The sequence below is a fragment of the Xanthomonas sp. JL1 genome (genome assembly GCF_038405005.1).
Genome location: NZ_JBBYGR010000009.1, coordinates 1 through 44761 on the forward strand (window position 1 = coordinate 1; position 44761 = coordinate 44761).

The 44761-nt window shown below is 64.7% G+C and carries 37 protein-coding genes, 7 other RNA genes and 5 pseudogenes; 21 read left to right on the plus strand and 28 right to left on the minus strand.

Annotated features, from left to right (window positions below; genetic code table 11):
* Positions 1–121: 121 nt before the first annotated feature.
* The 9 genes from WJW29_RS01925 to xanC form a co-directional block, all read right to left on the minus strand.
* Positions 122–198: non-coding RNA, sX9 sRNA (locus WJW29_RS01925), on the minus strand.
* A gap of 114 nt (positions 199–312) precedes the next feature.
* On the minus strand, positions 313–750 hold the full coding sequence (locus WJW29_RS01930) for a phosphotransferase (protein WP_011409659.1): 438 nt from the start codon (positions 748–750) through the stop codon (positions 313–315).
* Entirely contained in the window at positions 737–3106 is a 2370-nt protein-coding gene (locus tag WJW29_RS01935; RefSeq protein WP_042465789.1) for an MMPL family transporter, read from the minus strand. Before WJW29_RS01935 ends, WJW29_RS01930 begins: the two co-directional genes overlap by 14 nt.
* 138 nt (positions 3107–3244) lie before the next feature.
* A complete protein-coding gene (locus WJW29_RS01940; RefSeq protein ID WP_011409661.1) occupies positions 3245–3892 on the minus strand; it encodes a LolA-related protein in 648 nt (215 codons plus the stop codon).
* Positions 3816–4790 carry an acyltransferase gene (locus WJW29_RS01945; RefSeq protein ID WP_011260623.1) on the minus strand — a complete coding sequence of 325 codons (975 nt, stop codon included), beginning with the start codon at positions 4788–4790 and terminating at the stop codon, positions 3816–3818. Before WJW29_RS01945 ends, WJW29_RS01940 begins: the two co-directional genes overlap by 77 nt.
* The gene (locus WJW29_RS01950; protein ID WP_228329590.1) at positions 4787–5014 is read right to left on the minus strand and encodes a hypothetical protein; all 228 of its coding nucleotides are present in this window, start codon (positions 5012–5014) and stop codon (positions 4787–4789) included. The genes WJW29_RS01945 and WJW29_RS01950 overlap by 4 nt, the downstream gene beginning before the upstream one ends.
* 71 nt (positions 5015–5085) lie before the next feature.
* A complete protein-coding gene (locus WJW29_RS01955; RefSeq protein WP_011409662.1) occupies positions 5086–5835 on the minus strand; it encodes a lysophospholipid acyltransferase family protein in 750 nt (249 codons plus the stop codon).
* Between the two features lie 53 nt (positions 5836–5888).
* Positions 5889–6572 (minus strand): ketosynthase, encoded by a 684-nt coding sequence (locus WJW29_RS01960; protein ID WP_080493953.1) that lies wholly within the window; start codon positions 6570–6572, stop codon positions 5889–5891.
* 37 nt (positions 6573–6609) lie between these two features.
* The gene (gene xanC / locus WJW29_RS01965; RefSeq protein ID WP_011260626.1) at positions 6610–6879 is read right to left on the minus strand and encodes a xanthomonadin biosynthesis acyl carrier protein XanC; all 270 of its coding nucleotides are present in this window, start codon (positions 6877–6879) and stop codon (positions 6610–6612) included.
* Positions 6880–7181: 302 nt separating this feature from the next.
* Between xanC and WJW29_RS01970 the strand changes: the two genes are divergently transcribed.
* Positions 7182–8531 carry an NAD(P)/FAD-dependent oxidoreductase gene (locus tag WJW29_RS01970; protein ID WP_011409664.1) on the plus strand — a complete coding sequence of 450 codons (1350 nt, stop codon included), beginning with the start codon at positions 7182–7184 and terminating at the stop codon, positions 8529–8531.
* On the plus strand, positions 8528–9535 hold the full coding sequence (locus tag WJW29_RS01975; protein WP_011409665.1) for a pteridine-dependent deoxygenase like protein: 1008 nt from the start codon (positions 8528–8530) through the stop codon (positions 9533–9535). Before WJW29_RS01970 ends, WJW29_RS01975 begins: the two co-directional genes overlap by 4 nt.
* A 245-nt stretch (positions 9536–9780) precedes the next feature.
* Here the strand turns inward: WJW29_RS01975 and WJW29_RS01980 are convergent, their stop codons facing one another.
* Together WJW29_RS01980 and WJW29_RS01985 are read right to left on the minus strand one after the other, a co-directional pair.
* On the minus strand, positions 9781–10740 hold the full coding sequence (locus WJW29_RS01980; protein WP_011409666.1) for a 5'-nucleotidase: 960 nt from the start codon (positions 10738–10740) through the stop codon (positions 9781–9783).
* 452 nt (positions 10741–11192) lie between these two features.
* Positions 11193–12539: an AMP-binding protein gene (locus tag WJW29_RS01985; RefSeq protein WP_041182320.1), complete on the minus strand. Its 1347-nt coding sequence runs from the start codon at positions 12537–12539 to the stop codon at positions 11193–11195.
* 745 nt (positions 12540–13284) lie between these two features.
* On the opposite strand from WJW29_RS01985, the gene WJW29_RS01990 reads away from it, so the two are divergent.
* A complete protein-coding gene (locus WJW29_RS01990; protein ID WP_012443849.1) occupies positions 13285–15645 on the plus strand; it encodes a S9 family peptidase in 2361 nt (786 codons plus the stop codon).
* 83 nt (positions 15646–15728) lie between these two features.
* Here the strand turns inward: WJW29_RS01990 and WJW29_RS01995 are convergent.
* Positions 15729–15805: non-coding RNA, sX9 sRNA (locus WJW29_RS01995), on the minus strand.
* 239 nt (positions 15806–16044) lie between these two features.
* On the opposite strand from WJW29_RS01995, the gene WJW29_RS02000 reads away from it, so the two are divergent.
* From WJW29_RS02000 to WJW29_RS02010, 3 genes are all read left to right on the plus strand, one after another.
* Entirely contained in the window at positions 16045–16809 is a 765-nt protein-coding gene (locus WJW29_RS02000; protein ID WP_228329591.1) for a hypothetical protein, read from the plus strand.
* Positions 16806–17399, plus strand: a complete 594-nt coding sequence (locus WJW29_RS02005; RefSeq protein ID WP_011260633.1) for a hypothetical protein — start codon at positions 16806–16808, stop codon at positions 17397–17399. Before WJW29_RS02000 ends, WJW29_RS02005 begins: the two co-directional genes overlap by 4 nt.
* A gap of 414 nt (positions 17400–17813) precedes the next feature.
* On the plus strand, positions 17814–18275 hold the full coding sequence (locus WJW29_RS02010; RefSeq protein WP_011409668.1) for an isoprenylcysteine carboxylmethyltransferase family protein: 462 nt from the start codon (positions 17814–17816) through the stop codon (positions 18273–18275).
* A gap of 217 nt (positions 18276–18492) precedes the next feature.
* Here WJW29_RS02010 and WJW29_RS02015 read toward each other — a convergent pair whose 3' ends face one another.
* Positions 18493–18924, minus strand: a complete 432-nt coding sequence (locus WJW29_RS02015) for a helix-turn-helix domain-containing protein (protein ID WP_011260634.1) — start codon at positions 18922–18924, stop codon at positions 18493–18495.
* A gap of 135 nt (positions 18925–19059) precedes the next feature.
* On the opposite strand from WJW29_RS02015, the gene WJW29_RS02020 reads away from it, so the two are divergent.
* The 3 genes and pseudogenes from WJW29_RS02020 to kdgT all read left to right on the plus strand — a co-directional run bounded on the left by WJW29_RS02020 (position 19060) and on the right by kdgT (position 23318).
* Positions 19060–19938: an SDR family oxidoreductase gene (locus WJW29_RS02020; protein WP_011409669.1), complete on the plus strand. Its 879-nt coding sequence runs from the start codon at positions 19060–19062 to the stop codon at positions 19936–19938.
* Between the two features lie 822 nt (positions 19939–20760).
* Positions 20761–22213, plus strand: a pseudogene (locus WJW29_RS02025) (OprO/OprP family phosphate-selective porin).
* A 148-nt stretch (positions 22214–22361) separates the two neighbouring features.
* Positions 22362–23318: a 2-keto-3-deoxygluconate transporter gene (gene kdgT / locus WJW29_RS02030; RefSeq protein ID WP_011260636.1), complete on the plus strand. Its 957-nt coding sequence runs from the start codon at positions 22362–22364 to the stop codon at positions 23316–23318.
* Between the two features lie 206 nt (positions 23319–23524).
* On the opposite strand, the gene WJW29_RS02035 is transcribed toward kdgT, so the two are convergent.
* From WJW29_RS02035 to msuE, 3 genes are all read right to left on the minus strand, one after another.
* Positions 23525–24553: a methionine synthase gene (locus WJW29_RS02035; RefSeq protein ID WP_011260637.1), complete on the minus strand. Its 1029-nt coding sequence runs from the start codon at positions 24551–24553 to the stop codon at positions 23525–23527.
* Between the two features lie 27 nt (positions 24554–24580).
* The gene (locus WJW29_RS02040; protein WP_011409672.1) at positions 24581–25564 is read right to left on the minus strand and encodes a DUF1852 domain-containing protein; all 984 of its coding nucleotides are present in this window, start codon (positions 25562–25564) and stop codon (positions 24581–24583) included.
* Positions 25565–25706: 142 nt separating this feature from the next.
* Positions 25707–26300: an FMN reductase gene (msuE, locus tag WJW29_RS02045; protein WP_011409673.1), complete on the minus strand. Its 594-nt coding sequence runs from the start codon at positions 26298–26300 to the stop codon at positions 25707–25709.
* Between the two features lie 190 nt (positions 26301–26490).
* On the opposite strand from msuE, the gene WJW29_RS02050 reads away from it, so the two are divergent.
* Together WJW29_RS02050 and WJW29_RS02055 are read left to right on the plus strand one after the other, a co-directional pair.
* Positions 26491–27405 (plus strand): LysR family transcriptional regulator, encoded by a 915-nt coding sequence (locus tag WJW29_RS02050; protein WP_011409674.1) that lies wholly within the window; start codon positions 26491–26493, stop codon positions 27403–27405.
* A complete protein-coding gene (locus WJW29_RS02055; RefSeq protein ID WP_011260641.1) occupies positions 27405–28070 on the plus strand; it encodes an epoxyqueuosine reductase QueH in 666 nt (221 codons plus the stop codon). The genes WJW29_RS02050 and WJW29_RS02055 overlap by 1 nt, the downstream gene beginning before the upstream one ends.
* Positions 28071–28074: 4 nt before the next feature.
* Here the strand turns inward: WJW29_RS02055 and WJW29_RS02060 are convergent.
* Positions 28075–28151, minus strand: a non-coding RNA gene (locus WJW29_RS02060) — sX9 sRNA.
* A 188-nt stretch (positions 28152–28339) separates the two neighbouring features.
* On the opposite strand from WJW29_RS02060, the gene WJW29_RS02065 reads away from it, so the two are divergent.
* From WJW29_RS02065 to WJW29_RS02075, 3 genes and pseudogenes are all read left to right on the plus strand, one after another.
* Positions 28340–29224, plus strand: a complete 885-nt coding sequence (locus WJW29_RS02065) for a methylenetetrahydrofolate reductase (RefSeq protein WP_011409675.1) — start codon at positions 28340–28342, stop codon at positions 29222–29224.
* Positions 29225–29249: 25 nt separating this feature from the next.
* Positions 29250–29881, plus strand: a pseudogene (locus tag WJW29_RS02070) (ATP-binding protein); the annotation flags it as partial.
* A 32-nt stretch (positions 29882–29913) separates the two neighbouring features.
* Complete coding sequence (locus WJW29_RS02075) at positions 29914–30621, plus strand: response regulator (RefSeq protein WP_011409677.1); 708 nt, start codon at positions 29914–29916, stop codon at positions 30619–30621.
* A 78-nt stretch (positions 30622–30699) separates the two neighbouring features.
* On the opposite strand, the gene purU is transcribed toward WJW29_RS02075, so the two are convergent.
* The 3 genes from purU to WJW29_RS02090 form a co-directional block, all read right to left on the minus strand.
* Positions 30700–31551, minus strand: coding sequence for a formyltetrahydrofolate deformylase (gene purU / locus WJW29_RS02080; RefSeq protein ID WP_011409678.1), 852 nt, complete (start codon positions 31549–31551; stop codon positions 30700–30702).
* 179 nt (positions 31552–31730) lie between these two features.
* A complete protein-coding gene (locus WJW29_RS02085) occupies positions 31731–32162 on the minus strand; it encodes an XVIPCD domain-containing protein (protein WP_042465793.1) in 432 nt (143 codons plus the stop codon).
* A gap of 195 nt (positions 32163–32357) precedes the next feature.
* A non-coding RNA gene (locus tag WJW29_RS02090) (sX9 sRNA) lies at positions 32358–32431 on the minus strand.
* Between WJW29_RS02090 and WJW29_RS02095 the strand changes: the two genes are divergently transcribed.
* Positions 32415–32490: non-coding RNA, sX9 sRNA (locus WJW29_RS02095), on the plus strand. The two genes, WJW29_RS02090 and WJW29_RS02095, sit on opposite strands and share 17 nt — an antisense overlap.
* A 23-nt stretch (positions 32491–32513) precedes the next feature.
* On the opposite strand, the gene WJW29_RS02100 is transcribed toward WJW29_RS02095, so the two are convergent.
* Genes WJW29_RS02100 through WJW29_RS02110 form a run of 3 tightly spaced genes read right to left on the minus strand, consistent with a single transcriptional unit; the run spans position 32514 to position 35488 of the window.
* Entirely contained in the window at positions 32514–33392 is an 879-nt protein-coding gene (locus tag WJW29_RS02100) for an NAD(P)-dependent oxidoreductase (RefSeq protein WP_011260646.1), read from the minus strand.
* 37 nt (positions 33393–33429) lie between these two features.
* The gene (locus WJW29_RS02105; protein ID WP_011260647.1) at positions 33430–34548 is read right to left on the minus strand and encodes an NADH:flavin oxidoreductase/NADH oxidase; all 1119 of its coding nucleotides are present in this window, start codon (positions 34546–34548) and stop codon (positions 33430–33432) included.
* A gap of 58 nt (positions 34549–34606) precedes the next feature.
* Entirely contained in the window at positions 34607–35488 is an 882-nt protein-coding gene (locus WJW29_RS02110; protein WP_011260648.1) for an NAD-dependent protein deacetylase, read from the minus strand.
* A 455-nt stretch (positions 35489–35943) separates the two neighbouring features.
* On the opposite strand from WJW29_RS02110, the pseudogene WJW29_RS02115 reads away from it, so the two are divergent.
* A pseudogene (locus WJW29_RS02115) lies at positions 35944–36317 on the plus strand (MerR family transcriptional regulator); the annotation flags it as partial.
* A 64-nt stretch (positions 36318–36381) separates the two neighbouring features.
* Here the strand turns inward: WJW29_RS02115 and WJW29_RS02120 are convergent.
* Complete coding sequence (locus tag WJW29_RS02120) at positions 36382–37668, minus strand: MFS transporter (protein WP_041182322.1); 1287 nt, start codon at positions 37666–37668, stop codon at positions 36382–36384.
* 96 nt (positions 37669–37764) lie between these two features.
* On the opposite strand from WJW29_RS02120, the gene WJW29_RS02125 reads away from it, so the two are divergent.
* The 3 genes and pseudogenes from WJW29_RS02125 (at position 37765) to WJW29_RS02135 (ending at position 39527) form a co-directional block, all read left to right on the plus strand.
* On the plus strand, positions 37765–38652 hold the full coding sequence (locus tag WJW29_RS02125; RefSeq protein ID WP_011260651.1) for a LysR family transcriptional regulator: 888 nt from the start codon (positions 37765–37767) through the stop codon (positions 38650–38652).
* A 479-nt stretch (positions 38653–39131) separates the two neighbouring features.
* Positions 39132–39385: pseudogene (locus WJW29_RS02130) on the plus strand (hypothetical protein); the annotation flags it as partial.
* Between the two features lie 66 nt (positions 39386–39451).
* A non-coding RNA gene (locus tag WJW29_RS02135) (sX9 sRNA) lies at positions 39452–39527 on the plus strand.
* On the opposite strand, the gene WJW29_RS02140 is transcribed toward WJW29_RS02135, so the two are convergent.
* A complete protein-coding gene (locus WJW29_RS02140; protein WP_011409682.1) occupies positions 39522–40334 on the minus strand; it encodes a TatD family hydrolase in 813 nt (270 codons plus the stop codon). The two genes, WJW29_RS02135 and WJW29_RS02140, sit on opposite strands and share 6 nt — an antisense overlap.
* 421 nt (positions 40335–40755) lie before the next feature.
* Between WJW29_RS02140 and gvpU the strand changes: the two genes are divergently transcribed.
* Both gvpU and WJW29_RS02150 read left to right on the plus strand, forming a co-directional pair.
* Entirely contained in the window at positions 40756–41214 is a 459-nt protein-coding gene (gvpU, locus tag WJW29_RS02145; RefSeq protein WP_012443823.1) for a gas vesicle accessory protein GvpU, read from the plus strand.
* A 59-nt stretch (positions 41215–41273) separates the two neighbouring features.
* Positions 41274–41352: non-coding RNA, sX9 sRNA (locus WJW29_RS02150), on the plus strand.
* Positions 41353–41392: 40 nt separating this feature from the next.
* Here WJW29_RS02150 and WJW29_RS02155 read toward each other — a convergent pair.
* The 3 genes and pseudogenes from WJW29_RS02155 to WJW29_RS02165 all read right to left on the minus strand — a co-directional run.
* Positions 41393–43900, minus strand: coding sequence for a prolyl oligopeptidase family serine peptidase (locus tag WJW29_RS02155; protein WP_011260655.1), 2508 nt, complete (start codon positions 43898–43900; stop codon positions 41393–41395).
* A 111-nt stretch (positions 43901–44011) separates the two neighbouring features.
* Positions 44012–44332: pseudogene (locus WJW29_RS02160) on the minus strand (alpha/beta fold hydrolase); the annotation flags it as partial.
* A 70-nt stretch (positions 44333–44402) separates the two neighbouring features.
* Positions 44403–44761, minus strand: a 359-nt coding sequence (locus tag WJW29_RS02165; RefSeq protein WP_146770154.1) for a transposase, incomplete at its 5' end; no start/stop codon positions are given.

Here is a 44761-nt window from a genome sequence, read left to right on the forward strand (position 1 = left end):
ATCAGGCGCATTTCTTCCAGCGCCGCCCGCGATACCAAACGTCCGTCTCTCTTCTTCATGGATGGTTGGACAGCATGACGTCAACATCCGCTCCCTAATTTACTGACTTATTAGTAAGAGCGGCTAACAAAACGTAGCGAGCAGTCGTCAGGTGGGTGCGGACGGCGCACTCAGAACCGGAGTGTACGCGTGGTACATGCCGATTACGAGCACCGGCCGCGCCCGCCTGGCGGTGAGCGCAGTCGTTTTGTTCGCTGCTCTGAATCGACCGCAAATAGCGCCGGCACCGAGCCGGCCTATTGATCAAACGCGCTACGCCTGCGCAGCGCCCAGCATCACCGTGGCACGCCCTTCGGCAAGCAATTGCTCGCCATGCGTCAGGCGAAAACTGTATTGCTGGCTGTCCTCGCCCTGCATCAGCACCTGCGCTTCGCAGTCGATCGCCTCCGGCAGCGTTTCCAGATGGGTCACGTGCAACTCCACGCCACGCAGCGCCACCAGCATGCCCGGGCGTACCGGCTTGCCGGATGCGCGGCCCAGCAAACCGCCATGCACGGCCATGGCCTGCGCACCGTATTCGCACAGATGTAGTGCACGCAGGCGCCCGTTGGAACGTAACGGATGCGCATCGCTGCGATGCGCGTGACTACGCAGCACGATGCGCTGCGCATCCCACTCGATCACGTCTTCCCACAGGCACATGCTGCCCTGGTGTGGAATCAGCGTGGCAATCGCGTCACGTCCCTGCATGCGGCTCTCCATTCGCGGTGCGTTCCAGCGCCGGTTCGCGCGATACCAGCAAGGCCAGAATGAAATTGAACAACACGCCCAGCGCCACCGTGCTGCCGATCGCACGCAAGACCGGAATGCTGGACGCGGCCAACAACGCGAACACCAGCAGGGTCATCAGGCTGCACACGATCAATGCGTGCAGCGTGCGGAGCTGGTCGGCGTGATCGTCGCCGGCGTGATCGAAGAACAGCGCGTAATCCAGGCCCAGGCCGGCGGCCAGGATCAGCGCGATCAGATGGAACAAATTGAGCTCCACCCCGGTGCCGCGCAGGATCGCCAGGATCAGCACCGTGGTCAGCGCCATCGGCAGCAACACCCGCACGATGCGGCGCGGACTACGCAGTGCGATCGCCACGGTCACCGCCAGCAACAAGGCGGCCAATACCAGCGCACCGAGCACGCGTCCACGGTAGGCAGCCACCAACGATTCGGAGGCTTCCTTCAGATCCAGCAATTGCGCGCCACTGCCTTGCACGGCAGCCGCCAGGACCGCCGGATCGCGCAGGCCGGTCAACGACACCAGTGCGGTGCTGCGATCGCCACGGCCCAGCAACAAACCACCGACCGAGGTCGCCAGCGGCGAGCCGGTCAGATCCTTCGGCAGCAGCGGTGCGGCGCGCTTGGCGGCGTCCAGATCCTGCAGGAACGGCGCAAACGCATCGCTGCGGAACGGCGTGGTGGCGACAGCAGTCTCGGTGAACGCACGCGCCTGCGCGGCGTCGGGCAACGCCGCCTGCCGCGCATGCTGGGTCTTGGCGCTGGGCAGATAGCGCGCCGCCATGTCGTAACCGAGCAAGTCACCATTGCGCACCAATGCATCCAGGCGCGGGCGCAACTGCTCGCTGGCCTGCAGTGCCGCCTCATCGTTCGCGGCCGGTAGCGCCAGCACGTAACGCACATCCGGCGCACCCAGTTCCTGACGCAGGTGCATGTCCTGCGCCAATGCCTTGGGCGGCACCGGCGTCAGCTTCGACAGATCGTTCTGCCAGAACTGCCCCGGCGCAAGCACGATCACGGCAATGCTGAGCACGGCCATCACCGCCAGGCTGACGATGCGTGGCCGCGGCAAGCGTGCCACGCCACGCCACAGCACGGCCAGCAGGCGCGAATCGGCATAGTCGCGCGGAGCCGGATCGATCAAGGCCGGCAGCATCCAGCGCGTAGTGACCGCGGCGGTGGCAAGGCCGGCGATGGTGAACACCGCCAGCTGCCGCAAACCGTCCACACCGGAAAACAGGAAGGTCACATAGGCAATGCAGGTGGAAACCACGCCGGTGACCAACGTCGGCCACAGATGCCGTGCGTTTTCGCGCGGATCCAGACCGGGGCGCTGATGACTAAACAAGTGAATCGGATAATCCTGTACCACGCCGATCAGGGTGAACCCGAACGCCACGGTGATGCCGTGCACGCCGTCGAACAGCACTGCGACAGCGCCCAAGCCGGCCAGACCGGCGCTGGCCAGGGGCAACACGCCGAGCACCGGAATCTTCCAGCTGCGGTAGGCCACCAGCAGCAACAGCACCAGGCCCACCGTATCCAGCGTGCCGATCCATTGCGCCTCGCCTTGGGTGCGCGCGGTGATTTCCACCGCGAATGCACCCGGCCCGGTCAGCGTCAAGCGCGTGGACGTGCCCTTGCTGACTTTCGCGAAGGCCGCTTGCACGGCGTCGTAGGCCAGCTGCTGGCCGGTGGGGTCGAAGCCGGCCGCGCGCGTCTGCACGATCAACAGCGCCGACGTGCCGGCACGATCGAACCACACGTCATTGCGCGTCTGCGGCATCGCTGCCGGCTGCAGGGTTTCGGCCAGATGCAGGATTTCCATCGTGGGGTCGCGCGGCAGCAACGGCTCCACCATGGCTGCCGCCGGCGAGCCCAGATCCTGCACGCGCGCCTGCAACGCCGCTTCCAACGTGGGCGCATCCAGCGGAGTCTTGTCGAAGCTGTCGCTGAGCAGATAGCGATACGGCAGCAAGCGCTTGGGAATCGCCTCCAACCCGGCGTTACCACCGTTGCCGACCAGCTCGAACAGCTCCGGCTGTGCGGCCAGTGCTTTCTGCAGTTGCTGCGACTGCTCGGCCAAGGTGACGGGGTCGCTATTGGACAACGCCATCAGCAGCAGCCGCGATCCAGGGCCTTCGCCGAGTTCTTCGATCAACAGTTTTTGCGCCGGCGTGCGCGGGGCGGGCATGAATTTGCGTAGATCCCCGGTAACCTTGAGCGTCTCGCTCAACCAGAATCCGGCCACCGCCAGCAATGCCAGCCACAGCAGCGCCAGGCCGATGCGGCGGTTTGCGTTCAACTCAAGCGCCATGGTGTGCGTGTCCTGCTGCAGCGGCCGAACGCACGCCGGCCGCAGGCGCGGCATCGGTCGTTATCGGCAACGTGCGCGTTTCAGCTGCGAATGGTGCGATGTGTTTAGAGACGACCGGCGCACCCATCACGCGCGCGGTCACGCGCCAGAACCGTGGCAGAGCGTTGTCAGCGCGGTGGCATCGGTCACGCCGGCCGCTTCGCGCGCCGCACCGGCCAGCAGCGTGCGCTGCACGTCGCCCTTGGCCGGCACGCTTTCGATACACCGCAGTTCGTCCTTGCGTCCGTACAGACGCAATTGGCGCACCTGCTTGGCCACCGCGGCGTCCTTGGGCTGCAACGTCAGCAGCCAGGCCTGCGGCTGGCCCTGCCCACTGACGCTGTAGTGCTGCTCCAGCAGCGCGCGGTCGCCGGACAACAGCGCGCCGAAGCCGGACTTCAAGCCGGCCAGTTCGGGCACACGGCTCAACGAGAAACGACGCGGCGATTTGCCTTCGCGTTCCAGCACGCCTTCGTCGCCAGTCAGCGTGGTGGTTTCGTGGTACGGCGCGCTGACTTCGCGCACCAGCGTCTGCGCATCCGGGCGACGGTAGTGGCCCTCGACGCGCAACGGCGTCTTCAGCAAGGAAGAGCCCCGCAGTTCGACGAATTCGGTGCTGACCGGTGCGGGGCGCGCCAGGCGCTCCAGCACCTGCCCGACGTCGAGCGTCTCAGGCGGTGCGGCGCATAGCGGTGCGGCGCTGAACAGCAGTATCAGCATCCACGGCAGGGTGCGGCACATCGGCATGGTGGGTGTTCCAGAAATCGTAGAAGTTGAACCAGTTGTACGGCGCGTAGCAAGTGTAATGTTCCAGCCTGGCAGCGTAATCGCGCATGAGTACCGCAAGCATGGGGGCGCGCTGACGATGCGGCACGTCCAGGCCTTCGCTGAAGGTTTCGAACGCCAGCTCGTAATGATTACCACCGTGATACAGGCCGAATGCCAGCACCACCGGCACCTTGAGCGCAGCGGCGATCAGCCACGGCGAGGTCGGGAACATGGCATTGCGGCCGAGGAACATCGCCGGCAGCGCCGGGTCGCCTTCGCGCGGGCGATCGATCAGCAGCGCCACCAGCGCACCGGCGTCGGTGGCTTCCTTGATCGCCATGACGATCGAGGTCGCATCCATGCCGGCGTCGATGATGTTGGCGGCCAGCTGCGGGTTGAGCGCGCCCAGCAGGTCGGTCATGGCGCGGTTGTGCGCCTTGTCCAACACCACCTTGACCTGCACGTCCGGGCGCTCGGTGGCCAGCACGCGCAGCGCATCGAAGCTGCCTAGATGCGAGCCGAAGATCAGCACGCCGCGGCCACGATCCATTTGCGTATGCAGTTGATCCAGGCCGGAGATATCCACGCGGAAGCGCTGCATCTGCCCGCACAGCATGTACACCCGATCGAGGATGGTCGAGGCGAAGGTGTGAATGTGCCGCGCCACATCGCGCAGCGTGGCCGGGCGGCCGAGTACCCGCGCCAGATAGGCACGCGAGGCGGCGCGCTCAGGCGCGCGCACCAGCAGGAAGTACAGCGTGATCGGATATAGCAGCGCGCGTCCCACTACACGCCCGCCGTGCCGTGCGATGCCGCGGATCAGCCACAGCGCAAAGCGCCCACCGCCTTCCGGACGCTGTTTCCAGTGCTTGCTCATGTCCCCGCCTCCGCCACCAGTTCGCCGCTGACCAGCACTACATCGGCACGCTGCACACGGAAGCGCCAACGCGGGCCATCGCCTTCCAGTGTGACCGAGGCGGTCTGGCCGGGCAGCAACGGCTGCACGAACTTCACCTGCGGCAGGCGCGCGGCCGCGCGTGGACCATGCAGTGCTTCCACCGCCTGCAGCACATGGTCGAGCACGACCACGCCAGGCACCACGGGACGACCCGGGAAATGTCCGGGCAGGCAGGGATGATCATGCGGCACAACGAAATCCATAAGCGTGGAACTCAGATCCTGGGGTGAAGCATTGCAGCCACGGCCTTGTGTGCCTGCTCGGTCAATTGTTGGCGATCCGGCGCATCCGGCCCGGTCACAGCGATCGGCGTACCGATCCGCACGCGGATGATGCCGGGGCGCACCCTGAACAGGCCATCGACCGGCAACACCCTGCCGCAGCCGTCCAGCGCCACCGGAACCACCTGCACGCCAGCATCGATAGCAGCCTGCAGTAGCCCGACCTTGAATGGCAATAATGCGCCGGTGCGGCTGCGGGTGCCTTCGGGAAACAGACACAACTGTTTGCCCTGGCGCAACAACGCAGCCACCTGACGTCGCACCAGTGCCCCTGCCCTGCGGCTGTCGCGGTCCAGAAACAGCATGCCGGTAGCGCGCGCATACCAGTTCACGAACGGCACCTTGAGCATTTCTTCCTTGAGTAAGAAGCGCAGCGGCACCGGCAAGGCGTAGAACAGCGCGCAAATGTCGATGATCGACTGGTGGTTGCTCACGAACAGATAGTTCTTGGACCAATCCACCCGCTCGCGCCCTTCCACGATGACCGTGACTCCCGCGCCGCGGAACAGCACTGGCGCCCACATCCAGCTCCCCATGCGCAACATCCGGTCGGCATCGCGCGTGATCGCCATCAATGCCAATGCGTAGACGATCCCGCCAGCGGTAAAGGCCAGCGTGAATGCCAATTGCAACAGGTTGAACACAGCCCACGCCAGGCGCGACGGCATCCTTGCCAACGGCATCTTTGTCTTGTCCCCGAAAGTATGCACGTACGTCGCTACCCCTGGCCACGCACTCAGCGCAGCAGATCGCGCCAGAAGTCCGGCCCGAGCCGCGCCATCTGACGCAAGAAGTCTGGCAGATTACGATAGGGACGCTGTGGAAACCAGCGGCCGCGCAATAGATATTCCCCAATGAAGAAACCGCCAATCACGCCATAGCAGAGCAGATTGGCGAACAACGAGGCGCGCGCATCGCTGATCGGCAGCGGCGAGGCATAGCCCAACTGCGTCAGCACGCCGCTGGGTTCGGCGCACAGGCCGAGCACCAGATTGGCCAGGGTCAGGCCGCACAGCAGCAATGCCCAGGCCAGCGTGAGACGGCGCGTGTAGCGGCGTTGTTCGGGCGTGACCGGCATGCCGGCCTGGCCGTACAGGCCTTCCACAATGCGCGTGATCAGCGGCGTGCGGCCGTGGCGCAGGCTGCGCCCGAAGAACCAGGCGACCCAACCGGTAAACACCACCGGCGGCGCCGCCAGCACCACCATCGCGTACGGCGAATGCCACAGCACGCCCAATCCGGCGAGCAGCAGCAGTGCCAGCGCCCAGGCCCAGGCCCGGCGCGCAACCATCGGTTCGATCAAGACCATCAGCACCAGCAAACCACCGGCGATGGCGGCCACCTCCGGGCGGTGACTGGCATTGGCCCAATGCGCCAACGGCGAATACGCCACCGCCAGCAGAACGCCCATGCCCAGCACCCATGCAGGTGCGTCGGGGGATGGCGCAGTCGGCAGATCAGACGGTCTTGTTGGCTTCGACATGCGCCGACAATGCGCGCAGCGACGCGAAGATGCGACGGTTCTCGTCGTTGTCCGAACGCAGCTGGAAGCCGTAGCGCTTGCTGATCGCCAGCGCCAGTTCCAGCGCATCGATCGAGTCCAACCCCAGCCCGGTGTTGAACAACGGCGCCTCCGGATCGATGTCGGCGGGTTGGACGTCTTCCAGGTTCAGACTTTCGACCAGGAGTTCGGCCAGTTCACGTTCGGCAGCGGTTTGCGAGGACATCCAGGATTTCCACAGGTCAGGGTAGGGCGGCAAGAGTGGGAAGAAGCAACAGCAGCGCGGGCGACCATCGGAGTGCGTGGGCGTCGCGTCGGCCGTAGTGTACGTTGCCGTCACTGCCAATCCGAGCATCTGCCGCGCGGTCTGACCGACGCCTGCACGTGCTGCCGGCGTTGTTCACACATGGATCGGCGGCCCGCGGGCTGTCAGGGCGGCAGAGCAGGTTATCATGACTGCATGACGCTCGCCCGCTGCAGGTTCGTTCCAGGATGACTTCCAACGCTGTTCGCCACACCCCGACCGCCATGCCGGCAGCCGGGCCGGCTCCCGGACCGGAGTGTCCGGATGTCCTGATCGTCGGCGGCGGCCCGGCTGGCTGCACTGCGGCCATCGCGCTTGCCGAGCTCGGCTGGTCCGTTACCCTGCTCGAGAAGGAGCAGCATCCGCGCTTTCATATCGGCGAATCGTTGCTGCCGATGAACATGCCGATTCTCGAACGCCTGGGCGTGCTCGCCGATGTGCGCGCCATCGGCGTGCTCAAGCGTGGCGCGGATTTCCCGAACGACAGCGGCGGCTACAACACGTTTCGTTTTTCGCACGCGCTCGATGCCAAGGCCGATTTCGCCTTCCAGGTGCCGCGTGCGCAATTCGACCAGGTGTTGTTCCAGCGCGCGCGCGCGGCGGGCGTGGATGCACGCGAACAGGTCAGCGTGGAGCAGGTCGCGTTCGACGGCGAACAACCGCTGCTGCAGGCACGCACGGTCGACGGCGGCGTACAGCAGTTCCGCCCGCGCTATCTGCTCGATGCCAGCGGCCGCGATACCTTTCTGGGCACCCGCCTCAAGCTCAAACGCGCCAACGCCAAGCATCAATCGGCCGCGTTGTTCAGCCACTTCCGCGGCGTGACGCGGCGCCCGGGCGAGGATGCCGGCAACATCAGCATCTACCGGCATGCGCATGGCTGGATGTGGCTGATTCCGCTGCCGGAGGACATCATGAGCGTGGGCGCAGTCTGCTACCCCGAGTACATGAAAACCCGTAAGGGCGACAGCGAGGCCTTTTTGATGCGCACGCTGGCGCTCAATCCCGAACTCAACGCGCGCATGCTCGACGCCGAGCGCGTGGCACCGGTACATGCCACCGGCAATTACGCCTACGAATGCACGCGCATGGCAGGGCCGCGCTGGTTGATGCTGGGCGATGCCTACACCTTCGTCGACCCGATGTTTTCCTCCGGCGTGTTTCTGGCCATGCACGGCGCCGAACGCGGCGCAGCCATGGTGGATGCCGCACTACGCGCCCCGCAGTCGGAAGCGAAACTGCAGCGTGCCTTACAACGCGAATTGACCCGCGGCGTGGACGAATTCAAGTGGTTCATCTACCGCTTCACCTCACCCACCATGCGCACCTTGTTCGCGCAGCCGCAAAACACCTGGCAGGTGGAACAGGCGGTGGTGGCAATGTTGGCCGGCGACGTGTTCGACAGCCCCAAAGTCCGCATTCGCCTACGCGCCTTCCGTGCCCTGTACGCACTCACCACTTTGTCGATGCTACCGCGCGCCTGGCAGTCGTGGCGCCACCGCCGGCGCCAGGCCAAGCTCGGCTTCGAGGGCGACACCTTGCAACGCGACACGCAACAACGAGACGCTCAATGACCGCTTCCCAGGCCCAGACCACGCACGCCGTGCGCCATCCCCGCCTGCAGGTCGACTATGTTGACCAGACCGACCCCGGCGTGTTGCTGGCCGACCCGCAGGTGCTGGCCGTGTTCGGCTTCGGCGATGCGGCGCCGCGCCTGCACGACCCGCGCTATCTGCGCGTGCCGTTGCAGCCGTATCAGGCCAGCGTGCTGGAAGTTTGGCGCACCGCTGCGCCGGTGCGCAGCGGCCGCGAGGGCAATATCGCCTGGTCCAGCGACGGTCATTTGCATTTTGGCGTGATCGAGATCGACGAGCAGGACCTCGATATCGAAGAAGCCGCCGCCAAGGCGTATGCGGAAATCACCGCCTTTGTCAGCGGCAGCCAGACGCCGCGGTTGCTGCGTATCTGGAATTACCTGGACGCCATCACCCTGGGCAGCGGCGACCGCGAACGTTACCGCCAGTTTTGCGTGGGCCGTGCACGCGGACTGGGCGCATTCGACACGGCGCAATTGCCGGCCGCCACCGCCGTGGGCCGTTGCGATGACGAGCGCATCATCCAGATTTACTGGTTGGCGGCCGCCAATGCCGGTATGCCGCTGGAAAACCCGCGGCAGGTGAGCGCTTACAACTACCCGCGCCAGTACGGCCCGCAGCCGCCGAGTTTCGCGCGCGCCATGTTGCCGCCGGCCGGCAGCGACATGCCGCTGCTGTTGTCAGGCACCGCGGCCGTGGTGGGCCACGCCTCGATGCACACCGGCCAACTGCTGGCGCAGCTGGAAGAAACCTTCGCCAACTTCGACGCCCTGCTCGGCGCCGCGCGCCTGCACGCGTCGGCGTTACCCGCGCAGTTCGGTGCCGGCACCCGCCTGAAAGTCTATGTGCGCGAACGCGACGACCTGCCCAAGGTCGCCCAGGCACTGGACGCCCGCTTCGGCGACGCGGTGCCACGCCTGCTGCTGCACGCAGTGATCTGCCGCGATGAGCTGGCGGTGGAGATCGATGGGGTGCATGGCTGAAGGATGCTGTACGTGCGGATGCTGCCGCCCGGGACGACCCGCAGGCCGGCGATCCACTGACACGCGCATTGCGGAGTGCGGGACGCGGCATGCGCCAGGCAGAGACGACCATCATTCTGCGGATTTCATGATGGCCCGAGCACTCAATGCGCAACCCAAGGCCGTCTATACGACTGCAACCGATCCGCTTCGCCCATCGACGCTCACGCTGTGCGCTATTGCAATGGGAGTCCGTACATGAGTTGTTAGACTGCAGGCGACTCACCACCGAGCTTCGGCTGATTTGTGACGCCGAAGGGAATGTGAACCGAAGGGGCAACCGCGCTTGCCGACTCCAGATGGCCAGACTGGTCATCGAAGAAGATGTGCGGCTTCAGCACTCCGAGGACCTTGCCCTTCTCAATTCCGCCGAGAAAGAATGCATCGTTTGCCATGACGCCCCAACTTTTAAGAGTTTTAAGTGCGCGCTCGTGGGAGGGGGCATTACGTGCAGTTACGATAGAAACGCGGACTCGATTTTGGTAATCGGGATTCTGCTCCCGGTGCACCTCCTCAACGGACTGAATCTTTGACACCCGAACCAAGAACTCTTTAAGCGGCCCGGGATTGTGAGGCTGCATCACGTTCTTCACTTCGTGGTCGTGGAACGCCGAGAGACCGGAGGCTTGCATCACCGATTCTGATTCGTCCCCCGCGAGGACACCATCGAAGTCGAACGCTATGCGAAGAGTCTTATCATCTTCATCATCGTCAAACTCTGAATCGAGCACTTGCCCGGCGGGATGGCCAAGGCCAATTGCAGCCTCGACATCTGGCTTATGTCCAGACAGGAAGAGTGCGATGTTGAGAGCAGGAATGTACTCGTAGGGCGACCGCCCCTGCATGAAGATCGCTCTTGTCATCCCTAGGCCGTAGTGCTCAATAGTCTTCATCACCCGCAGGCCAGTATCTGGATCGTTGCGGGAGAGAAGCACGACCTCGACCAAAGGATCCGTGGGATCTGGGCTGAGGTCGTTGAGCGCAAGAAGGCGCTTTATGAAGGGGAAAGCTATTCCCTTAGGCAGCGGGGAGCCCAGGTTCTCTTCCTGATACTTCCGATACTGTTCCTCGCCTTGGCTCCTGAACACGGCATCCGAGTGCCGCAAATCGAACACAGCACTCGATGCAACCCCAATGACCAAGCGATCCTTTAGCTCGTATGGCATCAATCCCCCTCAAAGATCCGTCCTACCGCCTAACGCCTGAATTAAACCGAGTTGCAAAGCACTCTTCGGCTCGAAGAGTTGTCAGGCAGTGAGCGGCCGAAAAAGGTTGGATGGTGCAACCATGCTCCCCAGCACTGCCGCCTGGACCGAGTGTGCCACAGCTTGCCAGATGGAGCTTGCCCAACGATGCCCGGTGCGGGTTGCCAGCGAAGCCAAATGCAACACGCGCAGCGCGGCAATGACGTACAAGGGCGACGCAACGAAGTTGCCGCACCCAGCAACGGCGATGACGACTCCCGAAGCCGACCGCATGCAAGCGAACCGACCGAAGCCGGACCCACCAACAGACGTGCTCCCCACGGCCTAACTCTGCGCGCATCCAGCGCTTGACCAGTGAGCCGTCCGCTCTCATCTGGCCGGCGTGAGCGAGCTGCAGACGGGCTTACCCAGCCTCACTCACCCTTGAGCAAGCCCAGCACCACATCGCGCGGCAGTTTGCCGGTTTCGTTGCGTGGCAATGCGGCGACCTTGCGCAGACGGCGCGGCAGGAACACCGGGTCTACGCTGACGCGCAGTGCGGCCAGCACCTGGGCTTCGTCCAGGGAGGGAGCGACCACCAGCGCGGCGATGCGGCCGACCGCCTGGCCGGAGTCGGGCGCGAGTTGCACGATGGTGCCATCGACCACACCGGGAATGGCGAGCAGGCGCCGGGTGAGATCGGCCAGCGATGCGCGTTTTCCGGCAATTTCCAGCAGATCGGCTTGACGGCCGCGTACCTGAAAACGGCCGTCGTCGGCCACGTCCATCATGTCGGCCAGCAGCACCGGTGTGGCCAGATGCGGCGCATGCACCAGCGTGCCTGCGGCCTGCGTTTCCAGGCGCACACCGGGCAAAGGCGTCCATGCCGCTTCCAGCGCCGTGCGACGCACGGCGAACACGCAGGTTTCGGTGGAGCCGAACATCTCGCGCACTTCACCACCGAAACGCGCTTCGGCCGCAGCGGCGATTTCCGGCGCCATCGGTGCAGTGGCCGACACGATGCCGGCCAGCGGCGGCAGTGCCACGCCGGATTCGACCAACGCACGCAGATGCACGGGCGTGGTCACCAAGACACGCGGCGCGGGAATATCGGCCAGCGCACGCGCCACATCGTCCGGGAAGAACGGGCGCTCGGCGTGCACTGCCAGGGTGGTCACCATCGGCAGCAGCACCGACAACTCCATGCCATACATGTGCTGCGGCGGCACCGTGGCGACCACGTGCGGCACAGCGTCGGTGTGCGCCCACAGGCTTTCCAGCGCGACCAGATCCTGGCGCGTGCTGGTCAGGAAACTGCCCCAGGTCTTGGGATTGGGTTGCGGGCTGCCGGTGGTGCCCGAGGTGAAACCGATCGCCACCAGCGCGTCGTCGGCCAACTGTGGAATCGGGCCCGCAGCCTGCGGCAATTCGGCAGGCAGCTGCCAATACCGCGGCGGCGCGAGCTCCAGGTCCAGATCGCCCAGGCAGTACGCATCGGCGTGGCGCGCCTGCACTTCGCCCACTACCGCAGGTGCACGCGACGATGGCAGCAGCGATACCTGCCCGCGCAGCGCGCACGCGTAGAACGCCACCATGAAACGGTAGCGGTCCTCGCACAAATTCACTGCATGGCTACCTTCAGGCAGCTGCTGCGCCAGACCGTGCACATGCGCGATGAAGGTGGCCAGATCGACCGACTGCCCCGCGCGCCAGGCCAGCGGCCGGTCGAGCGCACCAACAGCCATCGGATGGGAAATAGGGGGAGCAGGCAGGCTGGACATGAAAACCGTCGGTCGCAAGAGCACGCTAGCTTGTCCGCCACCCGCGCTGCTGGCAAGTCGGGAAGTTCCCTCTGCGGCAAACCGCGGCGAGCGCGTCTTGTGTCGATGGCTTGCACATGTGTGTAGGCGGCGTGCGCGTTGTGCGGCACGGCAAATCATCTGCTCGCCGGTCGGAGATACTCCACCGGCGTGGCAGCGCCCAGGAAACCTCGGAACAACTGTTTCGCCAGCTTACGATCAGTCGCTGGGGCAGTCTCCATAACTCGCAAGTCATTGATTTGCAGCATGAGCGACCGCCGCGATCAAGCGGAATCCCAGGTTCGCTCGTAACGCCACGCGTTGTTCAGAGGTTCCGCTGCGATGCACCGGCTCGCTGTGGGTGTGATGGCTGTCGTGCGATGTCTCTGCACGGCTACGTTTTCCAGAGTCCTGCGAAATTTCCCCGGATGCGTCTGCGCTTGTGCCAGCCCGGCACGCGCACGCGTGGCTTCGCCAGCCCAGTAGCGTTGAAGAATTCATTTTTTCGCTGTCGCATCGCACCTCGCTGGTGCCACGCGCTGCGCTCGCCTGCACTGCACGCCTTGCACAGCGCTGGGTATGGTCGTGGCCACTAATCGCGAGCTGTTGGTTGTCGCCCGCACTGCACATCGCCACGTACGCATGACCTGTGGCCCAAGCCCGCTGCGGAGGCGAACTGCTAGGCTTGCGCGCTGTCCTTTGCGTCCCGCCGTGTCCGATGCCCAGATTGTTGCCGTTGACCCTTCTGCTGCTGGCCGCCGCTGCGCATGCGCAGTCTGCCGCCCCGCTCACCATCGAACAGGCGATGGCCGACCCGGACTGGATCGGGCCGTCTGTGGACCAGGCCTGGTGGCAATGGGACGGCAAACAGGTGCAATACCTGCTCAAGCGCGCCGGCAGCCCGGTGCGCGACACCTATCGCCAGAGCACTGCCGGCGGCACGGCCGAACGCGTGGCCGACACCGCGCGCGCCGGCCTGGATGCGGCAAACCCGAGCTACGACGCCACCCGTCAGCGCATGCTGTTCGCACGGAACGGGGACATTTTCCTGCGCGATCTGCGCTCCGGTGCGCTGACCCAGCTGACCCGCAGCAACGAGATCGAATCGCGTCCGCAGTTCGCCAGCGACGGCGGTGCGATCTGGCGCGCGGGCAACAACTGGTACCACTGGCGCGCCGATGGGGGCACCGCGCAGGTGGCGGTGGTCAAGGCCGAGCGCGACCCTGACGCCGCCCCCAAACCCGATGTGCTGCGCGAGCACCAACTGGCCACGCTGGCCACCTTGCGCCGCGACAAGGAGCAACGCGACGCGCTGCGCACGCAGGACGACGCCTGGCGCCGCGCCGATGCCACGCGTGCGGCAGCGCCGGTGTATCTGGGCGATGAGGTGGAGATCGTCGATAGCGCGTTGTCGCCGGACGGCCGCCATCTGCTGGTGGTGACCCAGGCCACGAACGCCGAAGAAGGGCAGGCCGGCAAAATGCCCAAATACGTCACCGAATCCGGCTACGAAGAATTTCAGGAAGTGCGCACCCGCGTCGGCCGCAATGCATCGGTGGCGCACGCGCTGTGGCTGGTGGATGTCAGTGCGGGCACGGCCAAGTCACTGTCTTTCGACCCCCTGCCCGGCATTGCCACCGACCCGTTGGCCGCATTGCGCAAGGCCGCCAAGCGCGACGCACTCAAGGGCAACCGCGCGGTACGTGTGGAAAGCAATGGCGACGGCAGCGGGCCGGCAGTGCACTGGAGCGACGACGGCCGCAACGTGGCAGTGGAAATTCGCGCGGTGGACAACAAGGACCGCTGGATCGCCAGCGTCGACCTGGACAACGCGAAGCTGCAGCCGCGTCACCGCCTGAGCGATAGCGCCTGGATCAACTGGGACTTCAACGATTTCGGCTGGCTGCCCGACAACCGCACGCTGTGGCTGCTGTCGGAAGAATCCGGCTATTCGCAGTTGTACACCATGGAAGGCAACAGCAAACCGCGCCAGCGCACCCGCGGCAAATGGGAAGTGTCGATGCCGGTGCCCAGCGCCGATGGCAGCGGCATGTTCTTCCTGTGCAACCAGAAATGGCCGGGCGATTACGAAGTCTGCAAGCTCGACCTGCGCAACGATCAGCTCACCGAAGTCACTGCATTGAACGGCGTGGAAGGCTTCAGCCTGTCGCCGAACGGGCAGCAGTTGCTGGTGAGTTACTCGGGTAGCTATCTGCCGACGCAACTGGCCGTGGTGCCGGCCACCGGTGGCCAGGCCACCGTGCTCACCGACACGCGTACGCCCGCATTCAAGGCGCAGCCGTGGATTGCGCCGCAGTACGTGCAAGTGCCGTCCAAACACGGTGCCGGCACGGTGTGGGGCAAGTATTACGGGCCGACCACTCCCGAGCCGGGCAAGCAGTATCCGATCGTGATGTTCGTGCACGGCGCCGGCTATCTGCAGAACGTCTCCGAGCGCTACACGCCGTATTTCCGCGAGCAGATGTTCCACAACTTGCTGGTGCAGCAGGGCTACATCGTGCTGGATCTGGACTACCGCGCCTCCAGAGGCTACGGCCGCGATTGGCGCACCGCGATCTATCGCAACATGGGCCACACCGAGCTGGAAGATTATCTGGACGGGCTGGACTGGCTGGTCGCCACCAAACAGGGCGACCGCGCGCGCGCCGGCATCTATGGCGGTTCGTACGGCGGCTTCATGACCTACATGGCGCTGTTCCGCAGCCCCGGCACCTTCAAGGCCGGCGCGGCGCTGCGCCCGGTCGGCGACTGGATGCAGTACAACCACGAATACACCTCCAACATCCTCAACACGCCTGAGCTGGATCCGGAGGCCTACAAGACCTCCTCGCCGATCAACTACGCCGAGGGCCTGCGCGACCATCTGCTGATCGCCCACGGCATGATCGACGACAACGTGTTCTTCAAGGACTCGGTCGACATGACCCAGAAGCTGATGGAGCTGCACAAGGACAACTGGCAGCTGGCACTGTACCCCCTGGAACGCCACGGCTTTACGCGTGCCGATTCGTGGCTGGACGAGTACAAGCGCATCCTCAAGCTGTTCAATGCGCAAGTGAAGCCCTGAATCCGGTGGAGCTGCGGGTGGCGGTCCTTCGATGCAAAGGGACGACGCGCGCAGCGCCCGGGCGTTGCGCGTGTCCTTAGAGCGGCGAACAACACGTCGCGAGCAGCCGTCAGGTGGGCGCGGACGGCGCGCTCAGAACCGCAGTGGACGCGTGGTACATGCCGATTCCGAGCACCGGCCGCGCCCGCCTGGCGGTGAGCGCAGTCGGTTTGTTAGCTGCTCTTAGCTGCGCCTGCGCAATCATGGCCAGAGCGCGCAGCAACCAAGCGCGCAATCCAGTTGCTTCGCACTCACCTGTTGCTACGCGAGTGGCTCTAAGCTTGGTGCAGGATCGGTAACGCGCCATCGCCACGCGTGCACCGCTGCATCGGTCCGCCGCATGACCGGTGCGCCGCCGGCATGGCGGCGCTTCCACTCACCACTGGCGCAGGGAAGGGAAACGCGATGGGCCTGTGGGACCGGTTGTTTGGACGCAAGAGCGCTGCGGCAAGCACGCCGCGCACAGAACCGACCGCAGCACCTGCCGCTGCCGTAGACGCGTCGGAGGCGGCGGCAGCCGAGATCGACCCCGCACTGCAGCCGGCGCTGACGGCGTTTCAGCGCAGCGACCACATCGAAGCCTACAACGCCGCGCAAGCGCAGCTACACCTCGGTGCGGACGCGCAGCGCCTGTGTGCCCTGTCGTTGAGCGCCTTGGACCGCTATCGCGAAGCCTATCCGTACTGGCTGGCGCTATGCGCGCTGGAGCCCACCGCCCACAACGCCCTGCAGCTGGCGACCACCTCGGTGATGTGCAACGAGATCGATCGTGGTGCGCAGTGGTTGCTGACGTTCGATGATCTCAACGCGCAGGAGCGATCGACCTCGCCCGCCATCGCGCGCACCAGCTTCCTCACCGCACTCACCCGTGCCGGCCACGGTGCGCACGCGCTGCCGCACCTGGAATGGTTGCGCGAAGCGTATGCCGGCATGTCGATGACCGACAGCCACTTCCTGTACGTGCGCGGGCTGCCGTTTCTCGAAGCCTTTCTTGAGCGCAGCACAGCGCTGTTGCGCGAATGCCTGCCAGCCGACGCAGTGCCTGCGTGGTACGCGCAACTGCAACCTGCGCTGGATCCTCCTGGTCGGGGGATGGTGGCCGCCCACATCGCATCGCTGCAATGAGCGCCATGCAACCAGCATCGGCAAAGCAGCGCGGCGGCTTCGTAACCCCGTTGGCGTGGGTCTCGTTGTTCCTGGGGGTGGTCAGTGCGCTGGCCAATCTGGTGCAGATCGCAATGATCGCGCTGACGCCAGATGCAGCATCGTTAGGACTGCCAGAAGGCATCACCCTGCCCCCCTCGTGGCAGTGGCTGATCGACCACGCGATGTCGCTCTCTGTCGCCGGGATGGTGCTTTCAGCGGCCTTCTCCGGGTTGAGTTGGGCGCTGCTACAGCGGCGCGAGTGGGCAAGAATCGGCTTCGTGGCGGTGTTGTTGGTGACCGGGCTACTTAATTTCGGCGGGCTGGCGTTGATCGGGCCGTTGTTCGACGGCGTACAAACGCTGTTGCCCGCCGATGCGCTGCAAAGCCCGGAGTGGCCACAACTGCAGGCACGTTTGCAGGCCACCCGGCAGATGGCGGTGGTTCTCACCGGCGTGGGTGCACTGGCAATCGGCGGCATACACGCAGCATTAGCGTGGCGGCTATGTACGCCCGCTGTTCGCGCAGAGTTTTCGTCGGTGGCGTCATTTGGGCGCAAGCAAGTGCCCTAACGTAACATCGCCAATCACTTCAACAATCGGCGCAGTGACGACAATGAAACCATCGGAAGCTGATGCGATAGCTCAGGCGATATTGACGCGGGATCCTGCGGAGCAGGAGGCCTTGCGCCTCGAGCGTGCCAGGCAGGCGCAATGGCGGAGTGAGCAGCGTAACGTTGCAGGCCTAGGCCTTACCGGTTTTGTCGCAGGCGCGGTGGTGGCACACGTCCTCGACGACCGATGGGTGGTCGGTGGATTGGTGGGCAATCTTCTCGGCGCCGGAGTGGCGTGGATCTGGATTTCCATGCGCAATCGGCACCTCAAGTCGGTGTCGAGATCAGATCCGTAGACTGACCCAACGTCATCTCCGATGCATCCGGCAGCTCAGAGCAGACGCGTTGAGGAAACATATCATCGACCGCAACGATGCATTGGCTTGAAACAAAGATCCCACCGCCAGTCGTGATGGTGTTGCTAGGCCTTGCTGCGTTTGCCATCACGCGTCTGGTACCAGCGGTTTCATTTTCGCTACCACTGCGCACACCTGTGGCGGTTGTACTGGGGTGTGTCGGCGTCGCGCTCAATGGCGTTCCCAAGCTTGCGTTCAAGCGCGCGGGTACGACTGTCAATCCACTGAGGCCGGCGCTGGCAACCCAACTGATTACTGGCGGCGTCTATCGTTACAGCCGAAATCCAATGTATCTCGGTCACGCCTTCATCCTGCTGGGCTGGACGTTGTATTTGCACCACGCAGCGGCACTCCTGGCAGTCGCGCTGTTTGTGCTTTACGTGACGCGCTTTCAGATCAGGCCGGAGGAACGGCAGTTGAGTGTCCGGTTTCCTGGCGTCTATGCGGAATTCTGCGCGCGTGTTGGACGCTGGCTATGAGCGGGTGGGGAGACGTGCCTGCAGGATGTCGCGAGCAGGTTGATTCATCGGCAGGTCGTCGAAACGCCCAAGCCGGGCTTTTACTGCCTTGGCGACACAGCGGCAATGGCTCTGAAGCGATCAGTCATCGGGTTTCTGCCTGCAAGGCGTCAAGCCGATGCGCAGCCAAGCGCCGCTCGATCACGGCAACGCATCGACTCACATTGCAGGATGCCTGCTATGCCATCGCTTCATCACGATCCAGCGTGACCACCGTCTGCTGCGCGCGATCGAAGCGTTCGCGGGCGGCGCGGATGTCGGCGTGGTGTTCACCCGCCCAGTTGAGTAGCTGCGAGACCGGACCGAGCAGCGCGATGCCCAGCTTGGAGAGCGCATATTCCACGCTCGGCGGTTTGGTGGCGTAGACCTTGCGGGTGATCATGCCGTTGCGCTCAAGGTTGCGCAGGGTCTGGGTGAGCATGCGCTTGGAGATGTCCGGTACCGCGCGCTGGATGGCGCTGAAACGGGACGGGCCGGGGATCAGCGTCAGCAGGATCAGCAGGGTCCACTTGTCACCGATTTGGTCGAGCACATCGCGCACGGGGCACTTGGTGGCATCGAAGGGACCTTCCAGGGACGACGGCGGCGGGAACAGGGCAATCGCATTCACAGGGGTATCTCACGGTAACCAGGGGGAGCAAAATTGCCTCCTTGCGGAGGTCCGAGCGGCGCTGACATCATGCTGGCGGACACAGAGGTCTAGATAGTAGATCAAATCTCTTATAAGAACCTAAAGGAACGCGTCATGACATCTGCTTCACCTTTGATTCTTGTCACCGGCGCCAGCGGTCAGTTGGGTGCGCTGGTTGTCGAAGCGCTGCTCGGGCATGTGCCTGCGGGCCGCATCGTAGCAACGGCTCGGGACACCGCGTCACTGGTTGAGTTCGCAAAACGCGACATCGCGGTGCGTCAGGCGGACTACGCTATCCCGCACAGCCTGCACACGGCCTTCGCTGGCGTGGGCCGGGTGTTGCTGGTGTCGTCCAATGCGGTGGGCCAGCGCGTGCCGCAACACCGCAACGTGATCGAGGCGGCCAAGCGCGCCGGGGTGGAGCTGCTGGCGTATACGAGCATCCTGCATGCCGATACCAGTACGCTGTCGCTGGCCGCCGAGCATGTGGCCACCGAGGCGCTGCTGCGCGACAGCGGCGTGCCGCACGCGTTGCTGCGCAATGGCTGGTACACCGAGAACTACACCGGCTCGATCGCCGCCGAAGTCGCCCACGGCGCGGTGATCGGCAGTTCCGGCGAAGGCAGGATCAGCGCCGCCACGCGCGCCGACTATGCCGCGGCCGCTGCAGCAGTGCTGGCCGCCGATGCCCCGCAGGCCGGCCAGGTCTACGAGCTGGCTGGCGATACCGCTTTCACGATGGCCGAGTACGCCGCCGAAGTGGCGCAGCAGTCGGGCAAGCCGGTGGCCTATCAGGATCTGCCGGAAGCCGATTACGCGGCAGCGCTGGTGCAGATCGGCCTGCCGGCTGGCTTCGCACAGGTGTTGGCGCAGTGCTCGGCGGCCTCGCGCGGCGGCGACCTGTTCGATGACAGCCACACGCTGAGCCGGCTGAGTGGTCGCTCCACCACCCCGCTGCGTGATGCAGTGGCTGCAGCGCTCGCAGCGGGCTGAGTCGCGGCCGGTACCACTGCGCTGGCGCGCCGTTTGGCACGCAGTGCTTCGCTCGTCGTTGAGAAGGTTTGCCGTGACCGTTTGCGATCACGGCGAACTTGATCGTGCGCCACCGCCTGCGACCGACAGCGATGATCAGTCGGCCGGCGTGGCTGCGTGTGTCGCGATCATCGTCAGCACGCTGTGCCAAGTGCATCGGGCGAGGCGATCGGCGGTGGCGCCTTGATAGCAGCCAATCGACGAACGCGCACAGCTCGGTTGGCCTGCGCGTGGCGCTGTGATCGAGCCGATGAAGCACTGGTTTGCTGATAGCGCTGGACGCTCGGGCAGCCTGGACACTGTGCGACGCACTCCCGGCGCCGCATATGGCAACGTGAACGTGCAGCTGCGCTGTCACTACGCGCGGGCTTGCCGAAACACGATGGTGGCGCAGGCCCACACCGCCGCATCCACACACCCTGGCGAATCCTGCGCGTAATGCCGCGCAGCCATCGGCGATGCGCAATGTCGAAAGCGCGAATGGCGGTGCGCGATCTGCGCCATGCCACGACCACGCGTCCCCGCATGCAGTTCGACTGGACCACCTCCGCCGCGCGGCGCGCAGCTGGGCTCGCCTCACACTGGTCGCATAACTGCCATCGCCGCGACAGGGACGTCCGCCGACGTCACCGAACTGACTTCAAATCGAAATATAACTGCTGCCATGGCTGCTACGTCCGGACGACCGGCGCCCTGGCAGGCGCTTGCACGCCGTGCAGCCGCTCTCTGACAGCACCGGATCGACGTAGCCGCCGACGCGTTTCCCCTGCACGAGCCGGACCAATGAAAAAACGCAATCTCGCCACTACGCTGTGCGCACTCAGCGCCAGCGGCAGCACGCTCGCCGCCGAGCTGGAACTATACGTCGACCGCAAGACCAAGCAGATCTTCGCCGAGCCGGCGCCGGGCCGCGACAAGCTGGGCACCTTCGTGCAGGTGGACGAAAACGGCAAGCTGCCGGCATCGGCGATGCCGGCCGCGCCTGCACGACCGCTGCCGCCTGCGCCAGGCGCCGCCACGCCCGCCGACACCGCCATCGCTCAGGCCACGCCGGCTGCTGCTACCCCGGTCGCAGCGCCAGCGCCGGCCAAGTCCGGCGACACTGCCAAGAAGTGGTACGACAAACTCTGCCTGCGCGGCTACACCCAGATTCGCTACAAGCAGGGCATCGGCGGTGATGCACAAGATCTGCGCGCACCCGGCGACCGCTTTATCGGCGACGACCAGAGCCTGGGTATCCGGCGTGCGCGTCTGGTGCTCAGCGGCGATCTCAACGAGCACGTGTCGCTGTATTTCCAGCCGGATTTCGCGAGCACGCCGACCGGTTCGACCACCTCCAACTTCGCGCAGCTGCGCGATGCCTACGCCGATATCTTCTTCAACAAGAAGCGCGAATACCGCGTGCGTGTGGGCCAGTCGAAAATGCCGTACGGCTGGGAAAACCTGCAATCCAGCCAAAACCGCCTCTCGCTGGATCGCGCCGACGCACTCAACTCCGGCCTGCGCGACGAACGCGATATCGGTGCAGTGTTCTTTACAGCCCCACCGTGGCCAAGGGCCGGTTCCAGGACCTGGTCAAGCGGGATCGAAGGGTTCGGGCGATTACGGCGTGATCGGTGCCGGTGTGTACAATGGCCAGGGCGCCAACCGCGCCGAGCGTAACGACAGCATGCACGCGGTGGTGCACGCCACCTACCCGTTCAAGTTCGCCAACGGCCAGTATCTGGAAGTGGGTGCCGACGCCTACGCCGGCCGCTTCGTGCCGACGGCGGCGGCAGTGAACATCGGCGGCCTCAGTTTCACTCCGGCCATCACCGCCCCCACTGGCTACACCGACCAGCGCGTGGCCGCGCACATCATCTACTACCCGCAGCCGTTCGGCCTGCAGGCTGAATGGACGGTGGGCCGTGGCCCGGAACTGGATGTGGCCCAGCGCCGCATCCGCACCCGTTCGCTGAGCGGCGGCTATGTGCAGGCCATGTTCAAGCACGACGTCACCTACGGCACCTTGTTGCCGTACGTGAAATGGCAGAGCTACCGCGGCGGTTCCACGTTCGACACCAATGCCCCGCGCATGCGTCTGGACGAAGTGGAAGCCGGCGTCGAATGGCAGCCGATGGATGCGCTGGAACTGGTGTTCGCCTCTTCGAAGATGAAGCGCACCGACGTCAGCACCGCCCCGTATCCGGTGGTGGAAGGCGATTTGCTGCGGTTGCAGTTGCAGGTCAATGACTGAGCAACGTGAGTAAACGCCGGTGATGGCTGCTGCCATCACTGGCGCTTTCGCATGCGGCCGCATGCGTTCGCGCCGGGATCTGCATGCGCGCTGGCGCCTGCGCAATGCTGCCCGCCCCGCGCGGCGTTACGCGCTCACTGGATCGCGCATGCGTATCAAGGCCACGGTAGAGCGACTTCCTGGCGGGATGATGTTGGTCCCCCTGCTCCTCGGAGCGCTGTGCCACACGCTCTGGCCACAGGCCGGCAGCACATTGGGATCTTTCAGCAACGGCTTGATCAGCGGCACCGTCCCGATCCTGGCGGTGTGGTTCTTCTGCATGGGGGCAACCATCCAGCTGCGCGCATCCGGCCGCGTGCTGCGCCGTTCCGGCAGCCTGGTGCTGACCAAGATCGCGGTGGCCTGGCTGGTCGCCGTCGTGTGCGCGCCGCTGCTCCCCATCGGCGGTATCCCGAGCGGGCCGTTGACCGGTCTGTCGGTCCTGGCGCTGGTCGCGGCGATGGACATGACCAACGGCGGACTCTATGCAGCGTTGATGCAGCAATACGGCAGCAGTGAAGATGCGGGTGCCGTGGTGCTGATGTCGCTGGAATCCGGCCCGCTGATCTCCATGCTGATCCTGGGCGCCAGCGGCCTGGCCACGTTCGAACCACAGCTGTTCGTCGGCGCAGTGCTGCCGCTGTTGCTCGGCTTTGCGCTCGGCAATCTCGATGCGCAATTGCGCCAGTTCTTCGCGCAGGCGACCCAGACGCTGGTGCCTTTCTTCGGCTTCGCGCTGGGCAACACCTTGGATCTGTCGACAATTGTTCACACCGGCGCGAGCGGAGTGCTGCTGGGCGTGGCGGTCATCGTGATCACCGGGCTGCCCTTGCTGCTGGCCGACCGCTGGCTCGGCGGCGGCGACGGCACCGCCGGAGTCGCCGCCTCGAGCACCGCGGGTGCCGCAGTGGCTACCCCAGCGTTGATTGCCGGCATGGCGCCGCAGTTCGCACCGGCCGCGCCGGCGGCCACTGCGCTGGTGGCCAGTGCGGTGATCGTCACCTCGGTGTTGGTGCCGTTGCTGACTGCGTTGCAGGCAGGCCGGAGCCGGCAGCGCATTGGCTAAGGTCGTTGCGCGTGTCATGCGCGGTGCGCCGGGAGGCGTTGGCCTGCAGCGGTGCGCCATGCATGGCGATGGCGCGATAGCACTTCGCGCAAGGGCTGCGCACAGCCGCTGACGATCAGCTGGAACAACGTGCGCAAACGGCACATACCGATTCCGTGCCTGTGCCCCGCCCGTGCAGCGTTTCGCGCAACGCTGCGTCAGCTGCTCTAAGCCGACAGCTCTCCACGCACGATCTGCGCACCTGCACTGAGCGCATGGAGCTTGCCGCGCGCGACATGCCGGGCAAGCGGTGCCATGCCGCAGTTGGTGGCGGGATAAAGCTTGTCGGCATCGACGAAGCGCAGTGCTTTCCGCAGTGTCTCTGCCACTTCCTGCGGCGTTTCGATTGTGGTGCTTGCCACGTCGATAGCGCCGACCATCACCTTCTTGCCGCGTACCAGTTCGATCAAATCGATCGGTACGTGCGAGTTGTGGCATTCCAGCGAGATGATGTCGAGCGAGGACGTCTGCAGCTTGGGAAACGACTCTTCGTACTGGCGCCACTCCGATCCCAGGGTCTGCTTCCAGTCGGTATTGGCCTTGATGCCGTAGCCATAGCAGATGTGGACGGCGGTCTCGCAGGTGAGTCCTTCCACTGCGCGCTCCAGGGTGGCGACCCCCCAGTCGTTGACCTCGTCGAAGAAGACATTGAAGGCGGGCTCGTCGAACTGGATGATGTCCACGCCGGCGGCTTCCAGTTCCCTGGCTTCCTGATTCAGGATCTTGGCAAATTCCCATGCCAGTTTTTCGCGGCTTTTGTAGTGCGCATCGTAGAGCGTGTCGATCATCGTCATCGGGCCCGGCAGTGCCCACTTGATCGGCTGACGGGTTTGCTGACGCAGAAATTTGGCATCGTCCACGAAGACGGACCGCGGGCGGCTCACCGCGCCAACCACCGTCGGCACGCTGGCGTCGTAACGATCGCGAATCCTGACCGTCTCGCGCTTGTCGAAATCGACGCCGCTGAGGTGCTCGATGAAGGTGGTGACGAAATGTTGGCGGGTCTGTTCGCCGTCGCTCACGATGTCGATGCCGGCGTGCTGCTGTTCCTGCAGCGCCAGCAGCAACGCGTCCTGTTTGCCTTCGCTCAATTCGGTGTCCTGCAATTTCCAGGGCGACCAGAGCGTTTCGGGCTGGGCAAGCCAGGACGGCTTGGGCAGGCTACCGGCGGTGGAGGTGGGGAGCAGCTTTGTCATGATGGGGATGTCTTGCGTTCTGGTTGATTAGGAAGCGTGGCTGGACGCCCACTGCGCAAGAAGGTTGCCGTAGGGCCGGATGAAATGCTCTTCGGTGAATTTGCCCTGCGTCACCGCGAGCTGGCTGCGCTCTTCGCGGTCGTAGACGATCTGGGTGGACGAATAATCCTGATGCTTCAGGCTCGGCTGATAGATCGCCCCTGCTGCGGAATTGGCGTTGTAGATTTCTGGCCGGTAAATCTTCTGGAACGTCTCCATCGTGGCGATGGTGCCGATCAGCTCCAGATTGGTGTAGTCGCCGAGCAGGTCGCCGAAGAAGTAAAACGCCAAGGGCGCAACGCTGTTGGGCGGCATGAAATAGCGCACTTGCAGGCCCATCTTTTCGAAATACTGATCGGTCAACGAAAACGCGTCCTGCCGGTATTCGATGCCCAGGATGGGATGCCGGTTTCCGGTGCGGTGGTAGGTCCGGCTGGTGGAGACGCTGATGCAGATGACCGGCGGCTTCTGGAAGCGCGCGGTGTAGGCGGCCGAGTGCACGAAATGCTTGAACAGCTTGCCGTGCAGGTCGCCAAAATCATCCGGGATGTTGAAGCCCGACGCGTCTTGGTTGTGCGCTGGCAGCAGCACGCTGAAATCGTAGTCGCGCACATAGGAAGAAAAGTTATTGCCGGCAATGCCCTCGATGCGCGCACCGGTGTGTTGATCGACGATGGTGGGCTTCAATATCTCGATCAACGGAAAGGCATCGTCCGGCGCGCGCTCACCGATGTTCATTTCGACCGAGATGATGTCCAGCTCCAGCGCATAACGGTCGCGCTTGGCGTTATCCCAATGCGCCAGATCGTTGAAGCGGTTGTTGATCATCGCTAGCGTGTTACGCAAATTGTCCTGACGCCGCTGGCCCCTGGCCAGGTTGGCGAAGTTCGTCGTGTTGCGCGTCGTGGCCGAGGGGCGGTAATCCTCATCGAAGCGCAGGCTCTTGATGGTGAAGTTCAAGTCTTGAGTCATTGCGAGCTGATGCCTGGTGTCTAGGATGGGAATGCGCGTCTGTCGCTGCGCAGGTGGTAATGCCGGCGGCATGCAGACCGGGCAGTTGGATCGGTGCCCGCTCGCCGACGGATCTGCCGGCCTGGCCACCGCGAGCTGGCCCTCAGGCTGCGGCCACGTTCTGTGCGGTGATGGAACGTGCATGCCGCGTCAGTTCGATCAGCGGCAATGCCCGCTGCACTGCCAGACTGGCCCGCTCGGCCAGCGCCTGGCTGTGCACGCGGTAGTCCAGGAAGTCCCGGTCGGTCGCGTAGACGCCCAGCGGCAAGGTGCGTGCCTGGAAAAAACTGAAAAGCGGCCGAAGCTGGTGATCGATCATCAAGGCATGGCGGTCGCTGCCACCGGTTGCGGCGAGCAGCACGGGCGTGTCGACCAAGGCATCCTGATCGATGAAATCGAAGAAATGCTTGAACAGCCCGGTGAAGGAACCGCGGTAGACCGGTGTCGCCACCACCAGCACGTCGGCCTGCTCCACCAGGGCAAGCGCCTGCTCCACGGAGCCGGGCAGGTGTGAGCGCCAGGGCGCGCCAGCGAACTGCGGTGCCAAGGCCCCAATTTCGACCAAATGGCGTTCGCACGGCAGCTGCTCGGCGATCAACGCCAGCAGATGCTCTGCCAGGGCGACAGACTTGGAAGGGCGTTGCATCCCGCCGGAGACTGCAACGACGCGAAGTGGGTGTGGCACTTTGACAGTCATGCGGATCAACCTGAGCAGTTGGGAAGTCGTGCAGTACGCTGGTAACGTTTAGGCCCGAATCGATCGGTCATGTCTGGGTCCGAGTCCGGTCGTCACGGCAGCGCCTGAACAATGTGTCCTGATGCTAGGGCCCACATTCGATGAAGTAAAATGGTGTTATTTCAACAATCCATGAATTCGGATCATTTGAGTGCTTGAGCGTATCCACCTCACCATCGTCCAGCAGGTCGAGCAACAAGGCTCGCTGACCGCCGCCGCAGGCGTGCTGAATCTGACCCAGTCGGCGCTGAGCCACAGCATGAAAAAGCTGGAACAGCAGCTGGGCACCGACATCTGGTTGCGCGAGGGACGCAGCCTGCGCCTGACCCAGGCCGGCCAGTATTTGCTGGCAGTGGCGAGCCGGGTGCTGCCGCAACTGGATCTGGCCGAAGAGCGGCTGGGGCAGTTTGCGCAGGGCGAGCGCGGTGCGCTGCGCATCGGGATGGAGTGTCATCCCTGCTACCAGTGGCTGCTCAAGTTGGTGGCGCCGTACCTGGCCACGTGGCCGGACGTGGATGTGGATGTGAAGCAGAAATTTCAGTTCGGTGGCATTGGCGCGCTGTTCGGCTACGAGATCGATCTGCTGGTCACGCCCGACCCGCTGTTCAAGCCAGGGCTCACATTCGAGCCGGTGTTCGACTACGAGCAGGTGCTGGTCGTGGCCAAGAGCCACGCGCTGGCATCGGCGACCTACGTCAAGCCGCAGCAGCTGACCCGCGAGGTGCTCATCAGCTATCCGGTGGATCTCGAACGTCTGGATATCTACAGCCAGTTCCTGTTGCCGGCCGGCGTCACGCCGCGGCGCCACAAGGCCATCGAAACCACCGATATCATGATGCAGATGGTCGCCAGTGGCCGCGGTGTGGCGGCCATGCCGCGCTGGCTGGTGGAGGAATATGCCGCCCGGATGGACGTGGCGCCGGTGCGGCTGGGCGCGCGCGGCATCCCCAAGCAGATCTATCTGGGCGCACGCGCGACGGACATCGCGATCGATTACCTGCGCGCCTTTATCGAACTGGCGCGCGCGCCAGCCAGTGCCAGCGCCTACACACAAGGACCCAACTGATGAACGCCACTACCGAGCGCACGCCACTTCCACTGCCTGACGGCCATACCAAGGTATTGCTGCACTCGTGCTGCGCGCCGTGCTCTGGCGAGGTCATGGAGGCCATGCTCGCCTCCGGCATCGACTACACCATCTTTTTCTACAACCCCAACATTCATCCGCGCAAGGAATACGAGTTGCGCAAGGACGAAAACGTGCGTTTTGCCGAACAGTTCGGCGTGCCCTTCATCGATGCCGACTACGATCGGGACAACTGGTTCGAGCGGGCGCGCGGGATGGAGAACGAACCTGAGCGCGGCGTGCGTTGCACGATGTGCTTCGACATGCGCTTTGAACGTACCGCGCTGTATGCCCACGAACATGGCTTTCCGGTGATCACCAGTTCGCTGGGCATCTCGCGCTGGAAAAACATGCAGCAAATCAACGACTGCGGTGTCCGCGCAGCGGCCAAGTATCCCGGCCTGATCTACTGGGAGTACAACTGGCGCAAGGGCGGTGGTGCCTCGCGCATGATCGAGATCAGCAAGCGCGAAAACTTCTATCAGCAGGAATACTGCGGCTGCGTGTACTCCCTGCGCGATACCAATCGCCACCGTGTGGACAGCGGTCGCAAGCGCATTCAACTCGGCGTGCAGTTCTATGGCAATGACGCGCAGGACGACTGAGAGCGGCTAACAAAACGTAGCGAGCAGTCGTCAGGTGGGCGCGGACGGCGTGCTCAGAACCGCAGTGTCCGCGTGGTACATGCCGATTCCGAGCATCGGCCGCGGCCGCCTGGCGGTGAGCACAGTCGTTTTGTCAGCTGCTCTAAGCCTTCCGTCAGCTAGCGGCGACCATAGCTGGATTTCAGCTTCCCTTCCCGTTTGATCATCGCGCCGCGCCGATGCCACCCCATCATCATGAAAAGACCGCAAGACCCGTGATTTCCATCGACATGCCCAGCCACACTCGTGCCATCACCGATGCTTATTCGCTGGAGGTCAGCGTCAAGGACATCGGTGCGCTGACCAAAGCGGCGCCGCGGCTCCTGCCTGGCTCCAGCATGTTCATTCCCTACCTGCCAGGCCAACACGACGCTGCGCGGCTGGCCGCAGCACAACTGGTGCGCAGCCTCGGCTTCGAACCCATGCCACATCTTTCCGCGCGTCGTATCGGCGCGCCTGAGGAACTGCAGGCATTCGTCGCGCGCCTGGTCGATGAGGCTGGCGTCACACGCTGCTTCGTGATCGCAGGAGATCCGTCCACTCCGAAGGGACCGTTTGCCGACAGCTTGTCGCTGATCGAGACGGGCGTGTTTGAACGCTCAGGCATTCGTACCATCGGCGTAGCGGGCCACCCGGAGGGACATCCGATCATGCGCACGGCAGAGCAATGGGACGTCCTGGAACGCAAGTGCCGCCGCATCCAAGAGCGCGGTATGGCGCCCCTGATCGTGACGCAGTTCGGGTTCGACGCGGACATGGTGGTGACATGGGTGGAAGCGCTGCGCGCGCGTGGCATCCCCCATCCGGTGCGTGTGGGCGTGCCTGGGCCTGCCAGTGTCGCCGTACTCGCACGCTATGCGGCAAGCTGCGGTGTCGGCGCCTGCGCGTCGGTGCTATCGAACTATGGCATCTCGATTGGCAAGTTATTCGGCAACGCAGGGCCGGATCGCTTTGTTGATCGCCTCGCCAGCCGCCTGACGGACGCGCATGGAGATATCCGCCTGCACGTCTTTCCGTTCGGCGGTATCGGCCAGTCTGTGGCGTGGATGGCGCAGTATCGCTCGCGTGCTTCGTCGCAAGATCGCATGAGTTCCGTGCACGCGGATCAGGCCTGACAGCAAACCTGTCCGTGTGCCAACGCTGGAGCACAACGAACGCGCACTGGGCGCGTTTATGGCAGACATCTCGCACGCGCTGCGCACACCGCTGGCGGTGCTGCGCGCCGAACTGGAAGCGCTGCAGGACAGCGTCGGGCCGATGACACCTAACTCACTGGGGTCGCTGCACCAGCAGGTCGGCCAACTGATCGAAGACCTGTACGACGTGTCGCTGACCGACGTCGGCGCACACCGGTCGATCTGGCGGTGATCCTGCGCACCATGCTGGACGGCATGCGTGCGCGCTTTGTCAGCGCGCAGCTGCAGGTGCAGGCGCAGATCGAGGCCGGCCCGCTGCAGGTGGATGGCGATGAACGCCGCCTGCAGCAGCTGCTCGGCAACCTGCTGGAAAACACGCTGCGCTACACCGACGCCGGCGGCACCGAACAGCTGCGCTGCGTCCGCCGCGGCGCGCTGCTGGAATGGGTGGTCGAAGACAGCGCGCCAGGCGTGGAGGCGGACAAGCACGCGCGCCTGTTGGAACGCTTCCACCGCACCGAGGCCTCGCGCAATCGCGCCAGCGGCGGCAGCGGTCTGGGCCTGGCGATCTGCCGCAACATCGCCGAGGCGCATGGCGGTGCGATCAACGCGCAGGCCTGCGCACTGGGCGGTTGACGCATGGTGCTGCGCCTGCCGGCGCTGACGGCATGAGCAGCCTGCCCCCGATCGGGCACGTGCTGATCGTCGAGGACGAACCGCGCCTGGCCGCGGTGGTGGGCGCGTACCTGCACGCGGGCGGCCATTCGCACGACTGGATCGCCGATGGCGCGCAGGCGCTGGGCGCGTTCCGCGCGAAGAAGCCGGATCTGGTGCTGCTGGACCTGATGCTGCCCAACCGCGACGGTCTGGAAATCTGCCGCGACCTGCGCAAGGAAAGCGCGGTGCCGGTCATCATGGTCACCGCGCGTGTGGAAGAGATCGACCGCCTGCGGGGTGTGGAGATCGGCGCCGACGATTACATCTGCAAGCCATTCAGCCCGCGCGAAGTGGCGGCGCGCGTCCAGGCGGTGTTGCCCCGCCATCGCCACGATCCCTACGGCGCACCGGCACCGGGCCTGCATATCGACGAGGACGCCTGTCGCGCCAGCGTGGACGGCCGCGCCCTGGACCTGACCCAGGTTGCGTTCCGCCTGCTGCGCACCCTCGCCGCCGCCCCGGGGCGTGTGTGCTCGCGCGAGCACCGGATGGGCCGGCTCTCCGCCGACCACCGCAGCGTCACCGACCGCACTGTCGACAGCCACGTCAAGAACCTGCGCCGCAAGCTCGCCGACGGCGAGGACTGGGTCCGCTCGGTGTCTGGCGCGGGGTATCGCGTTGAGCCGTCATTCGGGATTCGGGATTGGAGATTCGTATGAGCCGCAGCCCCACGACTGCAACGGTAGTCGGTCAAGCCGCTTGTACCAATCCCGGACCCCGAATGCCCAATCCCCGCCTCAACGAAACACCACCGTGCGATGTCCGTTGAGCACGATGCGATGTTCGACGTGGCAGCGCACCGCACGCGCCAGCACCTGCGATTCGGTGTCGCTGCCCACGCGGACCAGGTCGCGCGGGGTCATGGCGTGGTCCACACGGGCGACGTCTTGCTCGATGATCGGGCCTTCGTCCAGATCTTCGGTGACGTAATGCGCGGTGGCGCCAATGATCTTGACCCCGCGTGCGTGCGCCTGGTGATACGGCTGCGCGCCCTTGAAACTGGGCAGGAAGCTGTGATGAATATTGATCGCGCGCCCGGCCAGTGCACGGCACACGTGCGGCGACAGGATCTGCATGTAACGCGCCAGCACCACCAGATCGGTCTGCAGCTCGTCGACCAACGTGAGCAACTGCGCTTCCTGTGCGGCGCGCGTGGCGGCGCTCACCGGTAGATGGTGGAAGGCGATGCCGTACGACGCCGCCAACGCGGCGAAGTCGGTGTGGTTGGAGACCACCGCGGCAATCTCCACCGGCAGCTGGCGGCTGTGCATGCGGAACAGCAGATCGTTGAGGCAATGCCCCTGCTTGCTCACCAACACCAGCAGGCGCGCGCGACGACGGGCGTCGTGCAGTTGCCAGTCCATCTGGAATTCATCGGCCAGCGCCGCGAAGCGCTGTTGGAGGGCGGCAATGTCGGTCTTTGCCGGCTTGTGGAAATGCACGCGCAGAAAGAACCGGCCGCTTTCGTCGTCGCCAAATTGCTGTGCGTCGAGAATGTTGCAGGCCAGATCGAACAGCAGCCCGGTCACGCGATAGACGATACCGGTGCGGTCGGGACATGACAGGGTGAGGATGTAGTCGGAGCGCATCGGCGCAATGATAGCCAATGCGTGACATCACCGACGCAGTGCTTGCATCGGTAACTTTTTGGCGCGAACGGACACCAACGCCTGGTATGCAACGCGACAGCGTTCGACCTGAGTTTCGTTGCCGCCTGACTTCCGTGCTGCACGAGGTACTCTTCGCTCAGACGTGGTGCCGTAGTCGATCACGCAGCGCAACCGCATGCGCGATTCCGTACACCTACGCAGCGCGGCGGCAAACGCAGCATCAGCCGCCGGTTGATCTCATCCAGCTGCGCAAGCGACGCATCCACCGATGTCTCCATGGCTTCCTGCGTGGTGATGTGCGCACGCAGATGCGCAGGGTCGGACAGCTCGCCACGCACCAAAAACACATGCTCGCCGACTTCACCCAGCTGGCGGCTGAGCACCACATGATCCACCTGATCGACGCCATGCTGCGTGGCCAGCGGCAGCTCACGCGCAGCCATGCGCTCGCTCGCCTCGTCGAAGGGCTTGCCCAACTCGGCATCCAGCACGCTCACCGCTTCGCGGATCTGTGCGAACAGAGAATGGTCCGGGTGCTCGGGATGGTCCGGGCCTACCGGACCTTGGGCGATGGCCGGAGCGTCGGTCATCGTGAACCACCGGCGCAAGCCAGTGCGCGCGGTGCGTGCGGTCGGACCGAGCGTGATATGCAGGTGTCGCATCGCATCCTCCCTGGAGCGGCGGCTGTCGTGAACCGGCATTTTAGAAAGTCTGCTGCATGTTCAGGTGAGCAAGCGGTGGGCCGCCGTGCTTTGAAGCGAAGTGCCTTGCGCAGGGCTGAGGGCGACCAACACAACGTAGCGAGCAGCTGTCAGATGGGCGCGGACGGTGCTCGGTGCGACATGTCCCGCTCGTACATTGCGATTTCTCCGCGCCGTCCACACGGACCTGACGACTGCTGGCTACGTTGTGTTAGCCGCTGTAAATCCGCTGTGCGGTGATCAGGCCACCTGCCCTGCCCGCCGCGCCGAGACTTCCGCCAGTACCGCCCAGTCTGCATGGCCGTCGCCATGCGCGATGGCCTCGTCCAGGCCGGCGCGCAACACTTCGCCCAACGGCATCGGTACCTGTTTGTCGGCGCCGGCCTGGATGGCCAGGTCCACATCCTTGCGACCGAGCGTGGCAGTGAAGCCTGCCGGCAAGTACGCGCGTTGCATGATCAGGCGGCCATAGCCCTGGTAGGCGGGCGCTGCGAACAAGGTGCTGGTCAGCATGCCCAGAAACTGCGTGGTATCCACGCCGTGACCACGTGCCAGTGCGCTGGCTTCGGCCATGGCACCGATGGCGCTGGCCAGGCAGACGTTGGCGGCCAGCTTCGCCGCATTGGCCTGCTCCGGTGCGCGACCGATATGCCAGGTCTTTTGCCCCAATGCATCGAACATCGGCTGCACGCGTGCCACTGCGACGTCATCGCCGCCGGCCAGAATATTGAGCTTGCCGGCCTCGGCCACATCCACGCGCCCAAGCACCGGCGCGGCCACATAGGCCACACCGCGCTCGGCATGCAGCGCGGTCAACGCATGCGCCAGCGCCACCGAAATGGTGGCCATGTTGACGTGCACGCTGCCCGCCGGCAGCGCGTCCAGCACGCCGCGCTCCAACAGGGTCTGGCGCACTGCGTCGTCGTCGGCCAGCATCGAAAACAACAACGGGCCGTGCGCCGCGCCGCACGGTTGCTCCACCACCGTGGCGCCAGCGTCGCGTAGCGGCTGGGCGCGTTCGGGCGAACGGTTCCAAACGCTCAGTTCGAACCCGCCACGCAGCAGGTTGTGCGCCATCGGCAGGCCCATCGTGCCCAAGCCCAGAAATCCTATCGGCATGCGTTGTCCTTGTTCGGTATGACGTCGGGGGTACGGATCAGTTGGCGAACACGCCGCGCGCGTCGCGCGGTTCGCAGCGCAGGTATTGCGGTGCCGGCGTGACCGACGCGCCCAGTGCCGCGGCGGCATGCCACGGCCAGCGTGGGTCGTACAGGATGCCACGCGCCAGCGCGATCGCATCGGCCTGGCCTTCCTGCACAATCGCTTCGGCCTGCGCTGGCTCGGTGATCAAGCCTACGCCGATCACCGGCCTGCTCACCTGCGCGCGAATCTCCTGCGCGAACGGAATCTGATAGCCCGCCTGCAGCGGAATCTGCTGGCGTGGATCGAGCCCGCCGCTGGAGACATGGATGTAGTGCGCACCGCGTGCATCCAGCGCCTGCGACAAGGCGATGCTCTGCTGCACATCCCACCCGCCTTCGACCCAGTCGGTGGCCGAGATGCGCACGCCAATGGCGATTTTTTCGGAGACTGCCGCACGCACCGCATCGAAGATGCGCAGCGTCAACCGCATGCGATTTTCCAGCGACCCGCCATACGCATCGCTGCGCTGGTTGCTCAAGGGCGACAGGAATTGATGCATCAAATAGCCATGCGCGGCATGCAATTCGATCAACTCCAGGCCCAGGCGCTCGGCACGTTGTGCCGATGCGACGAAGGCGTCAACCACAGCATCGATCCCCGCCTGATCCAGCGCCTGTGGCGCCGGCTGCCCTGCGCGAAACGGCATCGCCGATGCGGACACGGTCTGCCAGCCATGCGCATGATCGGGTGCGATGGCCTCGCTGCCTTTCCACGGCAGATCGGTCGACGCCTTGCGGCCGGCATGCGCCAGCTGGATGCCAATCGGCATCGGCGACCAGCGTCGTACCGATTGCAGTACCTCGGCCAGGGCCTGCTCGGTCGCATCGTCGTACAAACCAAGATCGGCGTAACTGATGCGCCCTTCCGGCACCACCGCAGCCGCTTCGAGAATCAGCAATCCGGCGCCGGATTGCGACAACGTGCCCAGGTGGATGCGATGCCAATCGGTGGCGCAGCCGTCCTGTGCCGAGTACTGGCACATCGGCGCAATGACAATCCGGTTGGCGAGCGCGAGCGGACCGAAGGTGATGGGAGAGAACAACTGGCTCAAAGCGGCATCCACAGCTGACATGGGTGCCTATTGCACTGCGCTGCGCGCGCCGGCACAACCGCTGCGATGGATCGCTGCGTCATGCAGAACGCGCACTGGCGTCATTGACGCGACGTGCACGCAGCAGGTCCGTCGACCCGTGCAGGAACGCCAGCGCCTGCGCGCACGACTGCTCCACCTTCAACGTCAGCAGTTCGTCCGCACGCGTGTGCCCGACGTTGAGCGCGGCAATCGGCAAGCCATTGCGCGCGGCGGTCTGCACGAACCGGAAGCCGGAATACACCATCAGCGACGACCCCACCACCAGCACCGCATCGGCCGCCTGCAGGTGCGCGAATGCGCGCTCCACCCGCTCGCGCGGCACGTTCTCGCCGAAAAACACCACGTCCGGCTTGAGCACGCCACCGCACACCGGGCACGGCGGCACCACGAAATGCTCGAAGGCCACATCGTCCAGATCGGCATCGCCATCGGGCGCTTGCGCGGCCTCACGCGCTGCCCAGCCCGGATTGGCCTGCTCGAGCAACAGTTGAAATTCGGTACGTGGCATGCGGCGTTCGCAGCCCATGCAGCGCACCACATCCAGCCGCCCATGCAGATCGATCACCGCCTGGCTGCCGGCGGCCTGATGCAGGCGATCCACGTTCTGGGTGAGCAGCACTTCCAACTGGCCGCGCGCTTCCAGCGCAGCGAGCGCGTGATGGGTGGCGTTGGGTTGCGCCAGGCCGAACCGCGGCCAACCGACCAGGCTGCGCGCCCAATAGCGCTGCCGCGTGGACAGCTCGCCCATAAAGGCCTGAAACGTCACCGGCTGCGGACGCTTCCAGCCGCCTTGCAGATCCCGATAATCGGGAATGCCCGAATCGGTGCTGCAACCGGCACCGGTGAGCACGAACAGGCGCTGATGGCGCTCGATGAAGTCCTGCAGCGCGTGGTCGTCGTGGGCGGGGACAGCAGTCATCTGGCAATTCCGGAAACGATGGGAGCACTGTGCACCGGCAGCGCGTCGTTCGCCCGCTACGACGCAACGTCGGCGGCCGGATCGGCGCGCGCGCAATAGCACAGCATCACACCGCCGTCGGCGGAGTGACGATGCGCACGTGACGCGCAACGCATCGCACTGGATGCAAGCCTGGAGACGGTACAGCATCACACCAGGGCCGCGCAGCTGATCGCAATCCGCCCGGGCTGCCGGCCGGGGAGTTGCCGACAGCGTTCAATGTGCGGCGCGTCTCTGCTCGACAAACTGCAGCAGATCCTCACAGCAGCAGGCAAACCAGCAGATAGCGCACCGGCAGCATGCGGATGGCAGAAGAACGGACCGACATCCGGTGAGCTCCAGACCAGAAGCGCCGCCATCCTCCGGCCTCACACCAGGGTGAGGGTCAAGCCTTGCGTGCAACGTATGCTTGCCGCATGGCCGCGTCTTCCAAACCCTTGCTGAGGATTGGCGCGCTGACGCTGCAGACCGGCGCCGGCGTGCGTGCGATTCGTCACTACGATGCGCATGGATGGCTGACGTCCTCGCGCAGCGCCAATGGCTATCGGGTCTTCCCTGCAGCGTGCGTTGCACAGGTGCGGGGCAGATTCAGCGGCTGATCGCCACCGGCTTCAGTCTGGACGACAGTCGCGGTTTCCCCGATTGCATGCGCCTGGTGGAAGGCGCGCAGATGTGCCCGGAAACCGCACACACGCATCGCGCGCGCCTGCAATTGATCGAGCGTCAGCTGGCCGACCTGGAGCGGCGGCGTGCGCGTCTGTTGGCAACCTTGGCACAAGGTGCGGCGGCTGCCACGTCTTATGCATCGCAAACCACCCGCAAGCGGGCACGCCAGAAGCGTCGGTCGATCTGCCTCACTCGCCCCGCACAGGATGTGGCGCAAAGCGCCCGTAGGGACGCGCGTCGTCGGCGCGTTGGCGCAGGATGTAGGCCGCCGCAAAAGCGATCGCCAACAGCGTCAGCCACATACCGACCAACGCGCCCCAGCCACCGTGCTGCCAGAACCAGCCGCCGAGCGCGCCGATCGTGCTGGCGCCGGCGTAGTAGGCCAGCAGATACAGCGACGCGGCATGGCTGCGATGCGCGCCACCGAGCCGGCTGACCCACGCGCTGGCCGCCGAATGCGCGATGAAAAACCCGATCGTCAGCAGCACGATGCCAGCCACCACCACCGCCAACACACGCGCCAGGGTCAGCGTCACGCCGAGCACGCACAACACGATGCCGGCGGTGACCACCGGCCCGCGCCCGAACCGGTCCGACGCTGCACCGGCCACCGACGAGCTGACGATACCGAACACATAGGCGCTGAAGATCATGCCGATCTGGCTCTGGCTCAAGCCGAATTCCGGCCCACCCAGGCGGAAGCCGGCGTAGTTGTACAGGCACACGAATACACCCATCAACAGGAACGGCAGCGCGAACAGAAACGGCAGATTGCGGTCGCGCAGATGCCCGGCCCAGGCGCTCAGATGGAAGCGCAGGTTGATGCCGTGCCGGCGCACGAAGTTGCGCGACGGCGGCAGCAACCAGAAGAACGCCAGCGCACACAGCAGATCGAACCCGCTCAACACCGCCAATGCGGTGCGCCAATCGGTGTGGTCGGTCAGCACGCTCATCACGATGCGCCCGCTCATGCCGCCGAAGGCATTCCCGGCCACGTACAGGCCGGTGGCCGCACCCATCTTGTTGGCCGGCAATTCTTCCCCCAGGTACACCATCGCCACCGCCGGCACCCCGCCCAGCGCGATGCCGGACAAGGTGCGTATCACGACCAAGGCGCCCCAGTGCGGCAGGAATGCCGCGATCAGGTTGAGCACCGCCGCGATGGCGATGGACGCGAACATCAGCCCACGCCGACCGAGGTTTTCCGACACTGCGCCAGCGCAAAAGATCGCCAGGGCCAGTGCACCGGTGGCCAGCGACAACGGCAGCGAGGCGGTCGCTGCGTCCACCTGGAAGGCGCGCGCGAATTCGGGCAGCACCGGCTGCACGCTGTACAGCAGCGAGAAGGTGGCAAAGCCGGCCAGGAACAGTGCCAGGCGGATGCGCAGCGCTGCGAGTGCGTCGGCGCCGGCGCCGGCGACGGTACTGGGGGATGGGTGGAGCAGCGGACCCGGACGGCGATCGGAGGAAGGCACAAGCGCGCACTTGAGACGTAGGATGGCGAGTATTCGCCCGCCGCCACCCCCTGTCCAATATATGATTCCGGCAGTTGTCATATCTGGAAAAGATGGATGGAACTGCGCCACCTGCGTTACTTCCTGGCGGTCGCCGAAGAAGGCAACTTCACCCGTGCTGCCGCGCGGGTGGGCATCGGCCAGCCGCCGCTGAGCCAGCAGATCCAGACGCTGGAACGCGAGCTGGGCACGCCGTTGTTTCGGCGCACCCACAGCGGGGCCGAGCTCACCCTGGCCGGCGAGGCATTCCTGGGTGAAGTGCGCCGCGTGCTCGCCGATGTGGAACGCGCTGCCGAAACCGCACGCCGGGTGGCGCGTGGCGAATCCGGGCGGTTGCGCCTGGGCTTCACCGCCTCGGCCGCCTTCAGCCCGGTGGTGCCGCGGTTGATTCGCGATTTCCGCCGCACGTGGCCGCAAGTCGAATTGCTGCTGGACGAGACCAATACCGCCAGCCTGCTGGTGGGGTTGGCCGAAGGCAGGCTGGATGCGGCGTTCGTGCGCTACGGTCTGAGCACGCCAGCGGATCTGCAGTTGCTGCGCTTTACCGACGAGCCGATGAAGATCGCCGTCCCCGCCGCGCACCCCCTGGCCACGCGCAACAGCGCCCCGTTGGCGGCACTGGCCGGCGAGCCTTTCATCCTGTTTCCGCGCAGCTTCGGCTCCAGCCTGTACGACGAAATCCTGGCCGCCTGCCGCGAATCCGGCGTGACCCTGCGCATCACCCAGGAAGCGCCGCAGATGTCGTCGATCATCAATCTGGTGGCCGCCGAACTGGGCGTCTCGGTGGTGCCTGCCTCCACTGCACAGCTGCAGCGCCCCGGCGTGCGCTATCTGGATATCGAAGGCCATATGCCGCTGGCGCGCCTGGCCCTGGCCGTCGCGCCGGCTGCATTGGAGACCACACCATTGGTGCGGCATTTATGGGCGTTGGCGGAGTTGATCTGAGCGTGCTTGGCGGTAGCGGACGAACGCTCAGTGGCGCTTGCTTCCGCTTCGCGCAATGGCGTCATCGCAGCGGTTTGGCACATGGCTGGGTCATTTCGTGCATGCGCATGCTGCTGCACCGGGCAAGGTCAGCGAATCGAGGTCAGTGCAACGCTGCCAAGCGGATGTCGTAACCTGGGATCGGCGTCGGTCACGTGACTGCTTGGGCTACCGGAACGACTGTGCAGGCATCAGGTGGGTGCGGCCGGTACTCGAAATCGGCATCACACGCGTAGAGTGCGGCTCCTGGTCGCCGGGTGCGTCCACCTCACGACCGCTCGCTACGGTTGTCTAGCCGCTCTTACGCGCATGCTGCGGTTCTCTGCGCTGTTCGCCTAGCCTGATGATGGCGCGCTATTTTCAAAAATACGTGCAACATCGGCTTGACCTCAACCGCGATTGAGGTCGTTCAATGCCGGCTTTCCACCAATTTTATTGCCATGCATCTCCGTCATCTGCTGCTGCCCTGCCTAGACCCTGGCCTGACGCTACGTTTCTACCGCGATGTGTTGGCGTTGCCCGTGCATGGCAACGCCGTCCGCATCGGCTGGTCCACGCTGGAATGCGTGCAGGCGCAGCGTCCGGTGGGCAGCGTGCTCTGGCCTTCAACGTGGCACCGTCGCGCTTGCAGGCGGCTGCGCAGTGGATCGGCGCACGCGCCACCCTGCTGAGCGATGCACAAGGCCGCCAACACGTCTGGAACGGCTGGCACGACGATGACACCCACTGCCAGTCGGACGTGGCCGGTGCTCGGTGCGGCATGTAGCACGCGAGCGCTGCAATCCCTGCGTGCCGGCCGCACCCACCTGACGACTGCTCGCTACATTTTGTCAGCTGCCCTTCGCGCCGGCAGGCTCCGGCAAGCGGAAGAAGGCACGTGCCGCTGCCGTGCTGTTGGCAGCGGTCACGGCCACATCTTCGCCACGATCGCGTGCCAGTTCTTCCACGATATGCGACAGGAACATCGGCTCGTTGCGGCGGTCCTTGGGCATCGGCTTGAGCGTGCGCGGCAGCAGGTACGGCGCATCGGTCTCGATCATCAAGCGGTTGGCCGGAATGTTGCGCACCAGCTCGCGCAGATGCGCGCCGCGGCGTTCGTCGCAGAGCCAGCCGGTGATGCCGATGTAGTAATCGCGGTCCAGATACGCAAACAGTTCCTCGCGCGTGCCGGTGAAGCAATGCACCACCGCGGCACCCAGGCGGCCTTCGAAGCTGCGCATGATGGCGAGGAAATCTTCATGCGCGTCGCGCTGGTGCAGGAACAGCGGCTTGCCGTTATCGGCAGCCAACTGCAGCTGGCGTTCGAACGCCTTGTGCTGCGCCGGGCGCGGCGCGAAATCGCGGAAGTAATCCAGCCCGCACTCACCCACGGCCACCACCTGCGAATGCGCCTGCAGCGTCCGCATTTCCGCTTCGCATTCGGCGGTGCATTCCACCGCATGGTGCGGGTGCACACCGGCGGTGGCGTACAGGAATCCGGGGTGTTGCTGCGCCAGTTGCAAGGCCAGTGGCGAATGCTCGCGGCTAGCGCCGGTGATCACCAGCTGCCCCACGCCGGCATCGCGTGCGCGCTGCAGCACCGCATCGCGATCACGGTCGAACGAGTCGTGGGTGAGGTTGGCGCCGATATCGATCAATTGCATGTTGCGTGTGTCGTGTGGGAGTGAGCCGGGTAAGTGTAACGAGCGTGGCGGTTTGCATGCCTGCTTGGGTCGGGTGGCTCGGGTGGCTCGCGCCGTCCCCTCACCCCACCCCCGCTCCGCGGCGCAGGCGCTCCAGGGCACGCGCGCCAGTGCCGCGCAAGCCGTGCCGCCTCGCTCCGTAGTGAGAGGGGCTACCATTTCCTTCTCCCGCCGGGAAAAGGTGGCGCATAGCGCCGCACCATGGCCCGCGCATCAGATGAAAGCGTCCATATGTCGCAAGACGGCCGTACATGAGGACACTTAGCGAACCCAACCGCGGCAACTTCGGCGATCGGTGTGCGATGCTTAGGCACGCCAATGGCGATCCATCCACATGTGCGTTGCGTCTAACGCGTCGTCGAATCTACTCAGGGAGTGCAACATGACAGACCAAGATCAAAATCAACCGTCGCTGGAAGACGTCAAGCTGGCGTTCGATGGGCAGAGCGTGGATTGGTATCTGCAGAAGTTGGTCGGCATTGCCAACACGTCGAACGTGCAGTTTGGCGTCACGCTATTTCTCGAAGGCATCGTCATTTCCGGCCAGTTGGTCAGCGGCAAGCGGTATTTCGAAGCATTCGCGCAGGAGTTCTCTGCTGCCTATCCCGGCCCGGCCGATGAAAAAGAAGAGATCCGTCGCGCGTTCGCCAGCCACGCCAGCATCTACGACTTCGAAGACGATGCGCAGCAGGGCAGCACGCCGCCGCAGTTCATCCACCTGATCGAATCGCGTTGCTTCTCGCCCGGCGGCCAGCCACTGCCCAGCAACCGCGGTGTGCTGTGGCGCGGCAAGGTAAATGCGGTGTCTGGCTTCACCCTTGGGTCGCTGTCGGCAGACTAAGAGCAGCTGAAAAATGACTGCGCAGCCGTCAGGCGGGCGCGGCCGGTGCTCGGAACGGCATGTACCATATGCGTACACTGCGGTTCTGAGCGCGCCGTCCACGCCCACCTGACGAGCGCTCGCGACGTTTTGTTAGCCGCTTTAGCCCGGCAAGTGCCGCCTTGGTGTGCGTTGCGCGTCATCTCACATCGTTGGCGTGCTGCGCGTCGCGCGGCGGTGCGTTTTTGACGTAACGGTCGAACCATTCCAGCATTTCGGCCACCAGGTCTTCATTGGATTCGCGTGCGCTGTACCAGTGCGGTTCGAAGGGCAAGAGCACCAGGCGTGCGGTGCCACCGTTGCCCCGAATGGCCTGAAACAAGCGCGGTGCCTGGGTGGTTTCGGTACCGGGGTTTGCATCGTCCATGCCATGCACGATCAACAACGGTTCGTTGATTTTATCGGCGTGGAAGAATGCCGACGCTTGCGCATAGACGTCCGGCGCTTTCCAGAACGACCGACGTTCGCTCTGGAATCCGAATGGCGTCAAGGTCTTGTTGTAGCTGCCGCTGGTGGCGGCACCGGCGCGAAACAGATCTGTATGCGCCAACAGATTGGCCGTCATCAACGCGCCGTGGCTATGGCCGGTGACGCCGATGCGCTGACGGTCGACCACGCCCAACTCCACGGCCTTGTCCACCGCGGCGGTGGCGTCATCGACCAGTTGCTGCAGGTAGGTGTCGTAGGCGGTCTTGGGGTCGCCCACGATAGGGAAAGCGGCATCGTCGATAATGGCGTAGCCGGCCAATAGCAGCAGCTGGTAGTAATTGAGACGAGTGAAATCGCGCTCGCTGGCGCCGCTGACCTGGCCAGCTTTGGAGGGATCGGCATAGTCGAGCGGGTAGGCGTACAGGATGGCCGGCACGCGCGTGCCTTCCTTGTAGCCGGGCGGTGTGTACAGGGTGAACGACAAGTCCACGCCGTCCTTGCGCTTGTAGCTCACCAAACGCTTCTTGATCTGCCTCACCAGCGGGGTCGGGTCCGCGAAATGCGTCACCGGCGTGGCAGTGGACGCAAAGGCGGCTTCGCCCGCAGCCGGCGCCGGTAGCGGTTCGCCCAAGGTCCGCACATACACGTTAGGCGGGTCGGTCAGCGACTGATGCCAGGTCAGCAGGCGCGACGTCTCGTCGCCTGCAAATCCGAAGAACACCTCGTCCACATGCGCGTCGCTGCGAAACAGCCGCTGGCTCTTGCCGGTGGCAAGCGTGTAGCGATCCAGAAACGGCCGGTCGCCCGCGGGCGAGGCGCCTTGCCCACTCAGGAACAACGCACCTTGCGCCTCGCGCAGCACGGCTTGGCCGTTGGCGAGCACGCGCATTTCGGGCAAGCCGGGATCGGCATACAGATCGTCGGTGGACAGGTCGAACAACACGCGCTCGCCAGCGCCGGGGCGGTCGGCATCCACGAGCGTGGTGCGCCGCCAATGGCGATTCTCGTCGTACTCGTCCAGCAAGGCTTGCCCGCCTTCTGCAAACCACGACAGGCCTGCATACCGCTGCTGCACGCGCGCAAGCGCGCGCGGTTTGGCGGTGAACGGTGCCGCCAGCGTCATCAACGTATCGCGAGCGGGCACGCTGGTTTTCCAGTCGCCGCCGTCCAGCGCCTCGGCCCAGACCAGCGTGGCTGGTTGATTGGCACGCCAGGCGTAGGCGCGTGGACCGGTTGGCACGCCCTGCACCGGCACCCGGTCCGCGACCGGCAGATTGGCAAGCACACGCTCGTTGCCAGTTTCCAGGTCCAACACCGCCACATCGTGGGCAAACCGCGCATAGGTGGTGACGTAGGAATACGGCGGCTTCAACCGTTCTACCAGCACGTGGCGACCATCGGGCGCGCCATCGACGTTGCTGTAGACCGCAGGCGTCCCGAGCTTGCGCTGACTGCCGGTTGCCGCATCTACCGTGAGCAGTTGCGCGGTGGCGTAATAGGTGAACAACGCCTCGTCCTGCGGACTGGACAGCGTATCGCGGGCCTCATAGGTGCTGCTTTCGCCCTTGCCCTGGATGGTTTCCTTGACCTCCGGGCCTGGCGGCACCGCCGCCTTGCGCGGTGCGGGACCCAGATCCTGCGGCACGGTCTTCAACAGCAGGGTGCTGCTGCCGCCCAGCCATTGGATCTCGCCGCCAAGCACAGGATTGAGCTGCACACCGTCGATCTTGCGTACCTGCCCGGTCGCAACGTCTCCCACCCAGAGTTCGACATGGTCGGCCGCCGTATTGTTGAAGGCGAACCGGCGCCCATCCGGCGACCACACCGGCAATGCCGGACAGGCGCCGGCCGGCAAGCTCACGGCCGTCTGCTTGCCGCTGGCGATATCCACCAGGCTGAAGCCCTCCAGGCAGGAACGAATGCCGTATCCGTTGGACATGTCGTGGCGACTATGCGTGCGCGGCTCCACGCGCACGCCGGCCAGCTTGAGATAGGGCTCGGCCACCCGTGCGATCGGCGGATACTGGGTGCGCTGCACCAGCAACAAGGTCCTGCCGGTAGGATCCGGCCGCGGCGATGGATTGAGCGGCGCGCGCATCACGCTCAGCAGCGGCTCTGGCGGCTGCCGGTAACCGCCCTCCGGCGTCCCTGCAAACGCAGGCAACGGCATCAGGATGACGAGCACGAACAACGCTGTCCATCGGTGCGAGGCGATCATCGGCATATCTCGGCGGTTATCCCAGTAGGTTAGCATGCCCGATTGCCCTGCAATCTGCGCCTGCACGCATCCCTGCCGCTGCATCCGCATTGCGGATACAAACTGACCGCGTTATCCCGCTGCTCTGAGCGTACGCGAGAGAACATCACTGATGTAGTCGGCAATCTGCACCGCATGCGTCTCCAGTGCAAAGTGCCCTGTGTCCAGCAGGTGCACTTCGGCCTTTGGCAGATCCCTGCGGTAGGCCTGCGCGCCAGCCGGGATAAAGGCTGGGTCGTGCTGGCCCCACACGGCCAGCAACGGCGGCTGATAAGTCCGAAAATACGCTTGAAATGCGGGGTACGCTGCCACATTGCTGCGGCAATCCAGAATCAGGTCGAGCTGGATCTCTTCGGCACCCGGGCGCGCCATGTACGCGATATCCAACGTGTATCAACGGAACGCGACACTAGGTGGCGCATCGCTCGGCCAGAAGCACCGCCGCGCTCAATTCACCACCTGATTAGCACGCACTTTCAGCGGTGAACATGGTGACATCACGCAGGGCCCGCTCGGACCACGGCTTGCTGGCGGCTGCGGCGGGCAGCAAGCTGGGCACCAGCCGGGTCAGATCGAAACGGCGGTTGAACCGCCACATCGTCTCTGCCAGGGAGCGCTGGGCGTATTTGGCGAATTTGAAGGCGTGATAGGCACCGTCCAGCGAACGCTTTAGGTTGGACAACACCACGTTGACCCAGCGTGCGTTCTCTGCCTCGCAGCGACTTCGACCGCTGCCTTCGATCACCGTGTGCGCGTGCTCGGCTTCCAGTGCTCGAAACGCACCGAGTCCATCACTGTAGACATCTGCTCCAGGATGCAGGC

What these genes read in the sequence shown, in the direction of transcription:
- WJW29_RS01930 (WP_011409659.1), bottom strand. Translation starts at nt 750, where the DNA reads ATGCAGGGACGTGACGCGATTGCCACGCTGATTCCACACCAGGGCAGC.
- WJW29_RS01935 (WP_042465789.1), bottom strand. Translation starts at nt 3,106, where the DNA reads ATGGCGCTTGAGTTGAACGCAAACCGCCGCATCGGCCTGGCGCTGCTG.
- WJW29_RS01940 (WP_011409661.1), bottom strand. Translation starts at nt 3,892, where the DNA reads ATGCCGATGTGCCGCACCCTGCCGTGGATGCTGATACTGCTGTTCAGC.
- WJW29_RS01945 (WP_011260623.1), bottom strand. Translation starts at nt 4,790, where the DNA reads ATGAGCAAGCACTGGAAACAGCGTCCGGAAGGCGGTGGGCGCTTTGCG.
- WJW29_RS01955 (WP_011409662.1), bottom strand. Translation starts at nt 5,835, where the DNA reads ATGCCGTTGGCAAGGATGCCGTCGCGCCTGGCGTGGGCTGTGTTCAAC.
- xanC (WP_011260626.1), bottom strand. Translation starts at nt 6,879, where the DNA reads ATGTCCTCGCAAACCGCTGCCGAACGTGAACTGGCCGAACTCCTGGTC.
- WJW29_RS01970 (WP_011409664.1), top strand. Translation starts at nt 7,182, where the DNA reads ATGCCGGCAGCCGGGCCGGCTCCCGGACCGGAGTGTCCGGATGTCCTG.
- WJW29_RS01975 (WP_011409665.1), top strand. Translation starts at nt 8,528, where the DNA reads ATGACCGCTTCCCAGGCCCAGACCACGCACGCCGTGCGCCATCCCCGC.
- WJW29_RS01980 (WP_011409666.1), bottom strand. Translation starts at nt 10,740, where the DNA reads ATGCCATACGAGCTAAAGGATCGCTTGGTCATTGGGGTTGCATCGAGT.
- WJW29_RS01985 (WP_041182320.1), bottom strand. Translation starts at nt 12,539, where the DNA reads ATGTCCAGCCTGCCTGCTCCCCCTATTTCCCATCCGATGGCTGTTGGT.
- WJW29_RS02000 (WP_228329591.1), top strand. Translation starts at nt 16,045, where the DNA reads ATGGCGGCGCTTCCACTCACCACTGGCGCAGGGAAGGGAAACGCGATG.
- WJW29_RS02005 (WP_011260633.1), top strand. Translation starts at nt 16,806, where the DNA reads ATGAGCGCCATGCAACCAGCATCGGCAAAGCAGCGCGGCGGCTTCGTA.
- WJW29_RS02010 (WP_011409668.1), top strand. Translation starts at nt 17,814, where the DNA reads ATGCATTGGCTTGAAACAAAGATCCCACCGCCAGTCGTGATGGTGTTG.
- WJW29_RS02020 (WP_011409669.1), top strand. Translation starts at nt 19,060, where the DNA reads ATGACATCTGCTTCACCTTTGATTCTTGTCACCGGCGCCAGCGGTCAG.
- kdgT (WP_011260636.1), top strand. Translation starts at nt 22,362, where the DNA reads ATGCGTATCAAGGCCACGGTAGAGCGACTTCCTGGCGGGATGATGTTG.
- WJW29_RS02035 (WP_011260637.1), bottom strand. Translation starts at nt 24,553, where the DNA reads ATGACAAAGCTGCTCCCCACCTCCACCGCCGGTAGCCTGCCCAAGCCG.
- WJW29_RS02040 (WP_011409672.1), bottom strand. Translation starts at nt 25,564, where the DNA reads ATGACTCAAGACTTGAACTTCACCATCAAGAGCCTGCGCTTCGATGAG.
- msuE (WP_011409673.1), bottom strand. Translation starts at nt 26,300, where the DNA reads ATGACTGTCAAAGTGCCACACCCACTTCGCGTCGTTGCAGTCTCCGGC.
- WJW29_RS02055 (WP_011260641.1), top strand. Translation starts at nt 27,405, where the DNA reads ATGAACGCCACTACCGAGCGCACGCCACTTCCACTGCCTGACGGCCAT.
- WJW29_RS02065 (WP_011409675.1), top strand. Translation starts at nt 28,340, where the DNA reads ATGCCCAGCCACACTCGTGCCATCACCGATGCTTATTCGCTGGAGGTC.
- WJW29_RS02075 (WP_011409677.1), top strand. Translation starts at nt 29,914, where the DNA reads ATGAGCAGCCTGCCCCCGATCGGGCACGTGCTGATCGTCGAGGACGAA.
- purU (WP_011409678.1), bottom strand. Translation starts at nt 31,551, where the DNA reads ATGCGCTCCGACTACATCCTCACCCTGTCATGTCCCGACCGCACCGGT.
- WJW29_RS02085 (WP_042465793.1), bottom strand. Translation starts at nt 32,162, where the DNA reads ATGACCGACGCTCCGGCCATCGCCCAAGGTCCGGTAGGCCCGGACCAT.
- WJW29_RS02100 (WP_011260646.1), bottom strand. Translation starts at nt 33,392, where the DNA reads ATGCCGATAGGATTTCTGGGCTTGGGCACGATGGGCCTGCCGATGGCG.
- WJW29_RS02105 (WP_011260647.1), bottom strand. Translation starts at nt 34,548, where the DNA reads ATGTCAGCTGTGGATGCCGCTTTGAGCCAGTTGTTCTCTCCCATCACC.
- WJW29_RS02110 (WP_011260648.1), bottom strand. Translation starts at nt 35,488, where the DNA reads ATGACTGCTGTCCCCGCCCACGACGACCACGCGCTGCAGGACTTCATC.
- WJW29_RS02125 (WP_011260651.1), top strand. Translation starts at nt 37,765, where the DNA reads ATGGAACTGCGCCACCTGCGTTACTTCCTGGCGGTCGCCGAAGAAGGC.
- WJW29_RS02140 (WP_011409682.1), bottom strand. Translation starts at nt 40,334, where the DNA reads ATGCAATTGATCGATATCGGCGCCAACCTCACCCACGACTCGTTCGAC.
- gvpU (WP_012443823.1), top strand. Translation starts at nt 40,756, where the DNA reads ATGACAGACCAAGATCAAAATCAACCGTCGCTGGAAGACGTCAAGCTG.
- WJW29_RS02155 (WP_011260655.1), bottom strand. Translation starts at nt 43,900, where the DNA reads ATGATCGCCTCGCACCGATGGACAGCGTTGTTCGTGCTCGTCATCCTG.